Source organism: Brevundimonas sp. (genome assembly GCF_965227765.1).
Classification (GTDB): Bacteria; Pseudomonadota; Alphaproteobacteria; order Caulobacterales; family Caulobacteraceae; genus Brevundimonas.
In genome coordinates this window covers 57672-114618 of record NZ_OZ245778.1, presented here as the reverse complement: position 1 = coordinate 114618, position 56947 = coordinate 57672, and the positions used below count along the sequence as shown (strand labels likewise).

At 67.5% G+C, this 56947-nt stretch carries 48 protein-coding genes and 1 tRNA gene (2 of these 49 only partly in view); 30 read left to right on the top strand and 19 right to left on the bottom strand.

Annotated elements, in window-relative coordinates; genetic code table 11:
• Window positions 1–397: the beginning of a sensor histidine kinase gene (locus ACO05L_RS00545; RefSeq protein ID WP_421730235.1), read on the bottom strand. 1088 nt of this gene lie to the left of the window's left edge; only the first 397 of its 1485 coding nucleotides appear in the window; the start codon lies at window positions 395–397; its stop codon lies beyond the left edge, outside the window.
• Window positions 394–1125, bottom strand: a complete 732-nt coding sequence (locus ACO05L_RS00540; protein WP_421730234.1) for a TVP38/TMEM64 family protein — start codon at window positions 1123–1125, stop codon at window positions 394–396. The genes ACO05L_RS00545 and ACO05L_RS00540 overlap by 4 nt, the downstream gene beginning before the upstream one ends.
• A gap of 186 nt (window positions 1126–1311) precedes the next feature.
• Here ACO05L_RS00540 and rpmH point away from each other — a divergent pair, with 186 nt between their 5' ends.
• Genes rpmH through yihA form a run of 4 tightly spaced genes read left to right on the top strand, consistent with a single transcriptional unit; the run spans window position 1312 to window position 4419 of the window.
• A complete protein-coding gene (rpmH, locus tag ACO05L_RS00535; RefSeq protein ID WP_271145529.1) occupies window positions 1312–1446 on the top strand; it encodes a 50S ribosomal protein L34 in 135 nt (44 codons plus the stop codon).
• 30 nt (window positions 1447–1476) lie between these two features.
• Window positions 1477–1878, top strand: coding sequence for a ribonuclease P protein component (rnpA, locus tag ACO05L_RS00530; RefSeq protein ID WP_421730233.1), 402 nt, complete (start codon window positions 1477–1479; stop codon window positions 1876–1878).
• A 34-nt stretch (window positions 1879–1912) separates the two neighbouring features.
• A complete protein-coding gene (gene yidC / locus ACO05L_RS00525) occupies window positions 1913–3745 on the top strand; it encodes a membrane protein insertase YidC (RefSeq protein ID WP_421730232.1) in 1833 nt (610 codons plus the stop codon).
• Window positions 3742–4419 (top strand): ribosome biogenesis GTP-binding protein YihA/YsxC, encoded by a 678-nt coding sequence (gene yihA, locus ACO05L_RS00520; protein ID WP_421730231.1) that lies wholly within the window; start codon window positions 3742–3744, stop codon window positions 4417–4419. Before yidC ends, yihA begins: the two co-directional genes overlap by 4 nt.
• Window positions 4420–4423: 4 nt before the next feature.
• Here yihA and ACO05L_RS00515 read toward each other — a convergent pair whose 3' ends face one another.
• The gene (locus tag ACO05L_RS00515) at window positions 4424–5281 is read right to left on the bottom strand and encodes a glutamate racemase (protein WP_421730230.1); all 858 of its coding nucleotides are present in this window, start codon (window positions 5279–5281) and stop codon (window positions 4424–4426) included.
• 113 nt (window positions 5282–5394) lie between these two features.
• Here ACO05L_RS00515 and ACO05L_RS00510 point away from each other — a divergent pair, with 113 nt between their 5' ends.
• Window positions 5395–7569 carry a M3 family metallopeptidase gene (locus tag ACO05L_RS00510; protein WP_421730229.1) on the top strand — a complete coding sequence of 725 codons (2175 nt, stop codon included), beginning with the start codon at window positions 5395–5397 and terminating at the stop codon, window positions 7567–7569.
• Between the two features lie 78 nt (window positions 7570–7647).
• Here ACO05L_RS00510 and ACO05L_RS00505 read toward each other — a convergent pair whose 3' ends face one another.
• Together ACO05L_RS00505 and ppc are read right to left on the bottom strand one after the other, a co-directional pair.
• The gene (locus ACO05L_RS00505) at window positions 7648–7953 is read right to left on the bottom strand and encodes a CsbD family protein (protein ID WP_421730228.1); all 306 of its coding nucleotides are present in this window, start codon (window positions 7951–7953) and stop codon (window positions 7648–7650) included.
• A 68-nt stretch (window positions 7954–8021) separates the two neighbouring features.
• Window positions 8022–10754 carry a phosphoenolpyruvate carboxylase gene (gene ppc / locus ACO05L_RS00500; protein ID WP_421730227.1) on the bottom strand — a complete coding sequence of 911 codons (2733 nt, stop codon included), beginning with the start codon at window positions 10752–10754 and terminating at the stop codon, window positions 8022–8024.
• Between the two features lie 324 nt (window positions 10755–11078).
• Here ppc and ffh point away from each other — a divergent pair, with 324 nt between their 5' ends.
• The 3 genes from ffh (at window position 11079) to rimM (ending at window position 13923) form a co-directional block, all read left to right on the top strand.
• Window positions 11079–12623: a signal recognition particle protein gene (ffh, locus tag ACO05L_RS00495; RefSeq protein WP_421730226.1), complete on the top strand. Its 1545-nt coding sequence runs from the start codon at window positions 11079–11081 to the stop codon at window positions 12621–12623.
• Window positions 12624–12648: 25 nt separating this feature from the next.
• Window positions 12649–13254, top strand: coding sequence for a 30S ribosomal protein S16 (gene rpsP / locus ACO05L_RS00490; protein WP_421730225.1), 606 nt, complete (start codon window positions 12649–12651; stop codon window positions 13252–13254).
• A 138-nt stretch (window positions 13255–13392) separates the two neighbouring features.
• Window positions 13393–13923 carry a ribosome maturation factor RimM gene (gene rimM / locus ACO05L_RS00485; RefSeq protein ID WP_421730224.1) on the top strand — a complete coding sequence of 177 codons (531 nt, stop codon included), beginning with the start codon at window positions 13393–13395 and terminating at the stop codon, window positions 13921–13923.
• Window positions 13924–13947: 24 nt separating this feature from the next.
• Here the strand turns inward: rimM and ACO05L_RS00480 are convergent, their stop codons facing one another.
• Window positions 13948–14124, bottom strand: a complete 177-nt coding sequence (locus tag ACO05L_RS00480; protein WP_421730223.1) for a YegP family protein — start codon at window positions 14122–14124, stop codon at window positions 13948–13950.
• Window positions 14125–14312: 188 nt separating this feature from the next.
• Between ACO05L_RS00480 and ACO05L_RS00475 the strand changes: the two genes are divergently transcribed.
• Window positions 14313–15020, top strand: coding sequence for a glutathione S-transferase N-terminal domain-containing protein (locus ACO05L_RS00475; protein WP_421730222.1), 708 nt, complete (start codon window positions 14313–14315; stop codon window positions 15018–15020).
• 20 nt (window positions 15021–15040) lie between these two features.
• Here ACO05L_RS00475 and ACO05L_RS00470 read toward each other — a convergent pair.
• Window positions 15041–15116: transfer RNA gene (locus tag ACO05L_RS00470), tRNA-Ala, on the bottom strand.
• A 169-nt stretch (window positions 15117–15285) separates the two neighbouring features.
• Here ACO05L_RS00470 and ACO05L_RS00465 point away from each other — a divergent pair.
• The 4 genes from ACO05L_RS00465 (at window position 15286) to hisS (ending at window position 18776) form a co-directional block, all read left to right on the top strand.
• On the top strand, window positions 15286–15591 hold the full coding sequence (locus tag ACO05L_RS00465; protein ID WP_421730221.1) for a YggT family protein: 306 nt from the start codon (window positions 15286–15288) through the stop codon (window positions 15589–15591).
• Window positions 15592–15698: 107 nt separating this feature from the next.
• The gene (locus ACO05L_RS00460; protein WP_421730220.1) at window positions 15699–16577 is read left to right on the top strand and encodes a 3-hydroxybutyryl-CoA dehydrogenase; all 879 of its coding nucleotides are present in this window, start codon (window positions 15699–15701) and stop codon (window positions 16575–16577) included.
• 10 nt (window positions 16578–16587) lie between these two features.
• Entirely contained in the window at window positions 16588–17154 is a 567-nt protein-coding gene (locus ACO05L_RS00455) for a phthalate transporter (RefSeq protein WP_421730219.1), read from the top strand.
• 80 nt (window positions 17155–17234) lie between these two features.
• The gene (hisS, locus tag ACO05L_RS00450) at window positions 17235–18776 is read left to right on the top strand and encodes a histidine--tRNA ligase (protein WP_421730218.1); all 1542 of its coding nucleotides are present in this window, start codon (window positions 17235–17237) and stop codon (window positions 18774–18776) included.
• A gap of 576 nt (window positions 18777–19352) precedes the next feature.
• Here the strand turns inward: hisS and ACO05L_RS00445 are convergent.
• Window positions 19353–21476, bottom strand: coding sequence for a M13 family metallopeptidase (locus ACO05L_RS00445; RefSeq protein WP_421730217.1), 2124 nt, complete (start codon window positions 21474–21476; stop codon window positions 19353–19355).
• A gap of 190 nt (window positions 21477–21666) precedes the next feature.
• On the opposite strand from ACO05L_RS00445, the gene ACO05L_RS00440 reads away from it, so the two are divergent.
• Both ACO05L_RS00440 and ACO05L_RS00435 read left to right on the top strand, forming a co-directional pair.
• Window positions 21667–23505 carry a cation:proton antiporter gene (locus ACO05L_RS00440; protein ID WP_421730216.1) on the top strand — a complete coding sequence of 613 codons (1839 nt, stop codon included), beginning with the start codon at window positions 21667–21669 and terminating at the stop codon, window positions 23503–23505.
• Window positions 23506–23688: 183 nt separating this feature from the next.
• Window positions 23689–24345 (top strand): TetR/AcrR family transcriptional regulator, encoded by a 657-nt coding sequence (locus tag ACO05L_RS00435; RefSeq protein WP_421730215.1) that lies wholly within the window; start codon window positions 23689–23691, stop codon window positions 24343–24345.
• 181 nt (window positions 24346–24526) lie between these two features.
• On the opposite strand, the gene ACO05L_RS00430 is transcribed toward ACO05L_RS00435, so the two are convergent.
• Window positions 24527–25672 (bottom strand): Rieske 2Fe-2S domain-containing protein, encoded by a 1146-nt coding sequence (locus tag ACO05L_RS00430; protein WP_421730214.1) that lies wholly within the window; start codon window positions 25670–25672, stop codon window positions 24527–24529.
• Window positions 25673–25763: 91 nt separating this feature from the next.
• On the opposite strand from ACO05L_RS00430, the gene ACO05L_RS00425 reads away from it, so the two are divergent.
• Window positions 25764–26741, top strand: a complete 978-nt coding sequence (locus tag ACO05L_RS00425) for an alpha/beta fold hydrolase (RefSeq protein ID WP_421730213.1) — start codon at window positions 25764–25766, stop codon at window positions 26739–26741.
• Between the two features lie 162 nt (window positions 26742–26903).
• Window positions 26904–29030 carry a transglycosylase domain-containing protein gene (locus ACO05L_RS00420; protein ID WP_421730212.1) on the top strand — a complete coding sequence of 709 codons (2127 nt, stop codon included), beginning with the start codon at window positions 26904–26906 and terminating at the stop codon, window positions 29028–29030.
• A 17-nt stretch (window positions 29031–29047) separates the two neighbouring features.
• Here the strand turns inward: ACO05L_RS00420 and ACO05L_RS00415 are convergent, their stop codons facing one another.
• Window positions 29048–30340, bottom strand: coding sequence for a YihY/virulence factor BrkB family protein (locus ACO05L_RS00415; RefSeq protein ID WP_421730211.1), 1293 nt, complete (start codon window positions 30338–30340; stop codon window positions 29048–29050).
• A 165-nt stretch (window positions 30341–30505) separates the two neighbouring features.
• On the opposite strand from ACO05L_RS00415, the gene prmC reads away from it, so the two are divergent.
• The 6 genes from prmC (at window position 30506) to ACO05L_RS00385 (ending at window position 39647) form a co-directional block, all read left to right on the top strand.
• Window positions 30506–31429 (top strand): peptide chain release factor N(5)-glutamine methyltransferase, encoded by a 924-nt coding sequence (gene prmC / locus ACO05L_RS00410; protein WP_421730210.1) that lies wholly within the window; start codon window positions 30506–30508, stop codon window positions 31427–31429.
• Between the two features lie 395 nt (window positions 31430–31824).
• Entirely contained in the window at window positions 31825–32922 is a 1098-nt protein-coding gene (locus ACO05L_RS00405) for a DUF4167 domain-containing protein (RefSeq protein WP_421730209.1), read from the top strand.
• Between the two features lie 71 nt (window positions 32923–32993).
• Window positions 32994–34337 (top strand): hybrid sensor histidine kinase/response regulator, encoded by a 1344-nt coding sequence (locus ACO05L_RS00400; protein ID WP_421730208.1) that lies wholly within the window; start codon window positions 32994–32996, stop codon window positions 34335–34337.
• 112 nt (window positions 34338–34449) lie between these two features.
• Entirely contained in the window at window positions 34450–35109 is a 660-nt protein-coding gene (locus tag ACO05L_RS00395) for a DUF4893 domain-containing protein (protein ID WP_421730207.1), read from the top strand.
• A gap of 27 nt (window positions 35110–35136) precedes the next feature.
• Window positions 35137–37290, top strand: coding sequence for a prolyl oligopeptidase family serine peptidase (locus ACO05L_RS00390; protein ID WP_421730206.1), 2154 nt, complete (start codon window positions 35137–35139; stop codon window positions 37288–37290).
• 152 nt (window positions 37291–37442) lie between these two features.
• Window positions 37443–39647 (top strand): prolyl oligopeptidase family serine peptidase, encoded by a 2205-nt coding sequence (locus ACO05L_RS00385; protein ID WP_421730205.1) that lies wholly within the window; start codon window positions 37443–37445, stop codon window positions 39645–39647.
• Window positions 39648–39806: 159 nt separating this feature from the next.
• Here ACO05L_RS00385 and ACO05L_RS00380 read toward each other — a convergent pair whose 3' ends face one another.
• From ACO05L_RS00380 to fsa, 3 genes are read right to left on the bottom strand one after another with little or no spacing between them, the layout of a single operon-like run.
• Entirely contained in the window at window positions 39807–40721 is a 915-nt protein-coding gene (locus ACO05L_RS00380) for a tyrosine recombinase XerC (protein WP_421730204.1), read from the bottom strand.
• Window positions 40722–40725: 4 nt separating this feature from the next.
• Window positions 40726–41460: a DUF484 family protein gene (locus ACO05L_RS00375; RefSeq protein WP_421730203.1), complete on the bottom strand. Its 735-nt coding sequence runs from the start codon at window positions 41458–41460 to the stop codon at window positions 40726–40728.
• 34 nt (window positions 41461–41494) lie between these two features.
• The gene (gene fsa / locus ACO05L_RS00370; protein WP_421730202.1) at window positions 41495–42148 is read right to left on the bottom strand and encodes a fructose-6-phosphate aldolase; all 654 of its coding nucleotides are present in this window, start codon (window positions 42146–42148) and stop codon (window positions 41495–41497) included.
• Between the two features lie 228 nt (window positions 42149–42376).
• Here fsa and ACO05L_RS00365 point away from each other — a divergent pair, with 228 nt between their 5' ends.
• Window positions 42377–44539 carry a primosomal protein N' gene (locus ACO05L_RS00365; RefSeq protein ID WP_421730201.1) on the top strand — a complete coding sequence of 721 codons (2163 nt, stop codon included), beginning with the start codon at window positions 42377–42379 and terminating at the stop codon, window positions 44537–44539.
• Window positions 44540–44634: 95 nt separating this feature from the next.
• On the opposite strand, the gene ACO05L_RS00360 is transcribed toward ACO05L_RS00365, so the two are convergent.
• Both ACO05L_RS00360 and ACO05L_RS00355 read right to left on the bottom strand, forming a co-directional pair.
• Window positions 44635–45507, bottom strand: coding sequence for a TerC family protein (locus ACO05L_RS00360; RefSeq protein WP_421730200.1), 873 nt, complete (start codon window positions 45505–45507; stop codon window positions 44635–44637).
• 115 nt (window positions 45508–45622) lie between these two features.
• Window positions 45623–46615, bottom strand: coding sequence for a cation diffusion facilitator family transporter (locus ACO05L_RS00355; protein WP_421730199.1), 993 nt, complete (start codon window positions 46613–46615; stop codon window positions 45623–45625).
• A 239-nt stretch (window positions 46616–46854) separates the two neighbouring features.
• Between ACO05L_RS00355 and ACO05L_RS00350 the strand changes: the two genes are divergently transcribed.
• The 5 genes from ACO05L_RS00350 to ACO05L_RS00330 all read left to right on the top strand — a co-directional run bounded on the left by ACO05L_RS00350 (window position 46855) and on the right by ACO05L_RS00330 (window position 51782).
• Entirely contained in the window at window positions 46855–47409 is a 555-nt protein-coding gene (locus ACO05L_RS00350; protein WP_421730198.1) for a F0F1 ATP synthase subunit delta, read from the top strand.
• Between the two features lie 78 nt (window positions 47410–47487).
• On the top strand, window positions 47488–49023 hold the full coding sequence (gene atpA / locus ACO05L_RS00345; RefSeq protein WP_421730197.1) for a F0F1 ATP synthase subunit alpha: 1536 nt from the start codon (window positions 47488–47490) through the stop codon (window positions 49021–49023).
• Window positions 49024–49053: 30 nt separating this feature from the next.
• On the top strand, window positions 49054–49932 hold the full coding sequence (locus ACO05L_RS00340; RefSeq protein ID WP_421730196.1) for a F0F1 ATP synthase subunit gamma: 879 nt from the start codon (window positions 49054–49056) through the stop codon (window positions 49930–49932).
• Window positions 49933–49973: 41 nt separating this feature from the next.
• Entirely contained in the window at window positions 49974–51509 is a 1536-nt protein-coding gene (gene atpD / locus ACO05L_RS00335) for a F0F1 ATP synthase subunit beta (protein WP_421730195.1), read from the top strand.
• A 3-nt stretch (window positions 51510–51512) separates the two neighbouring features.
• Window positions 51513–51782 carry an ATP synthase F1 subunit epsilon gene (locus tag ACO05L_RS00330; RefSeq protein ID WP_421730194.1) on the top strand — a complete coding sequence of 90 codons (270 nt, stop codon included), beginning with the start codon at window positions 51513–51515 and terminating at the stop codon, window positions 51780–51782.
• 73 nt (window positions 51783–51855) lie between these two features.
• Here the strand turns inward: ACO05L_RS00330 and ACO05L_RS00325 are convergent, their stop codons facing one another.
• Window positions 51856–53592: an ATP-binding protein gene (locus ACO05L_RS00325; protein WP_421730193.1), complete on the bottom strand. Its 1737-nt coding sequence runs from the start codon at window positions 53590–53592 to the stop codon at window positions 51856–51858.
• A gap of 234 nt (window positions 53593–53826) precedes the next feature.
• On the opposite strand from ACO05L_RS00325, the gene ACO05L_RS00320 reads away from it, so the two are divergent.
• Window positions 53827–54150, top strand: coding sequence for a DMT family transporter (locus ACO05L_RS00320; RefSeq protein ID WP_421730192.1), 324 nt, complete (start codon window positions 53827–53829; stop codon window positions 54148–54150).
• Window positions 54151–54171: 21 nt separating this feature from the next.
• On the opposite strand, the gene ACO05L_RS00315 is transcribed toward ACO05L_RS00320, so the two are convergent.
• The 3 genes from ACO05L_RS00315 to ACO05L_RS00305 form a co-directional block, all read right to left on the bottom strand.
• Entirely contained in the window at window positions 54172–54654 is a 483-nt protein-coding gene (locus tag ACO05L_RS00315) for an RNA pyrophosphohydrolase (RefSeq protein WP_421730191.1), read from the bottom strand.
• Between the two features lie 96 nt (window positions 54655–54750).
• The gene (locus ACO05L_RS00310; protein ID WP_421730190.1) at window positions 54751–55968 is read right to left on the bottom strand and encodes a divergent polysaccharide deacetylase family protein; all 1218 of its coding nucleotides are present in this window, start codon (window positions 55966–55968) and stop codon (window positions 54751–54753) included.
• A 117-nt stretch (window positions 55969–56085) separates the two neighbouring features.
• Window positions 56086–56947 carry the 3' portion of a S41 family peptidase gene (locus ACO05L_RS00305; RefSeq protein WP_421730189.1) on the bottom strand. It continues 617 nt past the right edge of the window, so only the last 862 of its 1479 coding nucleotides appear in the window; its start codon lies off the right edge, out of view — the gene reads right to left on this strand; its stop codon occupies window positions 56086–56088.

The following is a 56947-nucleotide window of genomic DNA, read 5'->3' as shown; positions in this document are numbered from 1 at the left end:
CGATGAAGTCCGGTGTACGGGGCAGGTTGGGGGCCTGAAGCAGCTGGCGCATCACCCCCTGGTCCGAGATGGCCACGGCGGAAACGCCTCCGATGCGCAACAGGGTCTCGGCGGTTGCGTCGTCGACGGCGTTATAGGGCAGGGCCTCGACCCCGACCGAGGCCAGCTCGGCGCCCTGAAGGCGGTCCATCAGCCAGCGCTCGTGGAAGGATGCGGCGCTGGGGGCCACGATCAGGGTCTCGACCACCAGGGTGAAGGCGACGGTCAGTAGCAGAAGGCGGGACGACAGGCCGTCGGGCGCGTGGGGCTTCAACCGGTCGCGCCAGGAACCCTGCGTCAGGGAGGCCGGCAGGCGCAGGCGGGTCTGGACGACCGTCAGCAGGCGTTCGCGATTCATGCGGCCTGACCGCGCCCGTGGCGTTCGATGGCGGCCTGTACGGCTTTCAGGGCGAAGGGCAGGACGACAGCCAGCACAAACACCCCTGCCATCGGGGCCCAGAACTGGCCGAACAGCAACTGGATGTCGGGGTTGGGATCGTTGGCCAGCAGGGCGTTCAGCCGCGCGCCGATCCAGCAGTAGATGATGTGGGCGGGCAACAGGCCGATGACGGTGGCGATTGTATAGGGAAGCAGTCTGACGCCCATGACCCCGGCGGCCAGGTTGATCATGTGGAAGGGCACAACCACGGCCAGGCGCGAGGCCAGCACATACCAGAAGGTGTCCTTGTCGATGGCCATGCAGACCCGCTGCATCATCCCGGCGTCGCCGCTGGCGCGGGCGCCGATCGACTTGCCCAGGGCCGAGCGGGCCACGCCATAGACGATCAGGGCGCCCAGGGTGGCGGCGATGGAGGTGGCGACGCCGCCGATCCAGGGCCCGAACAGATAGCCGGCGGTGATGGTCACGAAGAAGACGCCGGGCACCACGCTGGCCGTGGCGATGGTGAAGACGGCCATCAGGGCCAGCAGGCTGAGGATCCAGTGGTCGGCGGTGAAGTCGCGCAGCGCCTGTCCATGGTCGCGCAACGTATCCAGCGACAGATAGCGGTTCCACCCCATGCCGAAGATCAGGGCGATGATGCAGGCCAGGAGAATGAGCGGCGCGAAACGCCTGATCCGGTTCATTGCCTTGTCCTAGACGGGTTCGCGTCCTGTGGGGAGGCCTCGCCTGCGCGGGGGGCGACGGCGCAAAGGCGGGACGGGCAGAACGGGGCGGCGTTGACTCCGAAGACCTCGCCCCTTATACGCCCGCCTCCGGTTGTGGACGCCTCATTTGTCCGCCGCCTAAACCTTTAGCCCCAGGAGCCGACCGTGAAGCGGACCTATCAGCCGTCACGTCTAGTGCGCGCCCGCCGCCACGGCTTCCGTTCGCGGATGGCCACCAAGAACGGTCAGAAGATCGTTGCGCGTCGCCGCGCCAAGGGCCGTAAGAAGCTGACGGCCTAGTTGTCTCACGTCTTCCCGAAGGGGAGGATCATGAGTGACGTTCAGAAAATCGAACGCCTGACCTCGCGGCCCCAGTTTCTGGCGGCCGCGAAAGGCGTTTCCCAAGCGCGCGGCGCTGTCGTGGTCCAGCGTCTGGATCGAAACGACGGCGATCCCGTGATCCGCGTCGGTTTCACCGCAACCCGCAAGGTCGGCGGGGCGGTGGTCCGTAACCGCGCCAAACGCCGCCTGCGCGAGGCGGCGCGGGCGATGGTTCCTCAAGGCGGCGTCCCCGGAAGCGACTATGTGCTGATCGCCCGCATGGGCACGACGGCGCGTCCGTGGGACCGTTTGCTTGACGATGTGAAATCGGCGCTTACAAGGCTGGCGACCCCACAAGGGCCTTCAGACGGGCGAGCGGCTTTTACGCCCACAAACCACGCGCCCAAATAATCCGCGACCTTACCGGCCAGGACGACTGATCCGCATGAAATCCGAGAACGCACGCAATACGGTGATCTTCATCGTCTGCACCGTGGTCATCCTGATCCTGTACCAGGTCTTCGTGATGGAGCCCCAGGCCAAGCAGCGCCGCGCAGCCCAGCAGGCCGCCGTCGCTGAACAGACCGTGCCGGGTCAACCGGCCGGCGCCGCGGCCCTGCCGGGGGCCTCGCCCTCTGCCTCCAGCGCCATCTTCCTGACCAACCGCACCCAGGCCCTGGGCTCGGCGGCGCGGGTGCCGATCGAGACCCCGACCCTGAAGGGTTCGCTGTCGCTGCAGGGCGGTCGCATCGACGACCTGTTCCTGAAACGCTACCGCACGACCATCGACCCCAATTCGCCCTTCGAGGAGCTGTTCCGGCCCGCAGGGATGGAGCACGCCTATTTCGCCGACTTCGGCTGGCTGGCCACCAACGTCCCCGGCGGGGTCCCCGGCGACACCACGCCATGGAGCCTGACCTCGGGTTCGACCCTGGCGCCCAATGCGCCCGTCACCCTGACATGGGACAACGGCCAGGGCCTGCGCTTCACCCGCGTCATCGCCATCGACGACCAGTATCTGTTCACTGTCACCGACACGGTCCAGAACCTGGGAACCCAGGCCATCACCATCCGCCCCTACAGCCGCGTGCAGCGCCAGGGAGTGCCGGACGTGCTGGGCAAGAACCAGATCCTGCATGAGGGCGCCATCGGCACCTTCTCGAACGGCGACGGCTTCATCACCGAACAGCTGAAATACAAGGACTGGACCAAGAAGCCGGTCGAGACCCGCGACACCACGGGCGGCTGGCTGGGCATCACCGACAAGTACTGGATGGCGGCCCTGATCCCCAACCAGGCCGAAGCCGTTTCGACCGAGTTCCGCATCCGCGACGCCCAGCGCTACAACATCCACGAAGCCAGTCTGTCGGGGGCCGTGCGCACCATCCAGCCGGGCGCCACCGCCACCGAGACCCAGCGTCTGTTCGCCGGAGCCAAGCGCAACGAGATCCTGGCCGGCTATGAAGACACGTTGAACCTGCCGCGCTTCGTCTACGCCATCGACTGGGGCATTCTGTGGTTCCTGACCCGCCCTATCTTCATGGTGGTGGAGTTCTTCTACGGCCTGGTCGGCAACTTCGGCGTCGCCATCCTGCTGCTGACCCTGTCGATCAAGCTGATCATGTTCCCGCTGGCCAACAAAAGCTACGAGAGCCTGTCCAAGATGCGGCTGCTGCAGCCCAAGATGGAAGCCATCAAGGCCGCCAACAAGGACGATCCCGCCGCCCAGCAGAAGGCGACGATGGAGTTGTACCAGAAGGAGAAGATCAATCCGCTGGCGGGCTGTCTGCCCATCCTGGTCCAGATCCCGGTCTTCTTCGCCCTGTACAAGGTGCTCTACGTCACCATCGAGATGCGGCACGCGCCCTTCTTCGGCTGGATCAAGGACCTGTCGGGTCGGGATCCGACCAATATCTGGAACCTGTTCGGCCTGATCCCCTGGGATCCCGCTTCGGCGCCTCTGATCGGAACCCTGATCGGCGGCCACGGCACGGGCTTTACTCTGGGCCTGAGCGTGCTGGCCATCCTGTACGGCTTCACCATGTGGCTGCAGACGGCCATGAACCCGCCCGCCGCTGACCCGATCCAGCGTCAGATCTTCCAGTTCATGCCGATCATCTTCACCTTCATCATGGCCGGCTTCCCCGCAGGTCTGCTGGTCTACTGGGCCTGGAACAACATCCTCTCGATCATCCAGCAGTATTTCATCATGCACCGCTTCAAGGCCGAGAACCCGATCGACAGCTTCATCGCCCGCTTCCGCAAGACCCCGGCATGACCGAAACGCCGCCGCCCTTCTTCGACGTCTCCAAACCCGACTATTCGGAGGAGGAGATCGAGGCGGCGCGCGTGCTGTTCTCGCGCCAGGCCACCTTCGTCATGGGCGCGGCCAAGATCGAGCAACTGCCGGAACCCAACCTGCCCGAGATCGCCTTCGCCGGTCGGTCCAATGTGGGCAAGTCCAGCCTGATCAATGGGCTGGTGGGTATGCACAAGCTGGCCCGCGCCTCCAACGAGCCGGGCCGCACGCGCGAGGTCAACTTCTTCGACCTGGATGCAAAGCTGCGCCTGGTCGACCTTCCCGGCTACGGCTGGGCCAAGGCGTCCAAGACCACGGTGAAGAAGTTCCAGGATCTGGGCCGCGACTATCTGCGCGGTCGGGTGACGCTGAAGCGGGTCTATCTGCTGATCGACGCCCGTCACGGCCTGAAGTCGGTGGATACCGAGGCGCTGGACGCCCTGGATCTGGCGGCTGTCAGCTATCAGATCGTCCTGACCAAGTCCGACAAGATCAAGGCGCACGAGCGCGACACGGTGGCGGCGGCGACGCTGAAGGCCATCTCCAAACGCCCTGCGGCCTTCCCGGTGGTCGCCGTCACATCGGCGGAAAAGGGCTACGGCATGCCCGAACTGCGCGCCGAGATCATGCGCACCACGGGCGTCGAACCCTAAGGCCTTACGCCGTCTCGAATGTCAGGGGCGCGCCCCAGAACTGCGAAACCATGTCCGACTGCGGCCCCGCCTGGCCGCTGGTCAGGAACCGGCGTGCGGACGAGGATCCCAGGTCGTATTCGGGATGGCGCTCGAAATACCGCGCCAGCGAATCCGCCACGGCGGTCGGCTGGTGGATCACCGGCGTCCCGGCCGGCAGGGCTGCAGCGAACAGGTCGGCGACGATCTCATAGTGGGTGCAGCCCAGGATGGCCTTGTCCGGGTGGCGGCCGATGCGGCGGCGCAGGGCGTCGACGTGTTCGTCCACCACCACCTTCAACTCTTCCGAAGTGGCGCCCAGTTCGATCAGGCCAGCCAGGCCGGGGCAGGGCTCGGAGAATACCGCCAGGTCCTCGCGCCGCTTGTCGATCTCGATCTCGAAGACCCGGCTCATGGCCGTGGCGGCGGTCGAGAAGACACCGACGATGTCGATGGCCTCGATCTTGTCGTCCTTGGCCGAGCGGTCGGCCTCATAGGTCCAGGGCAGGCCGGTCGCCGCCTCGATGGTGGGGACGATGATGCCCAGCACATTGACCGGGCGGCCATAGCGTTCCTGCTGCGCCGGGATCCAGGTCTGCTGCAGTCGGCGCAGGGCGACGGCCGAGGCGGTGTTGCAGGCCAGGACGACCACGCTGGCGCCCGCGTCGAACAGGGTCTCGCAGCCCTCGCGCGTCAGATCGACGATCTGCTCGCCGGTCTTGCCGCCGATCGGGGCTCGCGCCTGGTCGGCGAAATAGATGAAGTCGCGGTCCGGGAACCGGGACACGAGTTCGCGGTGGACCGTCAGTCCGCCCACGCCGGAGTCAAATACGCCTATCGCCATGGCGCGGGCTTTAGCGGGAACCTTCGCCGCGATCCATAGATTACAGTCCGTTCAGGTGACGTTCGGGCGGGATAGGCCTAGGACCGGGGCCACATGATTGTTCGGAGTACCCCATGCACAGACGCCAGCTTCTCATCGCGGGCGGCAGCCTGATGGCCCTTTCCGCCTGCGCCGCCAATGCCGGATCCGCCATCCAGACCCTGTCGCCGGACCAATTGGCCGAGGAGGCCCGCATCGCCCGCGCTGTCCTGCCCGTCCAGACGCCTCGCGCGGAACTGCTGCAACCCTGGACCGGCCCCTATGAAGGCGTGCCGCCCTGGGACAAGGTCACGCCCGCCAAGCTGCGTGAGGCCATGATCGAGGCCCTGGAGTTGGCGCGCGCCGATGTCGTCGCCGTCGCCGACAACCCCGAGCCTGCGACCTTCGCCAACACCATGGTGGCGTCCGAGCTGTGGGGCCAGCCGTTGGACCGCATCGTCAACATCTACAGCGTCATGACCGGCAATATCGGCGGGGACGCCTATGACGCCGTCGACACCGAGATGTCGCCGCTGCTGACGGCCTTCTACGACGAGATCAACTTCAACGAAAAACTGTTCCAGCGCGTCAAGGCGGTGGCCGACAACGCCGACGCCATGGGTCTGAACGCCCAGCAGAAGCGGTTGGCCGAGCGTAGTCGCGACGCCTTCATCCGCTCGGGCGCCAATCTGGACGCGGCGGGCAAGGCTGAGCTGGGGCGGATCAACGCCGCCCTGTCGACCCACTTCACCGGCTTTGGCCAGAAGGTGGTCGCCGACGAAAACGCCTGGACCGTGATCCCCAGCGAGGCCGGAGTGGCTGGACTTCCCGCGTCCAACAAGGCCTCGGCCGCTGGCGCCGCCCGCGAGAAGAACCTTCAGGGCTGGGTCATCATGAACACGCGGTCCAGCGTGGACCCCTATCTGACCTTCGCCGACGACCGCGCCCTGCGTGAGCAGGTCTGGCGCAAGTTCGTCAACCGCGGCGACAACGGCGGCGCCAACGACACCAACGCCACCATCGCCGATATCGTGAAGCTGCGCGACCAGCGCGCCAAGCTGCTGGGCTACGTCAACCACGCCGAACTGCGAATGCAGGACACGATGGCCAAGACCCCGGCCAACGCCAAGGCGCTGATGGATCGCGTCTGGACCCCGGCCAAGGCCCGCGTCGTCGAGGAGGTCGCCGACATGAAGGCGATCGCCGGTTTCGACATCGAACCCTGGGACTACCTGTATTTCGCCGAGAAGGTCAGGAAGCAGAAATACGATCTCGATCAGAACGAGCTGAAGCCCTATTTCGAACTGAACGCGGTCCGCGCCGGCTCCTTCGCCATGGCCGAGCGCCTCTACGGCTTCACCTTCACCAAGCTGCCTGCCGGGACGGCCCCGATCTTCCACCCCGACGTCGAGCTCTATGAGGTCGGGGACAAGGTCACGGGCAAGGTGATCGGCCTCTACTATGCTGACGACTACGCGCGCGTCGGCAAGCGGTCGGGCGCCTGGATGACCACCTATCGGTCGTTCGCCAAGGTGGACGGCTCCAAGCCCATTTTGGCTTCGAACAACAACAACTTCACCAAGCCCGAGGCCGGCCAGCCGGTTCTGCTGTCGCTGGACGACGCCGAGACCCTGTTCCACGAGTTCGGCCACACCCTGCATTATTACAGCTCGGTGGTGACCTATCCGAGCTTTGGCAACACGCCGCGCGACTTCGTCGAATATCCGTCGCAGGTGCATGAGCACTGGGTGCTGAGCCGGCCGATCCTGGACGGCTTCCTCAAGCACAATGAGACGGGCGCGGCCATGCCCCAGGCCCTGGTCGACAAGATCGAGGCCTCGTCCACCTTCAACCAAGGTTATGCGACGGTCAGCTACCTGTCCTCGGCCATCGTCGATATGGACCTGCACACCCAGGCCACGCCGCCGACCGACATCGACGCCTTCGAGAAGGCGTCGCTGGAACGGCTGGGAATGCCCAAGGAGATCGTGATGCGGCACCGTCTGCCGCAGTTCAATCACCTGTTCACGTCGGACGCCTACTCGGCCGGCTATTACAGCTACCTGTGGTCCGAGACGATGGACGCCGACACCTGGGCCTATTTCGAGGAGTCGGGCGACGTGTTCAATCCGGACATCGGCAGCCGGTTCAAGTCGATCATGCTGGCGCCGGGCAACACCACGGACCGGGCCGAGGCCTATCGCCAGTTCCGTGGCCGCGACCCCGACGTCGCCGCCCTGCTGCGCGTGCGCGGGTTCCCGACCAGCTGATCGGGTCGCAGTCATGAAGAAGGGCCGGCGGATCGCTCCGTCGGCCCTTTTTCTATCCGCCCGTGGGAGGGGCGAGGTCTATCGGCGGTGGACGGTCGAGCGGGCCAGGATATAGCCCAGGCCGGCGACAAGGGCCGTGGTCAGCAGGGGCTTGCGGCGCGCGACCCTGACCACCGAATGGGCCCTGTCCTGATAGGCGGCGGGCGCCTTGTCGGCCAGCTTGTCCAGTTGATCCATGGCCTGGCCATAGACCTCCAGCGCCGAACCCTTGGCGTCCTTGAGCGCGCCCTCGACCTTGGGCCGGTTATCGCCCAGCAGATCGCCCAAGGCGTCCTGGATCCTGCCCAGCCAGGCTGTGCCGCCGGTCGCCTGTCGATCTGTCATCTTTCGTCCCCTTGTCGCTGAGGCGCTGACGGCCCCTGCCTTGTGTAATCCGGGGCCTCATGTGGTCGCTAGCCGCTGTTGCGCAATCCCGCTGCGACACCATTGATGGCCAGGAGGATGCCTTCGCGGACGCGGGGGTCGTCGTCGCCGGCCCGGCGGCGGCGGATCAGTTCGATCTGCACATGGTTCAGCGGCTCGACATAGGGCATTCGCAGACGGATCAGCCGGTCGAGCTCTGGCTGGCCGCCTAGCAGTTCCGACTGGCCGGTGATGGACAGGACGGCGTCGCGCGTCCGCGTCCATTCCGACTGGATCGCGCCGTGGATCCGCTCGGCCAGGGCGGCGTCGGGCACCAGCGAGGCGTAGCGGCGGGCGATGGTCATGTCCGACTTGGCCATGATCATCTCCATGTTCTGGATCAGGGTGCGGAAGAAGGGCCAGTCCTTGGCCATGGCCCGAAGCTCGCCCATGTCGGCGCTCTGGATCGCCGAGCCGAAGCCGAACCAGCCGGGCAGCATGACCCGCGACTGGGACCAGCTGAACACCCAGGGGATGGCCCGCAGGTCTTCGATCCGCGTCGAGGCGGTCCGCGACGCCGGGCGCGAGCCGATCTTCAGCTCGGCGATCTCGGCGATGGGGGTGGCGGCGCGGAAATAGTCGACGAAGCCCTCGGTCTCGTAAACCAGAGCCCGATAGGCCGACATTGAGGCCTGGGACAGGGCCGAGGCGGTCTTGCCGTGCCTGGCCGTCAGTTCGTCGTCCGGCGGCGGCGCCAGCGACGCGATCAGCACCCCGGCGGTCAGGGCGTCCAGGTTCCTGCGCGCCACGTCGGGCTCGCCGTACTTGTTGGCGATGACCTCGCCCTGTTCGGTGATGCGGATCCGGCCGGCCACCGTGCCGGTCGGCTGCGACACCACGCCGGCGAAGCTCGATCCGCCGCCCCGGCCGACAGCCCCGCCGCGGCCGTGGAAGAGCTGGAGCTTGAGTCCCGCCGCATTGGTCACGTCCAGCAGGGCGCGCGACGCCTCGTGCAGTTCCCAGGTCGAGGTCAGATATGAGCCGTCCTTGTTGGAATCCGAATAGCCGATCATCACCTCCTGCACGCCGCGCGCCTTGGCCACGGCCAGGGCCGAGGGCTCCTTCAGCAGGCGTTCCAGCGTGGGCTTGGCGGCGCGCAGGTCGTCTATGGTCTCGAACAGGGGCGCGGCCTGGATGGGGCATTGGCCGGGCGCGTCCGGGCGATAGAGGCCGACCTCCTTGAGCAGCAGATAGACCTCCAGCAGGTCCGAGGCGGCGTCGGTCTTGGACACGATATGGGTGCGGATCGCCTGGGGCCCGAACAGGGCCAGGCCGCGCGCGGCGGCCTCAAGGATCGAGCGTTCCTTCAGCGTCTCCTCGGTATAGGTCGCATAGGGGCTGAACAGGAGGCGGCCCGAGGCCAGTTCGGCCGACAGGATGGCGATGCGGCCCTCCTCGTCCAGGGCCGAATAGTCGGCCTCTACGCCGGCGACCTTGAAGAGATCGGCGACGACGCGTTCGTGAACATCCGAGTTCTGGCGCAGGTCCACGGTCGCCATGTGGAAGCCGAAGATGTCGAGGGCCGTGATCAGGCGCGACAGACTGTCGTCGGCGAAGACCTCGCCATGGCTGGCGATCAGGCTGTCGCGCAGCACGCCCAGGTCGGCGCGAAACTCGTCCGGGCCATCATAGGCGGCGGCGTCGAACCCGGCCGGGCGCGGCGCCGCCATGCCGGTCAGTCGCTGGTGGGTGGCGGCCAGGCGGGCGTAGATTTCGGTCAGGGCGCGGCGATAGGGTTCGTCAGAGCGGTGCGGGGAATCGTCTTCCGACGCCCCCGAGAGAGCCGTCATCTCGGCGCTGATAGGGGCGAGAGACCCCGACAGGCTCAGTTCGGACCCGAGAGCGTGAACCTCGTCCAGATAGAAGCGCAGCACCGCGCGGGCCGCCGTCGACAGGGCGGCGGTCAGGGTCTGGCCATCGACATTGGGATTGCCGTCGCGGTCGCCGCCGACCCAGGCGCCGATGCGGATGAAGGGGTTCAGGTCTGGCGCCTCAAGCGCCTTTCGCCAATCCGCCAACTGGGTCGGGGCGACGTGAAGGAAGACGCGTTCCAGGAACGAGACGACGGTGTTGATCTCATCCTGCACCACCAGGCCGGTGTTCCGAACCAGCCGCGTGGCCCACAGGATCACTGTCTGACGGCGCAGGCCGCGCGTCATCACGTCGGGCGCGCAGCTCAGGCTGTCCCGGTCGCAGGCGTCCAGGATGTCGGACACGGCGGCGATGCGGTCGATGACGCTCTTGCGCCGCACCTCTGAGGGGTGGGCGGTCAGGACCGGCGATATCAGGGCGTCGTTCAGCAGGGCCTGAGCGTCAGCCGGCGTCTTTCCGGCGGCGGCGAGCCGGGCCAAGGCTCCGTCCAGCGTATCGGGCCGGGCGCCTTCTGCGGTCTGGACCTGGGCCCGGCGCTTGCCCGCCCGGTCCTCGGCGACATTGGCCAGCAGGGAAAAGACCGCGAACCCATGCGCCAGCCCGACCGCCTGATCCAGAGACAGGTCGCTCAGCAGGGCCTCCAGCTTGGACGCATCCTTGGACGCCGGGTCGCGGTGGTAATGCACGGACGCCTGCCGCACCGCCTCGATCCGGTCGTACAGGTCCTGGCCGCCCTCGGTGCGGATCACGTCGCCGAGCAGTCCCCCCAGCAGGCGGGTCTCTTCGCGCAGGCGATCATCGGCGGGGGCGGCGGCAGCAGGGGACGCAACGGGGGACGCAATGACGGGCATGGGCGGCGACTTTCAGCGGGGAGACTGCGGAAAATGAACGGCGGGACCGTATCAGCGGTTTTGGCCCTGACCATAAAGAACGGACGGCTGAAACGGATTGTGCGCTGCCGAAACGGATGATCCGGAAGGGTTGATCCAGCCAGAGTCGACAAACGGCCCGCTTTCGCGCATAAGCCGCCGCTTCCGACGCAATTGAACCTGCGTCTCCACCTGCACGTCCCCGGTTTCGACCGGACGAGGCAGGCGAGAACCCTCTGCCGACGTGATCGTCGCCAGAGGCCGTTTCGCTATGGGGATCGGTTCGAGCGTCAAATGAGGTCGTGAATGTTCGAGGCTCTGAACGAAAGGCTGACTGGCGTATTCGACCGGATCACCGGTCGCGGCGCCCTGTCCGAAAAGGACGTCTCCGAGGCGATGCGCGAAGTGCGCGTGGCCCTGCTGGAGGCCGACGTCGCCCTGCCGGTCGTCAAGGACTTCATCGCCTTCGCCACCGACAAGGCCACGGGTGAAGAGGTCATCCGCTCGGTTCGTCCGGCCGATCAGGTGGTCAAGATCGTCTATGATGGTCTGGTCGAGATGCTGGGCGGCGAAGAGCCGACCCCGATCAACATCAATGCCACGCCGCCGGCCGTGATCCTGATGGCCGGCCTGCAAGGGTCCGGCAAGACCACGACCTCGGCCAAGCTGGCCCTGCGCCTGACCAAGTTCGATCGCAAGAAGGTCATGATGGCCTCGCTGGACACGCGTCGTCCGGCCGCGATGGAACAGCTGGCCCAGCTGGGCAGGCAGATCGAGGTCGCCGTCCTGCCGATCGTGGCGGGCGAGAGCGCGGTCCAGATCGCCAAGCGCGCCCTGACCTCGGCCAAGCTGCAGGGCTTCGATGTCCTGATCCTCGACACCGCCGGCCGGATCACCCTGGACGAGGCCCTGATGGCCGAGGTGGCCGAGGTCGCCGCCGTCGCCAAGCCCGTCGAGACCCTGCTGGTCGCCGACAGCCTGACCGGCCAGGACGCCGTCCGCACCGCCAAGGCCTTTAACGAACGCCTGCCCCTGACCGGCCTGGTCCTGACCCGCGCCGATGGCGACGGTCGCGGCGGCGCCATGCTGTCGATGCGCGCCGTCACCGGCCTGCCGATCAAATACATGGGCTCGGGCGAGAAGGTCGACGCCCTCGAAGTCTTCGACGCCCGCCGCGTCGCCGGTCGCATCCTGGGTCAGGGCGATATCGTCGCTCTGGTCGAGAAGGCCAGCCAGGAACTGGACCAGTCCAAGGCCGAGGCCATGGCCAGGAAGCTGGCCAAGGGTCAGTTCGACCTCAACGACCTGGCGGCCCAGCTTCAGCAGATGAAGAAGATGGGCGGTCTTCAGGGCATCATGGGCATGCTGCCCGGCGTGGCCAAGATGAAGAACCAGATGGCCGAGAGCGGCGTCGACGACCGCATGATCCTGCGCCAGGAAGCCATCATCTCGTCGATGACCAAGGCCGAGCGCAAGAAGCCCGACCTGCTCAACGCCAGCCGCAAGAAGCGCGTCGCCGCTGGCGCCGGGGTTGAGGTTCAGGACATCAACCGCCTGCTGAAACAGCACCGGCAGATGGCCGACATGGTCAAGTCCATGGCCAAGGGCGGCCCGCGCAAGATGCAGCAGATGGCGGCCATGCTGGGCGGCCTCGGCGGCGGCGGCGCAATGCCCGGAATGCCCGGTCTGGGCGGCCCCGACATGAAACGTCTTCAGGCCATGGGCGGCGGCAAACTCGCCGACACCTCGGCCGATGAAATGAACGCCATTCAGGACCGTCTTGCGGGCCTGGGCGGCGGACAGCTTCCGGGAGGCCTGCCCGGCCTTCCCGGTTTTCCCACCAAGAAATAATCCGACTTAAAGAAAGAGACTGAAAATGCTGAAGATTCGTCTGGCCCGTGGTGGCGCCAAGAAGCGTCCCTACTACTACATCGTCGTTGCCGACTCGCACGCTCCCCGCGACGGTAAGTTCCTGGAGCGCGTGGGTTCGTACAACCCCATGCTGCCCAAGGACGGTGAAAAGCCCCGCGTGACCCTGAAGGCCGACCGGATCTCGGAATGGCTGTCCAAGGGCGCCCAGCCCACCGACCGCGTCGCCCGCTTCATCTCGCAAAGCACCGACGAGGCCCTGGTCGGCAAGGTCAAGTGGACCCAGTCGAACAACCCCAACAAGGGCGCGCCGGGCAAGAAGGCCGTCGAACGCGCCGCCGAACGCTCGCAGCGTGAAGCCGACCGCGCCGAGGCCGAAGCCGCCGCTAAGATCGAGGCCGCCGAAGCCGCCGTGAAGGCCAAGGAAGAAGCCGCCGCCGCCGCCGAAGCCGCCAAGAACGCGCCCCCTGCTGAAGAGCCGGCTGCCGAAGCTGCTGCTGAAGAGGCTCCTGCCAGTGAAGAAGCTCCGGCCGCCGAAGCCGAAGGCTCCGCCGAAGTCAGCGTCGAAGAGGCTCCGGCCGAAGGCGCCGCCGAAGACAAGACCGAAGCCTAAGGGTTTCTCGCCCGCGCTTCCGGTTCGCGCCGGAAGAGGGATGACGGAGGGCGGTGTTCGAGCGATCGGATGCCGCCTTTCTGCTATCGGGCGGTATGTGGACAGGAACCCATCGTGGGTTCGAACGGAGCGGCAGAGATGACGCAGAGCGACAGCAAACTCATCCTGGTCGGCCATGTGGCCGGCGGCTTTGGCGTGCGGGGCGAGATCAAGATCACCGCCTATACCGCCGACCCCCTGGCCCTGACCGCCTATGGGCCGCTGCTGCGTTCGGACGGTTCGCCCGGCCTGACCGTGACCTCGGCGCGTCCGTCCAAGGACGGCATCGTCGGACGGGTCAAGGAGGTCGAGACCAAGGAGCAGGCCGACGCCCTGCGAAACCTGAAGCTCTATGTCTCGCGCGACCGGTTCCCGGCCCCGGACGAGGACGAATTCTATCTCGCCGATCTGGTGGGGCTGGAGGCGCGCGATGTGTCCGGCGCGGTGCTGGGCACGGTCCGGGCGGTGCAGAATTTCGGCGCCGACGACATGCTTGAAATCACCCCCTCAGCCGGCGGCCAGACCTGGTATCTGCCCTTCACCAAGGCGGCGACGCCCGAGCTGCATATCGCCGACGGCTGGCTTCTGGCCGTCCCGCCTCAGGAAGTGGGCGAGCAGGAGCCGGACTGAAGGTCACGGCCCCTGCTGCAGCCATCAGCTGTTGTCTTCGACCGGCGCCTTGGGGCCGTTCGCCTTGATCGATTCGATGGCGTTCTGGGCCGAGGCCTTGGACGCATAGCCTTCGGTCGAGAACATCACTTCGGAATTGTATTTGAAGCGGACGCGGAACTCGCCCGCCTTGTCCTTGTAGATTTCGAACTTGTGCGCCACGGGCGATCTCCCTCACTGGTCCGGATCGGACCCCGGCCAAGCTGTCAGATCGTCCCGGACGGTCAATCGAGAAATGTCGGCTTGCGCACACAGGGGCGTGAGCGCCCAGACGTCGGCGGCCGCCCCCATCGCCTTGCGGCGGCCCATTCGCTCCCCACATCCGGGTTTCGCAACCCCGAGGGATACCGATGGCCGACCTGTCCGCCTTTCCGATCACGCGCCAGTACCCGCCGACCCGTCCCGACGTGCTGCAGCTCTATGGCTTGCCGACGCCCAACGGGGTCAAGGTCTCGATCATGCTGGAGGAAACCGGCCTGGCCTATGAGCCGCACCTGGTCGATATCACCAAGAACGAGAGCTGGACGCCCGACTATCTGTCGCTGAATCCGAACGGCAAGATCCCCGCCATCCTCGATCCCGACGGCCCCGGCGGACAGCCCCTGGCCCTGTTCGAAAGCGGCGCCATCCTGATCTATCTGGCCGAGAAGACCGGCCAGTTCCTGCCTGCCGATCCCGCCCTGAAATACCAGACCATCCAGTGGCTGATGTGGCAGATGGGCGGCCTGGGCCCGATGTTCGGCCAACTGGGCTTCTTTCACCGTTTCGCCGGGCGCGAGTACGAGGACAAACGCCCGCGCGATCGCTACGCCGCCGAGTCCAAGCGCCTGCTGGGCGTGCTGGAGAGCCGCCTGGCGGATCGTCAGTGGATCATGGGCGACGACTACACCATCGCCGACATCGCCACCCTGGGCTGGGTCCGCAGCCTGATCGGCTTCTACGACGCCGCCGAGATCGTCGACTACGCCGCCCTCAAGGCCGTGCCCGCCTGGCTCGAACGCGGCCTGGCCCGCCCGGCCGTCCAGCGCGGCCTGCAAATCCCGGCCCGGCCGGCGTGAGGATGTAACGGAAGGTCGCCTGGTGGAGCCGAGGGGAGTCGAACCCCTGACCTCGTCATTGCGAACGACGCGCTCTACCAACTGAGCTACGGCCCCGATCACAGGCGAGGGGCGACATAGAAGGGACGGGGGCGGGGTGTCAACGGGGCGGGCGAGCGCCGTTCGGCGCCCGCGACGAAAGACCCTGTTTGGTGTCGGCGCCGGCGTCGGCTAGAAGCGGGTTTCAGGGGGCTCCGGCCTCGATTTGCTTCATCGGAGTCCGCGCATGGGCGTCGCCATCGTCTGGTTGGTCAACACCATCATTCAGCTGATGATCTGGTTCATCATCGCCCAGGCGATCCTGAGCTGGTTGTTCGCCTTCGACGTCATCAATCACCGCAATCGGTTCGTGAACCAGTTGTCGCGTTTCCTCGACGCCGTGACCGCCCCGCTGCTGGAGCCCTTCCGTCGCATCATCCCGACGCTGGGCGGGATCGACGTGTCGCCGATCGTCGTGCTGCTGCTGCTCAACTTTGCGCGCATCCTGTTCAACAACATGGCGGCCGGACCCCTGATCGCGCTTCTGGGGTGACACCTCAGGGGCCGGTGCGGCGCTCGTGTGGATTCCGTCCTTGCGCGGGACGGGGACGCTCTTAAGGTGCCGCCCTCTGGCGAAACGCTGCTGAACACCACGACTTCATGACCACGATACGTACAGTCGCCATCATAGGCGCCGGACAGATGGGCGTCGGCATCGCCCATGCGGTGGCGCTGGGCGGCTATTCGGTGACCCTGTACGACGTCAATCCAGACCGGCTGCCGGTGGCGCAGGGCGAGATCGCCGCCAACCTGGCCCGCCAGGTCGGGCGCCAGCGCATCACCCAGGCCGACGCCGACGCCGCGCTTGGGCGGATCGCCGTGATCACCAGTTTGGCCGACGCCGGGGCCGCGGATCTGGTGATCGAGGTCGCGGTCGAGGACGAAGCGGTCAAGAAGCAGGTCTATGCCGACCTGATCCCGCATCTGGGCAAGGATGCGCTGCTGGCGTCCAACACCTCGTCCATCTCGATCACCCGTCTGGCCTCGGCGACGGATCGGCCGGATCGGTTCATCGGCCTGCACTTCATGAAGCCGGCGCCGGTCATGGGCCTGGTCGAGATCGTACGCGGTATCGCCACCTCGGCTGAGACCTATGACGCCGCTGTCGCCTTCGCCGAAAGCCTGGGCAAGACCGTCACAAACGCCGAGGACTTCCCCGCCTTCATCGTCAATCGCATCCTGGTGCCGATGATGAACGAGGCGATCTTCACCCTGTACGAAGGGGTGGGCGACGTGGCCTCTATCGACAAGGCGCTGAAGCTGGGCGCCAACCACCCGATGGGACCGCTGGAACTGGCCGACTTCATGGGCCTGGACGTGGTTCTGGCCATCATGAACGTGCTGTACGACGGGCTGGCGGACTCCAAATACCGGCCCTGTCCCCTGCTGGTGAAATATGTCGAGGCGGGCTGGCTTGGCAGGAAGAGCGGGCGCGGCTTCTACGACTACTCCGGCGATGTCCCGGTGCCGACGCGATGATCCCCCAGTCATGATCCCCCGTTTCGAACGCCCTGAGGACCTGCCTGGCCAGGTTCGCGTCATCCCGCGCCGCACGCCCGGCGCCTTCGCCATGGCCTCGCTGGCCGCCATGGCCTGGCCTCCCCTGGTCCTGACGCTATTCGTCTGGCCGCCGCAGAACTGGGTTCCCGGCAGCGAGATCGACTGGCGGCTTCTGGTGCTGCTCATCGGTTTGATCGCCGCGCCCATCGGCCTGTGGCTTATGCTGCGCCAACGCGAGCGCACGGGCCGTCCGGGCTCGCGCCTGGGCGTGGTCTGGCGGTTCATGCTGTTCGGCGGGCTGTTGGCGGCGGCGCTTCAGGTGCTGATCGCCATCGTCATGATGCTGCTCGGCTGGTTCGAGGCGGGCAACGCCCTCCAGGCCATGGGCGCGACCGAGACGGTCCTGCTGATCTATGGGGTCGGCGGCCTGCCGGTCGCCATCCTGGTCGGGGTCAGCTATTCGCTGTGGGCCGGCCTGTGCGCCGCCTTCATCGCCTTCGAGGGCGCGCCGACCGCCGTGCGCGATCGCCTGGGCATCCTGCCGCAGGACCGCTGAGGCCTCTAGCGCCCCTGTGACCTGCGCCGTTAGGGCCGGGTTCGGTTGCGACGAACAGGGTGATGGCGTAATCGCGCGCCATGACTTCCAACGCCCCCGAAAACCCGTCCGAAGCCCCCGCTGTGGAGGCTGCCCGCCCCGAGGCGCGCAGCCCGCGTGGATTTGGCGACCGTCGCGGCCGGGATCTGATCGCCGAGCGCCGCCTCGTGGCGCGGGTGTCCGAGGTCTATGAGCGCTGGGGCTTCGAGCCGCTGGAGACGGGTGCGTTCGAATACGCCGACGCCCTGGGCAAGTTCCTGCCGGACGCCGACCGACCCAATGAAGGGGTGTTCGCGCTTCAGGACGACGCCGGATCCGACGATCCCGGCGAGTGGATGGCCCTGCGCTATGACCTGACCGCGCCCCTGGCCCGGTTCGCCGCCCAGAACTGGGAGACCCTGCCCAAACCCTTCCGCCGCTACGCCTATGGGCCGGTGTGGAGGAACGAGAAGCCCGGCCCGGGCCGCTTCCGCGAGTTCTGGCAGTGCGACGCCGACACCGTCGGCTCGGACCGGCCCGAGGCCGACGCCGAGATCATCGCCATGGGCTGCGAGGGCCTGAAGGCGGCGGGTCTGTCGGACGGGCAGGCCGTGATCCGGGTCTCGAACCGCAAGCTGTTCGACGGCCTGTTCGAGGCGGGCGAGGTGACCGACCCGGTGCAGAAACTGACCGCTCTGCGCGCCATCGACAAGTTCGACCGCCTGGGCTGGGAGGGCGTCAGCGCCCTGCTGGGCGAGGGCCGGCTGGACGACAGCGGCGACTATACCAAGGGGGCGAAACTGCCGACGGGCGTCACGAGCGCCATCAAGGCCTTCCTGGCGTCTGCTGGCGACGAGACCCTGACGCGGGCCGATACGCTGAACGCCGTCGCCGCCGTCGGCGGCCTGGGCCATGCGGGCGAGGCGGCGCTTTCGGAGCTGGCCGCCATCGACGCGGCGCTGAACGCCATGAAGGTCGGCCAGGCCAGCGTCCGTTTCGATCCGACCATCGTGCGCGGTCTGGAATACTATACCGGCTCGGTGTTCGAGGCCGAGCTGCTGCTGGACACCAAGGACGACAAGGGCCGCCCCCTGCGATTCGGCTCGATCGGCGGCGGCGGGCGCTATGACGATCTGGTGGCGCGCTTCACCGGCCAGTCGACGCCGGCGACGGGCTTCTCCTTCGGCGTCTCGCGCCTGGCCTCGGCCCTTAAGGCGGCCGGGCGCGAGGACGCCAGCGTGCGCGGGCCGGTGGTGGTCATCGTCTTTTCCCAGGACGATATGCAGCATTACCTCGATGCGGTGTCGGAGCTTCGCAACGGCGGAGTGGCGGCCGAGGTCTATCTGGGACGCGCGGGCATGAAGGCGCAGATGAAATACGCCGACCGGCGCGGCGCGCCTGCAGTGGTCATCCTGGGCGGCGACGAACTGGCGGCGGGCACGGCGACGGTTAAGGATCTGGATGCGGGGCGCGCCCTGGCGGCGGGCGTTAGCGACAACGAGGCCTGGAAGGCGGCGCGTCCGGGCCAAGTGAATGTGCCGCGCGGCACACTGTTGCAAACCATTCGCAGCATTATCGACGGTCCGTCGATAAACGCGGCGTAGGCTGACTGACTTATCGACGTTTAGTCATAAAACCCCGGCTTTGGCCTTGGGTTCAGATTGACGCAGGCCGGCCCGGCGGGTCATTTGAACTCACTCGAACGGCACAGCGCGAATGCGTAGCCGCCGAAGGCGTTTCGGGGAGGAAACGTCCGCTCCATAGAGAGCGTGAAAGCCCGCTGCGATGTATCCCCCGCAGCGGGCTTTTTCACGTCTTGCATCAAGCGGTGGCGCTTTGCGCCGCGCTACCGCTCGCGACGCGGTCGCTCCCTGCTTGAGCGAGCTCGCCTCCCGAAATCGATTTTCTGAAAATCCGCTCAAGCAGCGAGGCTCCGCGAGCCGAGCGGTAGCGCTCCTCAAGCAAGAATCCGCTCAAGCAGCGAGGCTCCGCGAGCCGAGCGGTAGCGCTCCTCAAGCAAGAATGCGCTCAAGCAGCGAGGCTCCGCGAGCCGAGTGGTAGCGTCCCTCAAGCAAGACTGCGCTCAAGCAGCGAGGCTCCGCGAGCCGAGCGTTAGCGCCCCAAAAAGAAAGGCCGGAGCGTCGCCGCTCCGGCCTTCGTCGTTTGGTCTGTCTTAGGTCCTACCAGATGCGGACGCGGTCGGCCGGGGCCAGGTAGTATTTGGTGCCGGGCTGGACCTCGAAGGCGTCATACCAGGCGTCGACGTTGCGCAGCGGGCCGATGACGCGGAACTCGGCGGGGCTGTGCGGGTCGGTGGCGACCTGGTTCTGGATGGCGGCGTCGCGGTATTTCGACTGCCAGACCTGGGCCCAGCCGTAGAAGAAGCGCTGGTCGCCGGTCGTGCCGTCCAGCACCGGCGCGGGCTGGCCGTTCAGCGACAGGTGATAGGCCTCCAGACCCACGGCCACGCCGGCGGCGTCGCCGATGTTCTCGCCCATGGTCAGGCCGCCCTGAACCTTGAAGCCGGGCAGGGGCTCATAGGCGTCGTACTGGGCGCCCAGGGCGTCGGTCTTGGCCTCGAACGCGGCCTCGTCGGCGGGCAGCCACCATTCGGACAGGACGCCGTCGCCGTTGGACTTGCGGCCCTGGTCGTCGAAGCCGTGGCCGATCTCGTGACCGATCACGCCGCCGATGCCGCCATAGTTGACCGCGGCGTCACCGTCGGGGTCGAAGAAGGGCGGTTGCAGGATGGCGGCCGGGAAGACGATCTCGTTGCCGGTCGGGTTGTAATAGGCGTTCACCGTCTGGGGCGTCATGCCCCACTCGTCCTTGTCGACGGGACCGTTGATGCGGTTGACCTGATAGGCCCACTCGAACGCCTGCGCCCGCGCGCTGTTGCCGAACAGGTCGTCGGCGCGGACCTCCAGCCCCGAATAGTCGCGCCACTTGTCGGGATAGCCGATCTTGACGCGGAACTTGGTCAGCTTCTCCTGGGCCTTGATCTTGGTCTCGGGCGTCATCCAGTCGAGGTTGTCGATCCGAGCGGACAGGGCGCGGCGCAGATTGGCGACCAGCTCCTCCATCTTGGCCTTGTTCTCGGGCGGGAACCAGCGGGCGACATAGGCGCGGCCCAGGGCCTCGCCCAGAGTGTTCTCGGCGAAGCTGACGGCGCGCTTGTCACGCGTGCGCTGCTCCAGAGCACCCTGAAGGACGTGCGAACGGAAGGTCCAGGCGGCGTCCGAGAACCGCTGCGACAACAGGCTGGCCGACTGGTCGGCGGTGTGGAAGGCCTGCCATGCCTGCAGCGTCGCGATCGGCGTGGCGGCGAAGATCTCGGCCTCCTTGGGGAAGGCGGTATTCTGGGCCACGATCACGCGATCGACCGCGCCCAGCGACGCGCCCTCCAGATAGGCGTCCCAGTCGAAGCCGGGCATGGCCGCGCTCAGCTCGGCGCGGGTCATGGGATTGTACGTCTTGTCGTCGTCGCGGCTTTCGATCCGCGTCCAGTGGACCGTGGCGATCTGGGTCTCGAAGGCCACGACCTGCGCGGCCGCCTGCTCGGCGTTATCCCATCCGGCCAGGGTCAGCATCTGGGCGACATAGGCCTGATAGGCGGTCTTCTTGTCCGCATAGGTCGCGTTCAGATAGTAGTCGCGATCCGGCAGGCCCAGGCCCGACTGGCCCAGATAGACAGCGTATTTCGACGGGTCCTTGGCGTCCTCGCCGATATAGGCGCCGAACAGCGAGCCGCCGGGGGCGTCGACCGTCTCGCCCATCAGCCGGGCCATCTTGGCGTGGCTGTCGGCGGCGCGGATGGCGGTCAGCATCGGTTGCAGCGGCTGGGCGTCCAGAGCGTCGACGCGGGCCTGGTCGGCGAAGCTGTTGTAGAGGTCGCGGATCTTGGCCTCGTCGGAACCGGCGGCCAGGTTGGTCCCGGCGGCGATGTCGGCGATCAGCACCTTCATGCGGTTGTCGCTGAGTTCACGCAGCAGGTTGAACGAACCATAGCTGGACCGGTCGGCCGGGATCACCAGGCGCTCCAGCGCCGCGCCATTGGCGTATTCGAAGAAGTTGTCGCCCGGATTCACCGCTGTGTCGCGGCCGGCCAGGTCAAAGCCCCAGGTTCCGTAATGCGGCGTTTCGGTGCTGGTGTAACCGGCGGCCCCGGTGGGCTGGGCCGGAGTCTGGAACAGCGAGACCATGGTGCAGGCCTGGTCGACGCAGGGATGATCGTGGTCGGACGCCAGGGCGGCGGCGGGCAGAAGCAGGGCGCCGAAGGCGACGCCGAGGAGCAGGGATTTCATGCGGATGTCTCTGGGTTCAGGACGATGCACGTCAGGCCCGTAAAGGGGGAGACGGCGGTTGGATCGACCCTACGCCCGCCCGACGGCCTGTCGCCTTAAATAAAGTTCATGAAACCGGCCGAGGCGTGTCTGTTTGCACTCGCCATGTGGGGCGTCAGACGCAAGGATAGGGCTCGGACCAGGGGGCGGGATGATCGAACACGGCGGCGAATACAAGGAACTGGTCGTCTTCCTCGCCGCTGCGGGCATCGTCGTGCCCCTGTTCAACCGGCTGAAGATCAGCCCTGTGCTGGGCTTCCTGGCGGCCGGCGTCCTGCTGGGTCCCGATGGTCTGGCGCGGCTTGTTCCGGCGGCCCCCTGGCTGTCGTGGGTGACCATCGGCGATCCGGCCCAGTTGGCCCAGTTGTCAGAGCTGGGCGTGGCCTTCCTGCTGTTCATGATCGGGCTGGAACTGTCGTGGGAGCGGCTGAAGGCGATGCGTCGCCTCGTCTTCGGCATGGGCATGTTGCAGGTCGCGGTCTGCACCCTGGCCCTGGGCGCCGTCTTCGTCGTGATGGGGCAGTCGCTGGCCGGGGCGGCGGTCCTGGGCATGGGCCTGGCCCTGTCCTCGACGGCGGTGGTGATGCCGGTGTTGGCCGAGCGTGGTCGTCTGCGCGGCGCCGTCGGCCGATCGACCTTCGCCGTCCTGCTGGCCCAGGACCTGGCCGTGGCCCCCATCCTGATCACCGTCACCGTGCTGGCCTCCCTGCAACAGGGCGACGCCAGCCTGGCCTCCGAGGTCGGTCGGACGCTGCTGACCCTGGGGCCGGCGGCCATCGGTCTGGCTCTCATCGTCGTTCTGGGGCGTCTGGTGCTTCGCCCCCTGTTCCGTTCGGTCGCCCGCAGTCGCAAGGGCACGGGAGGCAATCAGGAACTGTTCGTCGCCCTGTGTCTGCTGGTCGTCGTGGCCGCGGGCGTGGCGGCCCAGGCGGCGGGCCTGTCGATGAGCATCGGCGCCCTGGTCGCCGGGGTGCTGATCGCCGAGACCGAGTACCGGCGCGAGGTCGAGATGAACATCGAGCCGTTCAAGGGTCTGCTGCTGGGCGTCTTTTTCGTCGGGGTGGGAACGGGCCTGGACCTGGGCGCGGTCGCCGCCGATCCGGTGGGGGTGTTCGGCCTGGCCTTCGCCATCACGGCGATCAAGGCGACGGTGATCTTCGGTCTGGCCCGCGCCTGGGGTCTCAGCGCCCGCGCCGCGATCGAGACGGCGCTTGTTCTGGGCCCGGCGGGCGAGTTCGCCTTCGTCATACTGAACACCGGCATGGGCCAGGGCCTGGCCTCGCCCGCCTTCACACAGGCCGTCCTGCTGTCGGCGACGATCAGTATGTTCTCCGTGCCCCTGATGGCCCTACTGGGTCAGCGGATCTCGCGCCGGGTGGCGTCCGATCCGACGGGCTTGCCCGCCGAGGCTCTGAACCCCGCGATCACGCCCGAAGGCAAGGTGCTCATCGTCGGCTTCGGCCGGGTCGGGCGGCTGGTCGGCGAGATGCTGGCGGCCCACGGCCAGGCCTTCGTGGCGCTGGATTCGGATGCAGGCGCGGTGGCTGCGGCCCGCAAGGAAGGCTACGAAATCTACTATGGCGACGCCGGTCGCGCCGAGATGCTGTCCCTGTGCGGCGTCCGCAGCGCCCGCGCCCTGGTCGTGACCATGGACGCGCCTGGCAAGGTGGATGAGGTGGTCGTCGCCGCCCGCGCCCTGCGTGATGACATGATCGTCATCGCGCGCGCCCGCGACGACCGGCACGCGGCCCGACTCTATGGCCTGGGGGTCACCGACGCCGTGCCGGAGACCACGGAGGCCAGCCTGCAACTGGCCGAGAATGTGTTGGTCGATCTGGGCGTGCCCATGGGGCTGGTGCTGGCTTCGGTGCACGAGAAACGCGATGAATTCCGCGCTGTTTTTCAGGCCGCTTCACCCGAAAATCGCCAGGGACGGCCGACACGAGCCCTGCGCGGATCGGGCCTCCGTAAGCCCCGAAAAGGCGAGTGATCAATGATCATATATTTGGGGTATTCACATTTGGACCCCATTTTGGTCATCGTTGCGTGATGAAAGCGCGGCCTTCCGGGGCCAGATTTCAGGCGAGCCAAATGCGTGGCTATCGCGACTGAGGGCCCGATTACCTCCTCCGCCGGACCGCCGCCGACGGCTGTAAATCACAGAGTAAGCTTCATGTCAGATCAAGCCCTGCGCGCCGACGATCATGCCAATGATGTCGGCCAGCCCAGGCTGAACCGCCGTCAGGCCGCCAAGGTTCGGACTCGTCAGAAGGTTCTCGACGCCGCCCGCAGCCTGTTCGCCCAGCGCGGTTACGAACCCGCCACCATCCGCGATATCGCCAAGGTCGCGGGAATGTCGACCGGCGCCGTGTTCGCCAATTTCCAGGACAAGGCCGAACTGTTCGAAGCCGTTCTGACTGAGGACATGGATCGCCTGGCCGACGACCTGAAGTCGGGCGCCGGCGAGGGCCCGGTGCGTCAGCGTCTGGCCGCTTCTCTGGCCGCCGGCTACCACGGCTCGCTGGATCATCTGCCGCTGATGCAGGCCATCGTCGCCCGCTCGTGGTTCCAGCCCGAAGCCGCAGAGACCCGCGCCCGCGCCGTCACCGCCCGCCTGACCGCCGTGGTGTCGCAAATCCTGCGCGACGGCGTCGCCGCCGGTGAACTCAGCCAGGACGCCGACGTGCCCCTGCTGACCGAACTGCTGTGGGACGCCTACCTGTCCAACTATCGCCGGGCTGCCTACGACGGCTGGACCGGCCAGCAACTGGCCGACCACGCCACCAAGCAGATCGGCGTGATCCTGGCCGGCGCCCTGACGCGCAAATAACGCCGTCTCCTCCCTGTCGGCCAAGCCGATGGGGAGGTGGATCGCCGCTCTTGCGGCGAGACGGAGGGGGTCTTGAAGCGGTCTCGATCGGCGGGGGTTTAAGACCCCCTCCGTCACGTCGCCAAGCGGCGCCGCGCCACCTCCCCATTCGCCAAGCGGCGAACAGGGAGGAGACCCTGCTTCAACTCTTCCACCTCAGGACCGCAGCCTTGACCGGGTTGACGAAGCCGCGCCCCTCGGCGCGGCTTTTCGTCCATTCGCGCTTGAGCTGCTGATACCATTTGGCCTGTTTGTCGGCGTCGTCGATCCAGATCAGGGCGGGGTCGTAGCGCAGGCCCTCGTTCTGCAGGTTCACCATCCCGCCGTCCTGTTTCAGGAAGGCCACGACCCCCATGCGCAGGAAGGGTATGGCCAGGGAGAAGACCCAGTGGTCGGACCAGAAGATCTGCGTGATCCGGGTCTTCGTCTCGGTCACCGGCGTCAGGCAGGTCAGGGCCAGGACCTGCTTATCGCCCACCTGGATATGCTCCCAGCGATAGCCGGGCAGGCGGAAGGTGATCTCGGTCGCAGGCGCACCGCCCAGGATCTTGTAGGCGCGTGAGTTCGACGACGGGGCGTGGCGCACCATGGCGAAACCCAAGTCGCGCGGCTCGAACGCCTTGGCCTTCTCATGCATCGAATGCTTGGAGCGCCACCACCATTGCTGATGCACATAGGGGCCGTGGGCGGGGTCCATCAGGCCGACGACGGCGTGGTCGATATGGCTGTCGAAATCCATGAACTCGACCAGCTTGGCGTCTCCGCCGACGACGCCCGGAAACACCGGCGGCGCGTGGTCGGGCTCGGCGTCCGAACGCGGGTCCGAGCGGATGAAGACGAACACCATCCCCTGGCTTTCGCGCACCGGATAGGAGCGCACGCGGATGCGGTCGGCCTCATAGGGCTGGCCGTCGACCAGGGAAGGTATGGCGGCGCAGACCCCGTCGGTGCGGAAGCGCCAGCCGTGATAGGGGCATTCGACCGTCTCGCCTTCAGCGGAATCGACCACCCTTCCGGCCGACAGCGGCGCGGCGCGGTGGGGACAGATGTCGCGCATGGCGAAGACCTCGCCCCCCATCCCTGTGGAGCCCCTGGTGCGTCCGATCAGCACGGGTTCGCCCAGCAGTTCATGGCGTTTCAGCGAGCCCGGCGCCACGTCGCGCGACAGGGCGACGAAATACCAGGTGTCCAGCACGAACCCCTTGCCAAAGCTCGAGGCGGGCGCTTTCGCATCCGGGGCCTGGCCCCTTGAGGGGGCGGTGGAGGGCGGGCTGTCGGCGAGGCTCATGGCCCTAGTTTAGCCAAGGGCGAAAGCGATGTCTTGGCCGCTCGCGCGCGGCGCGCTAGCGATGTCGGCGACGATCGAAGAGGAAGACCGAATGAACGCCCATCTGCTGACCGGCCTGATCGCCGCCCTCGGTCTGTTGGCCAACCTGGCCGGCATAGGCGAAGCCAAGGCCCAGGCTGACAGCACACGGGCCGACAGCGCCCAGGCCGCGCATTCCGGCCATGCTCATGCTCATGCCGATTTCGCCTCGGATCGTCTGCATGTCCGCGTCGATGGCGATCAGGACGGGCGCGACATCATCCTGATCCCCGGCCTCAGCTCCTCGCCGGAGGTCTGGCAGGAGACGGTGGATCATCTGCTGGCCCAGGACGGCGTCGGCTGGCGCATTCACCGCATCCATGTCCAGGGCTTCGCCGGCGCCCCCGTCGCGGGCAATGCCGAGGGGCCTGTCGCGGCCCCGGTCGCCGAGGAAATCGCCCGCTACATCACCGAGAACAACCTGAGCAAGCCCGTCGTCGTCGGCCATTCCATGGGCGGGACCATGGCCATGATGCTGGCCGCGCGGCATCCCGATCTGGTCGGGCGACTGATGGTTGTCGATATGGTGCCCTTCATGGGGATGATGTTCGGACCGCCTGGAACGACGGCGCAGACGGTCGGCCCCATCGCCGATCAGGTCGCAGGCGGCATGGCCTCGGCCAGCCCCGAGGCCTATCAGGCCCGCGCCGCCGCCTCGGTCACCGGCATGATCGCCACGGAGGCCAAGCGCGCCGGGCCCCTGGCCGACACCGCCGCCAGTGATCAGCAGGTCGTCGCCCATGCCATGCGCGAACTGATCGCCACCGACCTGCGGCCCGAACTGCCGGCCATCACCGCCCCGACCGAGGTCCTGTACGTCGCCTTCACGACCCCGGGCATGACGCCCCAGATCACCGACGCCATCTATCAGGCCTCGTTCGCATCCCTGCCGGGCGCGACGCTGAAGCGCATCGACGACAGCGCCCACTTCATCATGCTGGACCAGCCCGAGGCTTTCCAGTCCGAACTGGATGCGTTTCTGGCGCGGTAAGTCTGTCCGCGCCTTAATCGTCCCGCCTTGGTTTCGGCGGAAACGGTCATCACGCTGACGTGAGGTCTTCACGCGTCGTTCACCACAATGGGCGTTTTGAGGACGGACGTTTTGTTGGGCGAGGCGAACGGCTAAGACAGGCCGCAGCTTCTGAGGATATCGATGGCCGGTCCGGGGTTTTCAAACAGGTTCGGCAACGCTGGCCGGGGCGGTGGCGGCAACGCCGGCGGTCCCAAGCCTGCGCGCACTCGGCTGCAGCAGTTGCTCTATTGGGGTGCGGTCCTGGCGGTCTGGGGCGTCATCTTCCTGGTCGTCTTCTTCGCCGTGTTCGCGCGTGGCCTGCCAGACACCTCGGCGCTCTATGAGGTCGATCGCCAGCCCTCGATCACCTACCTGGACCGCAACGGGGCGTTGATCGCCACGCGGGGCACGCAACAGGCGCCGCCCGCCGATCTTGAGGCCCTGCCGGACTATGTGCCGGCCGCCTTCATCGCCATCGAGGATCGCCGCTTCTACTACCACCCCGGCTTCGATCCGATCGGCATGAGCCGGGCCATGGTGCGCAACATGCGCGCCGGCCGGGTGGTTCAGGGCGGCTCGACCCTGACCCAGCAGCTGGCCAAGAACCTGTTCCTGACGCCCGACCAGAACATGCGCCGCAAGGTGCAGGAGATCATGCTAGCCGTCTGGCTGGAGATGAAGTTCACCAAGAAGGAGATCCTGGCCCTCTATCTGAACCGGGTCTATTTCGGCGCCGGCGCCTATGGGATCGAGGCTGCTTCGCAACGCTATTTCGACAAGAGCGCGTCCAAGCTGACGGTCGGCGAGGCGGCGCTTCTGGCCGGCCTGCTGAAGGCGCCGTCGCGCTATTCGCCCGTGTCCGAGAGCGAGCGGGCGGCGACCCGCGCCACCGTCGTGCTGAACGAGATGGAGGCCACCGGCGTCATCACGCCGGAACAGCGCGCCGCCGCCGTGCTGGAGCCCGTGCGGGTCTCGCGCACCCTGGCGACCCAGCACGCCCAGTATTTCATCGACTGGCTGGACAAGCAGATCCGCGGCCTGGTCGGCGAACCGACCGAGGACATGATCGTCGAGACCACCCTGGATCTGACGATCCAGACGGCGGCCGAGCGTTCGGTGCGCCGCATTCTGGATCGCGACGAATCCAAGGGCGTGGAACAGGCGGCCCTGGTGGCCCTGGACGGCGATGGCCGGGTCCGCGCCATGATCGGCGGCTCCTCCTATGCCGACAGCCAGTTCAACCGCGCCGTCGACGCGCGGCGTCAGGCGGGTTCGGCCTGGAAACCCTTCGTCTATCTGGCGGCGGTCGAGGCCGGCTATACGCCCGAGACCCCGGTGGTCGATCAGCCCGTGCAGATCGGCAACTGGTCGCCGCGAAACTATTCCGGGACCTTCGCCGGTCAGATGACCCTGGCCAACGCCGTGGCCCAGTCCACCAATACGGTGGCGGCCTATGTCGCTGACCAGGTCGGCCGCGACAGCGTTTCTCGTGCGGCGCGCCGCCTGGGCATTTCCAGCCGCATCGGGCTCGAACCCGCCATGGCCCTGGGCGCGGTCGAGGTCTCGCCCCTGGACATGGCCACCGCCTACGACGCCTTCGCCAATGGCGGGCGCCGGGTCGAGGCCTATGGCATCAGCCGCATCCGCACGCCCCAGGGCCGGGTGATCTATCAGCGCTCGGCGCGAGGACCGGTGGGCGGGCAGGCGATCAACAATCCGCCGCTCTATTATATGAACCAGATGCTGCGCGGCGTCGTGACCTCGGGTACGGCGCGGTCGGTGGCCATTCCCGGCCGCGACCTGGCGGGCAAGACGGGCACGACCTCGGACTACAAGGACGCCTGGTTCGTCGGCTATACCGGCGGCTTCGTCGCCGCCGTCTGGGTCGGCAAGGACGATAATACGGCCATGCGCGGCGTCACCGGCGGCGCGGCGCCGGCCGCGATCTGGAAGGCCTTCATGACGGCGGTCCTGCCACGTCTGGCCGTCCAGCCCATCCCCAATGGCCCGCCCATGCCCGAGGGCTGGGTCGCGCCCGATCCGGTCGGGGACCTGATGGGCAATCTGGCCGATCCCTATGGCGGAACGCCTATCGACCCGGTCGATCTCAATGCCGGCCAGCCCTATGACGGCGCCCGCCCCGACGCGCGGCCCAACCCCCGGATCGAGACCCGACCGGTCCCTGGCCCGCAACGCAGCGATCCGCCCGATCAGCGTCCCGAACCTCCGGCTCCGGCCGAAAAGAAGCCGGACGCTCTGTTCTTCTAAGGGACGCCAGCGGGCGCTCAGACCGCGCCCGGATCCTTCTTGGCCCGCTTCCGGGTCAGCCGGTCGGCGACGGCCTCGGTGTGTTTCAGGGTGAAGGCCAGGGCGGCGGGCGAGCCTCGGCGCGGGCCGATGGTGTCGGCGACCAGGGCTCCGCGCTGTCCTATGGGTTGTGGCGGTCCCGTCGTGGTGTCCATGGCGGTCTGGTGCTCGATCTCGGCGTTCAGCTCGGCCCCCATCAGGATCACCTGCACCGAGATCCAGATCCACAGCAGGAAACCCATGAAGGCCGCCAGCGGGCCGTAGCTGTCGGTCCTGACGAAGTTGCTGAGGAACCAGCTGAACAGGATGGACACGGTCACGCTCAGGGTCGCGGCGAACAGGGCTCCGGGCGTCAGCCAGCGCCAGCGGGCCTTCTGACGGCATGGCCCGAAGCGATAGATCACCGTCAGGGCGGCGACATAGCCGACGAACAGCAGGGGCCACCGCAGCCACTCCGTATAGGCCAGTTCGTCCTCCAGCCCGAACAGCGACAGGAAGACAGGCACCCCCACCACCAGGCCCGCAGCCACCAGCGCGGCCGCCAGGCCAGACGCGGTGAAGGCCATGCAGACCAGGTTGTAGCGGACGATGTTGCGCTTCTCGACCTCGTGATAGGCGACGTTCAGCCCGTAGAAGAGGGTCTTGATCCCGTTGTTGGCCGTCCACAGCGACAGGGCCAGGGTCCAGACCAGGGTGAAGGTCAGCTGGCCGGTGGAGTTCTCGGCCAGCCGCTGCATCTGCACGCCCAGGAACTCGGCGACATTGGCGGGCAGGACCGAATAGAGGAACTGCAGCCGGCCCCAGGCGTCCGTGGGGTCCGCGAACAGGCCGTACAGGGTGACGAAGGCGGCCAGGGTCGGGAACATCGATAGCACGATGAAGAAGGTCACCCCGCCCGAGACGAACCCGACCCGGTCGCCGAAATAGGCCGCGCCCGTGCGCCACAGGATGTCGATCCAGCCCTTGTGCGGAATGTGTTCTGGCCTCTGGGCCAGGCGACCTCGACCGGGATCGCGGAAGTCATAATCTTCTGGCGTCGGATCGGCGGGCTTCAGCGGCTCGGGCCGGTGAGGGCGCAGTTCGACCCCGACCTTGTGCCCCTGGGTATAGAGCAGATGCGCGGCCCCGGCCCCGGCGGCCAGGCCTCCCGCGACGGCGGCGAGAAAGCGCCAGGCCGAACCGCCGCCCCCGGGCGTCCGCCCCTTGTTCATCGCCTTGTTCACGGGGGCGATCAGAGCAGCGGTCAGGGAGGACAGGGGATCAGTAGCCATGGCGCGTGAACGGCCAAGCTGCGTGGCCGTTCCCCGAGGACCGGAGTTAGTCGGCGTTCCAGGGCGGCCCCTGACATCCTTGGGGGTGGCTATCGGCGGCGATGACCTTATGTCTGCGGCCCAATCACCCCTTGGCCCTGCGCCCCTCCAGGCTACGAGACCGGAATGACCGACACGCCCCCGACCCCCGACGCCTCTGCCGACGCTTCCGGCGCCTCCACCCTGGTTACGGCCTGGAAAGGCGCCCAGGCCCGGCTCAAGGCCGCCCGCATCGACAGCCCCTCCATCGACGCCCGCCTGTTGCTGGAGGCCGCCACCGGGGCCAGCCGGATGGATATCCTGACCGACCCCTATCGCGTCATCACGGCGGATCAGGCGGGTGTGCTGGACGGCTATGTCGAGCGGCGGCTGGCGCGCGAGCCTGTGTCGCGCATCCTGGGCCGCAAGGGTTTCTGGAAGATCATGCTGAACGTCACCCCCGACGTGCTGAGCCCGCGCCCGGATACCGAGACCATCCTCGACATCGCCATGCTGGCCCACGCTCAGCATGAGGCCTTCACCGTCGCCGACCTGGGCACCGGGTCGGGCGCCATCCTGCTGGCCATCCTGACCGAACGCCCCGCCGCCACCGGCGTCGGAACCGACATCTCGGTCGAGGCCCTGGCCGTGGCCAAGGAGAACGCCGCCAACCTCGACCTGGACGGCCGCGCCGCCTTCCTGCGCACCGAATGGGCGACGGGATTCAGCGACCACAGCTTCGACATGGTGGTGTCCAACCCGCCCTATATCCCGTCCGACGACATCCCTGGCCTGGACCCCGAGGTCCGCGACCACGATCCGATCCTGGCGCTGGACGGCGGCCCGGACGGCCTGGTCGCCTATCGCGAACTGGCGCCCGAGATCATGCGGGTGCTGAAGCCCGGCGGCGTCTTCGCCGTCGAGATCGGCTGGGACCAGGCCGAGCCGGTCAAGGCCCTGTTCGAAGACGCCGGTTTCACCGACGTGCGGGTCATCAAGGACCTGGGCGACCGCCACCGCGTGGTGACCAATGGCCCGGACCCCAGGACCAATCCGATTCCCAAAAACTAGAGCCCTATCGCTCGGCTCGCCCTCCGATCTCTGATCGGCGGGATGACAGGTTCGCGCTCGCGCGCGCCGCTGGGTTCGGGTCCTGGCTGCGTCTTGCCCGGAATGACGAAAAGCGTGAGGGCGCCGCCCCAAACAAACCCCTTGGAAAACAGCCGGGGCCACGCTAAGTCTTCTGTCGTCTCCCACCCGAAACGCACGCCTTGGACCGAACGCTGGTCCGGTCACGCGCGCTCGGGGCATGTGAAGGTCGGGCTGGAAAGCCCTGCGGACCACGGGGCGGCGACGGATTTCCGATCATATCGTCCACGGGGATTGGCCCCGAGCGAAGCGGAACGACGAAACGGCCGGCCAGGGTCCTTGCACCCGCCGCCCCCTCGAAAGCACGGTAGCCTCTCATGAGAGATTTCAAGGGCATGAAGCGTCAACGCGGACGCAACAGAAAGCCCGGCAGCGCAGGCGGCAACGCCAATAGCGCCAACCCGAACCGTTCGTGGGACTCGCAGGGTCCAGAGAACATCAAGGTCCGCGGCAATGCCCAGACCGTCTATGAGCGCTATCAGCAGCTCGCCCGCGACGCCGGCGCCTCGGGCGACCGCGTCCTGGCCGAGAACTATCTGCAACACGCCGAACACTATTTCCGCGTCCTGCGCGCCCTGCAGCCCCAGCGTCCGGTCTCCGAGATCGCTGCGCGCGAACTGTCCAACCAGGGCTTCGACATCGACTTCGAAGACGAGACCGGCGCCCAGGCCGCCGCCTTTATGGCCGCGCAACAGGCTGCTGATCGTGCAGCTGGTGGCGGCAACGGCAATGGCAATGGCGGCGCCGACCAGGGCGACGGCCAGAACGGCAACCAGAACCGCGACAACCAGAACCGCGATGGGCAACCCCGTGGTGAAGGCCAGCAGAACCGCGAATGGCGCGACCGGGACAACCGCGATCGCGACAACAACCGCGACCGCGACAACAACCGAGACCGTGACCGCGCACCTCGCGCCGATGGCCAGCGCAACGACGCCTCTCGCAGCGAGGGCCAGCGCGCCGATCAGGACCGCGAACCCCGCGCCGAGGGCGAAGAGGGCGGTCGCCGCGAGACCCGTCGCGAGCGCTGGGAGCGTCGTCGCGAAGAGAAATACGGTCGTTCGGACGCCGAAGGCGGCGAACGCCCCTCGGGCGAGAACGACGCCCCCAGCGACGAGGCGGCCCAGCCCGCCCTGGTCGGCACGCCCTATGAGCCCGCCGCCGACGATGCCGCGCCGGTGGCGGAAAAGCCGCGCCGCACCCGCACGCCCCGCTCGGAAGCCCCCCGTTCTGAAGCCTCCCGTTCGGACGCTTCGGCCGACGGTACGGACGGTGGCTCCCTGCCAGGCTTCCTGACCCGTTCGTCGCAGCCGGTTTCGGCGCCTGCGGAATCCCCCGTCGGCGACGAGGCCGAGGTCGCGCCAAAGCGTCGGGCGCCGCGCCGCAAGGTCGAACCGACCGCCGTCGAAGACTGATCCGAATACAACCCAGGGTTTTACCTTAACGCAACCTTTCGGCGTCCATCCTGTTCGCAGGAGGATGTCGCATGGAATTCGTTCTGGTGATTGTGGCCCTGGCTCTCTCGGGCGCCTGGGCGGGCCTGAGGCTGGCGATGCGGGCGCGGGCGGAGGCTGCCCGGCTTCGCGCCCTCAACAGTTCGCTGGAGGCTCGCGTCGCCGAACGCACGCGAGAGTTGCGTCTGTCGCTGGACGCCGCCGACCAGCAGGCGCGAACCCTGGACGGCGCCAGCAAGGCCAAGACCGACTTCCTTGCGGGTATGAGCCATGAGCTGCGAACCCCGCTGAACGCCGTCATCGGCTTCGCCGAACTGCTTCGCCTCAACGCCCAGGCCGAACCCCTGACGCGGACCCAGGGCCAGGCCGTGGATCAGATCCTGGCCGCCGGCCGGCATCTGCTGGCCCTGATCGAGGAGGTCTTGGACCTGGCCCGGATCGAATCCGGCAAGCTGTCGATGTCGATCGAGGCGGTCGATCCACAACTTGTCGCTCGCCAGGTCTGCGACAGTCTGAGGCCGGATGCAGAGGCGGTGGGCGTGAGCCTGACCCCGCCCGCATTGTCGGCCGGATCGGGCGTCGTCGCCGACCGGACCCGCCTGCGTCAGGTGTTGCTGAACCTCGTCTCCAACGCCATCAAATACAATCGGCCCGGCGGCCGCGTGTGGCTCGAGCTGGATCACACGCCACAGGGGGTCGTCCTGTCGGTGCGTGACACTGGCGTCGGCATCCCCCAGGCGCGGATGGCCGAGCTGTTCCAACCCTTCAATCGCCTGGGTCGGGAGACCTCTGCCGTGGCGGGTACGGGCATTGGTCTGACGGTGTCGCGCAAGCTGGCGGAGGCCATGGATGGACGGCTGGATGTGGTGAGCCGCGAAGGCGAGGGCTCGACCTTCACGCTCAGCCTGCCACCGGCCCGCACCGCGCGCATGGTGGCCCCCGACGCCCCCATGGTCCTGCCTGCCTTGTCGAGAACCGAGGCCACCCTGCTCTATGTCGAGGACAATCCCTCCAACATCGCCCTGATGCGCCATGTCGTCGCCGCCCTCGGGTCCATCCACCTGCACGTCGCCGAAACCGGACACGAGGGCCTGGCCCTGGCGCGTGACCTGCGGCCCGACGTCATCCTGCTGGACATCAACCTGCCCGGACTGAACGGTTTCGAGCTGAAGGCGCAACTGGACGTCGATCCCATGACGCGCGGCCTGCCGGTTCTGGCCCTGTCGGCCAGCGCCATGCCCGACGATATCCAGCGCGGTCGTGCGGCGGGCTTTCGCGACTATCTGACCAAGCCGCTGGACATCCCCGCCTTCGCCCGCGCCCTCAACGCCGCGCTCGAGGATAGGGGCGCCGCGCAGGCGTCGGCAGCGGCCTGAACCGCCTGCGACAAACCCGCGGTCACAGCCAAGGCGCTTGACGCGGCGAGCCTCAACGGGCCCTTAGGACGCAACGGTCATCCCGTCCCGTAGAAACCGCCCTGGGGTCTCCATGCGCATAGTCGCCGCCGGTTCCGTATCCTTATCCCTGCTCGTCCTGGCCGGCTGCGCCTCCACCGCGCCCTCCACCGGCGCGCCGCCTCCGCCGCCGCCGCCCGGACCTATGGGCGAGGTCCGCCTCGACTGGCGCGGCATCGTCACCAGCGGCGACCGCGACCGCTATCAGCGACGAGATGCGGCCTGGGCCCTGGCGCTGGAACAGGCCCGCACCCAGGCGGGCTCTGGCGACCTGTCGGCGGTCGGGGATCTGATCCAGCCGCGCGCCGCCCAGGGCGGCGTCACCCCGCCGGTCGGCGATTATCGGTGCCGCACCGTGAAACTGGGTTCTCAGGGCGGCCGCGACGGCCTGGGCTATGTCGTCTACGGCTGGTTCGCCTGCCGCATCGAACAGACGCCGCGCGGCCTGAAGTTCACCAAGCTGACCGGCTCCCAGCGCCCCAGCGGCCTGTTGTTCCCCGAGGATGACCGCCAGATGATCATGCTGGGCTCCATGGCCCTGGCCTCGGAACCGGCGGCCAACTCCTATGGGCAGCGGCCGGATCGTGACCTGGTGGCCGTGCTGGAGCGGTTCGGCTCGGACCGCTGGCGTCTGGTCATTCCCTGGCCCGAGAACGAGTCCAACCTCGACCTGATCGAGCTCGTCCCTGCCTGAACCGCGCTTGATCGCACTGGAGGCTTCATGACCCGCTCGACGGCGCTCGCCGCGCTTTTCCTCGCCCTTACCGGAAGCCCCATCGCCGCCATGGCTCAGACGACACAGACGCCTCCTTCCGGCTTTGCCCAGACCGAAGCGGCCGATCCCTATCTGTGGTTGGAAGAGGTCGAGGGCGAGCGGGCCATGGCCTGGGTCGCGGATCAGAACACCCGGTCCTTGGGCGTGCTTCAGGGCGATCCGCGCTACGCCGCCCTGCACGAACAGGCCCTGGCCCTGGTGCAGGCCCAGGACCGCATCCCCATGCCGGGCTTCAACCGCGACGGCACGGTTGACAATTTCTGGCAGGACGAGACCCATGTGCGCGGCCTCTGGCGCCGCACGACGCTGGATTCCTACCGCACCGAGACGCCGGTGTGGGAGACCATCCTCGACATCGACGCCCTGGCTGAAGCCGAGGGCAAGAACTGGGTCTACAAGGGCGCGGCCTGCCTGGAGCCGGACCAGCGGCTGTGCCTGATCTCCCTGTCTGACGGCGGCAAGGACGCGGTGGTCACCCGCGAATACGACAGCGCCGCCCGCGCCTTCGTCGCGGGCGGCTTCGACCTGCCGGAATCCAAGGGCGATGCCGTCTGGATCGATGCCGACACCCTGCTGGTGGCGCAGGACTTCGGTCCCGGCACCATGACGTCTTCGGGCTATCCGATGATCGTCAAACGGCTGAAACGCGGCCAAACGCTGGATCAGGCCCAGACCCTGTTCACCGGCCAGCCCACGGACGTCTCGGTCAACGGATACACCCTGCGTGACGCCGACGGAGCCATCCAGGCGACCCTGATCACGCGCGCCGTCACCTTCTATGAGATCGAGACCTGGCGGTTGAATGCGGACGGCACGACGACGCAACTGCCCCTGCCGCCCAAGTCCGACGTCAATGCCCTGGTGAAGGGCCAGCTGATCGTCACCACCAAACAGGACTGGACCGCGCCTTCGGGCCAGGAATTCCAGACCGGCGACGTCATCTCCTTCGACCTCGACGCCTGGCTGGCCGATCCCACGACCATGGCGCGTCTGGTCCTGCGTCCCGGACCGCGTCAGTCGGTGGAGGAAATCTCGTCCACGCGCGACAGCCTGATCATCGGGTTGTTCGAAAATGTACGCGGTTCGATCCGGGTCTATGAGCCCGGCGACTGGAGCTTCCGCCCCCTCGATCTGCCTCAGAACGTCACGGTCGGGATCGGGTCGACGTCCAAGAGCGACGACCAGCTGTTCGTCAGCGTGGCCGGCTATCTGACGCCCTCGAGTCTCTGGCTCGCCGACGCGCAGACTGGCGAGGCGGCGTCGATCAAATCCGTCCCGGCCAAGTTCGACGCCGAGGGCATGACCGTCGATCAGTTCGAGGCGACCTCGGCGGACGGAACCGCGATTCCCTATTTCGTAGTCCATCGTGACGCCATGCCGATGGACGGCTCCAACCCGACCCTGCTCTATGGTTATGGCGGGTTCCAGGTCTCCCTCCTGCCCAGCTATTCGCCGACGGTCGGCAAGCTGTGGCTGGAGCGTGGCGGCGTCTATGTCGTGGCCAATACGCGCGGCGGCGGCGAGTTCGGCCCGGCGTGGCACGACGCGGCCCTGCAACAGAACCGCCAGCGCGCGCACGAGGATTTCCAGGCCGTGGCGCTCGACCTGATCGCGCGGGGCATTACCTCCCAGCCGCACCTGGGGATCATGGGCGGCTCGCAGGGCGGGCTGTTCATGGGGGCGATGCTGACCCAGCGTCCCGACCTGATCAACGCGGCCGTCATCCAGGTGCCCCTGTTCGACATGCTGCGCTTCCACAAGCTCCTGGCCGGCGCCTCGTGGATCGGCGAGTACGGGGATCCCGACATCGCCGAACAGCGCGCCTGGATCGCGGAATATTCGCCCTATCAGCGTCTGGCGGCGGGCCAGCCCTATCCGGAAGTCTTCATCCACACCTCGACCAAGGACGACCGCGTTCATCCGGGTCATGCGCGTAAGGCGGCGGCGCGGCTGGAGGAGCTGGGCTATCCGGTGCTCTTCTATGAGAACACCGACGGCGGCCACGCGGCGGGCGCCAACCTGCGCGAGACGGCGCGGCGGATTGCGCTGGAATACACCTATCTCAGCCGCCGGTTGATGGATCAGCCTGCGCAGGAATAGTCTGCATCATCCGCTCATCCCCGCGAAGGCGGGGACCCAGCGCTTTCGCAAATGTTCGGCGGCTGGGATCGGGCTCTGTTTTAGTAGGGGCGATGCCGAAACGCCCAAGCCTGGGTTCCCGCCTTCGCGGGGATCAGCGGAAAGAGTAAGCCATGCGTCACCTGATCCTGTCCGCCGCCATTCCGGCGCTTTTGATGGGCGCCTGCGCCACCGCAGCGGTCGCGATGGAGATCCCGGTGCAGCAGGCGCCGCCCGCAGCCCTGCCGCCGCATTTCCCCGCCGACCTGACGCCCGCCGGCGTTCGCGCCGCTGACGACCATCTGGCGCTGGAACAGCTCAATGGCGCCGAAGCCATGGCCTTCGTCGCCGCCGAGAACGCGAAATCCCTGGCCGCCCTGACCGGCGATCCCCGCTACGAGACCTATCGCCAACAGGCCGAGGCCATCCTGACGGCCGAAGACCGCATCGCCACGCCGGTCTTCCTGGGCGAGGGCATCGCCAACTTCTGGCAGGACGAGGCCAACCCCAAGGGCCTGTGGCGGCGAACGACGCTCGACAGCTATCGCTCGGCGAGCACGCAGTGGGAGACCCTGATCGACATCGACGCCCTGTCGAAGGCGGAAGCGCGGGACTGGGTGTGGAAGGGGGCCGACTGCCTGGCCCCCGACGAGACCCGCTGCCTGATCTCCCTGTCCGACGGCGGCAAGGACGCGGTGGTGGTGCGCGAGTTCGACACCACGACCGGCCAGTTCGTCGAGGACGGCTTCGTCCTGCCCGAGGGCAAGCACCGGCTGGAATGGCTGGACCGCGACACCCTTCTGGTCGCCACCGACTTCGGCGCCGAGGGCGACAAGCCGACGATGACCGAGAGCGGCTATCCCTTCATCGTCAAGTCGCTGGCGCGCGGCCAGACCCTGGCCCAGGCCACCGAGGTCTATCGCGGCGACATCGGCGACGGCGGCTATGGCGTCAGCCCCATGGTCTATCGCGACAAGGACGGCGCGGTTCAGGCCGTGCTGATCAACCGCCCGCTCGACACCTATCGCTCCGAGACCTGGCAGGTCGTGTCGGGCGTAGCGCCGGTGAAGCTGGCCGTGCCCGAGCGGCTGTCCCTGCATGGCGTCATGGCCGGACGCCTGATCCTGTCCAACGACGAGGCCTTCCGCTGGGCCGGCGGGGTGATCCCGCAAGGCTCCCTCCTGGCCCTGAGCATCGACCAGCTGGCCGGGCGCCAGGCGCCGTCGTCGGCGGGCGTTCTGGCCATGGGCTTCACCGACCGCCAGGCCTTGCAGGAGGTGTCGGTCCTAGGCGACAGCCTGATCGTCGCCTATGCCGACAATGTCGCCGGACGCCTGACGCGCCTGACGCCGGGCGCGGACGCCTGGACCGCCACGGCCATCGCCGTGCCCGACAGCAGCTCAGTGTCGCTGGGCGATTCCTCCAAGTCCAGGGACCAGGTCTTCGTCTCGACCGAGGGCCTGCTGACGCCTTCGACCCTCAACCTGGCCGATGCGGCGACGGCGCAACTGGCCGAACTGCGTGTGGCTCCCGCCAAGTTCGACGCCTCGACCCATGTCGTGCATCAGTATGAGGCGACCTCGTCGGACGGGACCAAGATCCCCTATTTCATCGCCATGCCGGCCGATGCGCCGCTGGACGGATCGACCCCGACCATCCTCTATGGCTACGGCGGTTTCCAGGTGTCCAAGCCGCCGATCTACATCCCCGAGATGGGCAGGCTGTGGCTCGAGCACGGCGGCGCCTATGTCATCGCCAATATCCGCGGCGGCGGCGAGTTCGGCCCGGCCTGGCACCAGGCGGCGCTGCGAGAGCATCGCCAGCGGGCCTTCGACGACTTCATGGCCGTCGCAGCCGACCTGAGCGCACGGGGCATCGCTGCGCCCCGCCGCATCGGCATCTATGGCCGCTCGAACGGCGGCGTCCTGACCTCGGTCTCGGTGGTCCAGCACCCGGAACGGTTCAATGCGGCGGTGATCGAAAGCCCGCTGATCGACATGCTGCGCTATCACGAACTGCCCGCAGGGGCCTCGTGGATGGGCGAATACGGCGACCCGCGCGTGCCCGGCGACGCCGAGTTCATCTCGAAGTATTCGGCCTATCAGCTGTTGCGGCCGAACGCCGGATACCCGCGCGTCTATATCACCACCAACACCCTGGACGACCGGGTCCACGCCGGCCATGCGCGCAAGTTCGCCGCCCGTTTGGGCGACATGGGCTATGACCACCTCTATTATGAAGAGACGTCCGGCGGACACTCCAACGACGCCGACCCGGTCGCCAACGCCCGCCGCTGGGCCCGGCATTATGTCTATCTCAGCCAGCAGTTGATGGACTGAGCAGACCCCTCCCTTCCGTCATCCTCGGGCTTGTCCCGAGGATCCAGACTCCCGGTGTATGCGATCTGGCCATGATGGATCGGCGATCACTTTCAAGGGGCGATAGCGTGTCTCTGGATCCTAGGCACAAGGCCTAGGATGACGGGTTTGGTGGATGGATCACGCCCTCGGATGCGCCGCCGCATAGGCGCCCAGCAGGTGGGCGGCGTCGACGGCGGTGTATTTCTGGGTCGTGGACAGGCTGGCGTGACCCAGCAGTTCCTGGATCGAGCGCAGGTCCGCGCCGGCGCCCAGCAGATGGGTGGCGAAGCTGTGCCTCAGGGCGTGGGGCGTGGCGCTGGCCGGCAGACCCAGGCGGCCTCGCAGCCGCTGCACCGTCGCCTGGATATGGCGGGGGCTCAGAGCGCCGCCCCGCTTGGCCCGGAATAGGGGATCGCCGGGCGCCGAGGCGAAGGGCTGCAGCGCCAGATAATCCTCCACCGCCTCGCGCACAGCGGGCAGGATGGGACAGAGCCGCGTCTTGGACCCCTTGCCGGTGATCCGCAGGGTCTCGGGCAGGGGGGCGTCGGACCGCGTCAGGCTCAGCGCCTCCGAGATCCGCAGGCCGCAACCGTACAGCAGGGTCAGCACCGCCCGATCGCGCGCGGCCTCCCAGGGTTCGGCGTCGGGATCGCTCTGCGGCTCTTCCAGCATCCCGCGCGCCTGATCGGCGGTGACGGGGCGGGGCAGGGAGGCCTTGATGCGCGGCCCCCTGACCAGGGCCAGTTGCGGCGCCGGCGTGTCGCAGCGCCGGTCGAGAAAGGCGTGAAATCCCCGGATCGCCGCCAGGGTCTGGCCCAGCGACCGCGCGTTCAGCGGGTGGTCGCCCGAGCGCCTGTCCGCCAGATGGGCGCGCAGTTCGGCGGCGCTGACCGTGCCCAGGTCGGCCAGGCTCTGCGGCTCGCCCCGGTGGCGTTCCAGAAAGCCCAGATAGTGTCGCCCGATATGGCCATAGGCCTCCAGCGTGCGGGGCGACAGCCGCCGCTCGTGCGCCAGATGCTCCAGCCAGGCGAACAGAGCCTCTGATGCGGTCATAGGTTCAGAGGATCGGCCAGCGCTCGGCGGTGCGTTCCACCACGCGGGCGATGAAGGCCACCAGTTCGCAGCCCATGTGGGCGGTGAAGCCCTCGGGCTCGGACGAGCCGAAGGCGCACAGGGCGTGGCGCGGGGCCTCGTCGCCGGGGAAGACGGGCGCCATGCGGATCAGCGCCACGGACTTCACCCGCCGCTCGGCCGGGCCGAACAGGTTCAGCCCGTCGAAATTCTCGCCCAGCCAGGTCAGGCCGTTGACGCCGACCAGGGCGTCGACGCCGCCGTCGTCCAGGGTCTTCCAGCCGAAGGGCACGCCGCCCGTCCGGGGCGTTCCGTCTGCATCCGGGCCGGGGCGTTCGATGCCGATCACCGCGCCGGCCAGGCCGAACCGCGCCTGGGCCGCGCCGTCCAGCCGACGGGCGAGGTCGGAGTGATTACGCGCCTCCAGCAGGTCCAGGGCCGCGACATGGGTCTGGGTCTGGGCGGCGAAGTTGGCGCGGGCGATGGCTTCGATCTGCTTGCGCGCGTCCTGCTCGCGCATCGCCGCCTCTTCCAGCCGGGTCAGGGCGGCGGCGCCGAACTCGATGACATTCCTGCCATGCGGTTTCAGGCCGATCTCTTCCAGCAGGGATCGGTCGTCCAGAAGGGTCTGGGGATTGGCCTGCAGCCAGGCGCGAACCTCGTGCCAATGAGGCTCGGGATCGGTCTCGACTTCGGCGAATAGGTCTCTTGGGCCGCTCAACAGACGTCTCCTCCCGGAAACGCCGGGTCGAATGCTACAGGATGGACTGACCGGTCTTGCCCCAGTCGGCCAGGAATTGATCAAGACCCTTGTCGGTTAACGGGTGCTTGACCAGGGCCTTGAAAACGTCGGCCGGCAGGGTGGCTGCGTCCGATCCTGCCACGGCTGCGGCCGATACGTGACTCGGGTTGCGCAGGGACGCGGCCAGAATCTGGGTTTCGAAGCCATGCAGGTCGTACAGAACGCGAATCTCTTCCAACAGGCCGATGCCGTCGGCGCCGTGGTCTTCCAGCCGCCCGACGAAGGGCGAGATGAAGGTCGCGCCCGCCTTGGCCGCCAGCATGGCCTGGGCCGCGCTGAAGCACAGGGTGACGTTGGTCTTGATCCCCTTGTCGGCGAAGTTGCGCGCCGCGCGCAGTCCGTCCCAGGTCAGGGGCAGCTTCACCACCACGTTCGGCGCGATGGCGGCCAGCTTGTCGCCTTCCTTGACCATGGTCTCGAAATCGGTCGCCACGGCCTCTGCCGAGATCGGCCCCTCGACCAGGGCGCAGATTTCAGCGATGACCTCGGCGATGTTACGCCCGGACTTTGCGATCAGCGTGGGATTGGTGGTCACGCCGTCCACCATTCCGGTGGGCAGCATGTCCTTGATGACGGCGACGTCGGCGGTGTCGAGGAAGAGTTTCATGGGGCGAGTGTTTAGCCTCGCTAGAGCCGGAAGGCGAGCCTTCTCCTCCCTGTTCGCGCAGCGAATGGGGAGGTGGATCCGAGGCCGCTTCGCCGAGGAGACGGAGGGGGCGACTGGGTCTCGACGCCCAGCCTCCGGTCACCCCAGACGCCGTCTCGCCCCCTCCGTCACGGCGCATAGCCGCGCCGCGCCACCTCCCCATCGCCTGCGGCGACAGGGAGGAGAAGGGTGAAAGTCGCCTCGGTCCTCATTCCCCTGCCGGTGCAGGAGGCCTTCGATTACGAGGTCGCCGACGACATGGTGCTCCAGCGCGGCGATCAGGTCGCCGTGCCTCTGGGGCCGCGCCTGATGCGGGGCATCGTGTCCGAGGTGCGCGAGACGACCGGATCGAACCGGCGGCTCAAGGCAGTCGAGAGCCTGCTGGACGATCCGCGCCTGCCGCGCGGCACAGTCGATTTCGTCGAATGGGCTGCGCGCTGGACGCTCAGCCCGCCGGGCGAGATGGCGGCGACGGCGCTGAAGGGATTGCGTGCGCCTCGTCCCCGGCCAGAGCGTCGCCTGCGCCGCGTCGGCGATAAACTGCCCGCACGCCCTACCCAGGCGCGGACGACGGTGCTGGACACGCTCGCAGACCGCACCATGACCCGCCCGGACCTGAGCGCCGCCTCCGGCGCCTCATCCGCCGTCATCAAGGGGCTGATCGACGAAGGCGTGCTGGAGGTCATCGAGATCGAAGCCGTCGCCGCCTTCGACGCGCCCGACCCGGATCATGCCCCCGCCGTCCTGAACGTCGACCAGTCGGCCAGCGCCGACGCGATCGCCGGGGCCACGGCGGACGGCGGCTTTGTCCCCTTCCTGCTGGACGGGGTCACCGGCTCGGGCAAGACCGAGGCCTATCTGGAGGCGGCGGCGCGGACTCTGCGGGCCGATCCCGCCGCCCAGATCCTGATCCTGCTGCCCGAGATCGCCCTGACCCAAGACCTGATCCGGCGCATCACCGCCCGGTTCGGCGCAGCGCCTGCCGAATGGCATTCCGGCATCGCCCCGCCGCGCCGACGTCAGGTGTGGGAGGCTGTGGTCGCCGGACGCTGCAACATCGTGGTCGGCGCCCGCTCGGCCCTGTTCCTGCCCTTCCCCAACCTGAAGCTGGTCGTCGTGGATGAAGAGCACGACGGCTCGTTCAAGCAGGAGGATGGCCTCGTCTATCATGGCCGCGACCTGGCCGTGGCCCGCGCCCGGATCGAGGGGGCGACCGTGGTCCTGGCCTCGGCCACCCCGTCGCTGGAGACCCTGTGGAACGCCCACAACGGCCGCTATCGCTGGCTCAAGCTGTCGGCGCGACACGGGGCGGCGGTCCTGCCCGATATCAAGCTGCTGGACCTGCGCCAGAACCCGCCTGATCCCCAGACCTGGCTCTCCCAGCCCTTGCGCGAAGCCATAGGCGAGACCTTTGCGCGCGGCGAACAGACGCTGCTCTTCCTCAACCGGCGCGGCTATGCCCCCGTGGTCCTGTGCCGCGCCTGTGGTCACCGGCTGACGGCGCCGGATACGGATTCTTGGCTGGTCGAGCATCGCTATACCGGGCGGCTGGTCTGTCACCTGACTGGCTTCACCATGGCCCGGCCCAAGGCCTGCCCGTCGTGCGGCGCAGAGGACAGCCTGGTCTCGGTGGGGCCCGGCGTCGAACGGGTCGAGGAGGAGGTCCGCCTGCTTTTCCCCGAGGCGCGCACCGCCGTGTTCAGCTCCGACACCGTGCCGGACGCCAAGGCCGCCCGCGCCCTGATCCAGTCGATGGTGGACGGCGAGATCGACATCCTGGTGGCCACCCAGGCGGCGGCAAAGGGGCACAACTTCCCCAAACTGACCCTGGTGGGCGTGGTCGATGCGGACCTGGGCCTGAGGGGCGGCGACCTGCGCGCGGCCGAACGCACCTTCCAGCTTCTGACCCAGGCGACGGGACGGGCGGGGCGCGCCGACCGGCCGGGCCAGGCTCTCCTCCAGACCTGGACCCCCGATCACCCGGTGCTGATGGCCCTGGCCGCCGGGGACCGCGACGGGTTCGTCGAGGCCGAGATGGCCGAGCGCGAGGCCTCGACCCTGCCGCCCTATGGCCGGCTGGCGGCGCTGATCCTGTCGGGTGAGAACGCCGTGGCGGTGGAACAGACGGCCGAGGCCCTCGCCCAGGCCATCCCCAACGCCGAACGGCTGGAGGTCTATGGCCCGGCCGATGCGCCGCTTGGCCTGATCCGCGGGCGGCGCAGAAAGCGGCTGCTGGTCCGCGCCGACCGGGACGTCAATCTGCAGAGCTTCCTGCGCGCCTGGCTTGGGCGGGTGAAGGTGCCCGGCTCGGTCCGCCTGACGGTGGACGTGGACCCGTACAGCTTCCTTTAGGGCGCTAACGCTCGGCTCGCGGAGCCTCGCTGCTTGAGCGCGAAGGCGAACAGGTCTCCGTCACGGGGGCGAAGACCTGCTATTTCAGTGGTGTCTCAGACCCCCGGTTCGGCGGTCTCGGCCTTGTTCAGCTCGGCCTGATGGGCGTCGAGCGCCGCCTGTTTCTTCTTGGCGGAGGTTCGGCTCGCCATGTTCAGCCCCTCGACCAGGGCCGAGAAGGCCATGGCCGCGTAGATATAGCCCTTCGGCACATGGACGCCGAAGCCGTCGGCGATCAGCACGGCGCCGATCATCAACAGGAAGCCCAGGGCCAGCATGACCACGGTCGGGTTCTTGTCGATGAAGTTGGCCAGGGGATCGGCGGCCAGAAGCATCACGGTCACGGCGACGATGACCGCGACCATCATGATCGGCACGTGATCGGTCATGCCCACGGCGGTCAGGATCGAGTCCACCGAGAAGACCAGGTCCAGCAGGATGATCTGGAAGATGGCGGCGCCAGCGTTGTTGATGACCACGGCCTTCTTGTCGAGCACGCCATGGTCGGACGGGGTCGGATCGACCGTGTGGTGGATCTCCTTGGTCGCCTTCCACAGCAGGAACAGGCCGCCCGCGATCAGGATCAGGTCGCGCCAGCTGAAGGCGGTGTCGAAGGTATAGTGGCACTCGACCGCCGCCGTGGTCACGCAGCCGGGCTCGAGCAGGGGGCCGTGCAGGCCCAGGTCGAAGACGGGCGCGGTCAGGCCGACGATCCAGCCGATGGTCATCAAGAGGCCAAGGCGCATGATCAGGGCCAGGCCGATGCCGAGGCGACGGACCTTAGTGCGCTGCTCAGGCGGCAGCTTGTTCGACAGGATCGAGATGAAGACCAGGTTGTCGATCCCCAGCACCACCTCCATCACGATGAGGGTGACGAGGGCCAGCCAGGCGGCCGGGTCGACAAGAAGATGGGCGACGGAGTCGAACATTGAGGTTCTGGGTCCCTAGGGGTGTGGCTGCTTTCTAACGCACGAAATCGCTACTGATCCACGGGGATATTGATGCGCAGAGCCCCCCGCGTCGCATTGCCTCAGGAACGGCCCGTCAGGAGGCTCCGGGTCCCGGAACCTCCGAAACCAGAGCCCCTGCGCCGCCGCCCGCAATGACGGCGGCCCTGACCGCCGAATGGGAGGCGAAGCTCTGGGCCTCGACATAGATGCGGCCCGCCTGCGGATAGGCGGCGCGGATCTTCTGTTCCAGCCTGGCGACCGTATCCTCGACCTCGCCGGCGCTCAGGCTGTCGCGGAAATCCAGGCTCAGGGCGACCAGGATCTCGTTGGGGCCGAAATGCATGGTGCGGGCGTCGTTCAGCCCCTCGACCCCCGGCTCGGCCTCGGCGATGGCGCGAATGCCCTCGCGCGTGGCGGGATCGGCGGCCTCGCCGGTCAGCAGGCTCTGGCTCTCGAAGGCCAGGAAGCCGGCGGTCACGGCCAGGATCAGGCCGATGATGACCGAGGCCACGCCGTCCAGCACCGGCAGGTCGAACACATGGCTGCACACCACCCCGATCAGGGCGACGACCAGGCCGGCCAGGGCCGCGGTGTCCTCGAACAGCACGGTGAAGACGGTCGGGTCCTTGGACGAGCGGATGACGCCGAAGAAGGGTCGGCCCTCGCGCTCCTTGTTGAAGGCCTTCAGCGCCACGGTCCAGGACGCCCCCTCGAACAGGACGGCCAGGCCCAGAACGACATAGTTGATCCACGGGTCGGCGATCGGCTCGGGGGCCTGGATCCGCTCGATGCCGTGCAGGATCGATACGACCGCCCCGACGCCGAAGATCAGCACCGCCACGACGAAGGTGTAGAAATAGAGCTGCAGCCCGTGGCCGAACGGGTGGGTCTCGGTCGCCGGGCGCGCCGCCCGCTTCAGCCCGATCAGCAGGATGATCTGGTTGCCGGTGTCGACGACCGAGTGGATGGCCTCCGACATCATGGCCGCCGACCCGGTGATCAGGGCGGCGATGAATTTGGTGACGGCGATGGCCGCGTTGCCGGCGAGGGCGGCGAAGATCACGTTCTTCGAGGTCGATGCGGCCATGCGTCCAATACGATGATGAAGTGCGGCAGGATGTCGCTGCCCAGCGCAAGTGCGACCAAATCGTTCCTTCACGCAATGTTGCGAGCGGGAAAAGCCCATGCTATCAGGCGCCCGGCTTCCAGAGGGCGTTTCATACGAAACGCTCCTGGCGTGCTTTCCTTAAGCATTACAAGCCTTTGGCCCACGCGACCCTCGCGTGAGGTCGCAATGACACAAGCTGATCCGGACGGACCCGACCCTTGGCAGACGATTTCAGGACGACGGAAGTCGGCGAGCGCTACGCCCAGGCGCTGTTCGACCTCGCGTTGGAAACAAAGACGCTCGACGCCGTGCGCGCCGATCTCAAGTCGCTGAAGGCGGCCTGGATCGACAGCGCCGACTTGCGCCGTCTCGCCACCTCGCCGGTCATTTCCGCCGAGGATCAGACCAAGGGTCTGGTCGCCATCGCCACGGCGGCGAAGTATCAGGCGACGACGCGCAACTTCCTCGGCCTGCTGGCCCAGAACGGTCGCGCCCGCGACCTGACCGCCGTCATCGCCGCCTTCGAAGCCCTTTACGCCAAACACGCGGGCGTGGTCGCCGCCGAGGTCGTCTCGACCCAGGCCCTGAGCGCCGCCCAACTCAAGTCCATCACGACCGCCCTGACCCAGGCCCTGGGCAAGAACCCCGAGATCACCACCCGCGTCGACCCGTCGATCCTGGGCGGCCTGAAGGTGAAGGTCGGCTCGAAACTGTTCGACGCCTCGCTGAAGACCAAGCTCGACCAGATGAAGTTCGCCCTTCGCCGGGCCTGATACACACCGCATCCACGATTGATCGTCGGCCTTCGCTAAGGCCCGGCGCTACGAAGACGAAAGCCAGAGAGCCAGACCATGGACATCCGCGCCGCCGAGATTTCGGCCATCCTCAAGTCGCAGATCGCCAACTTCGGCGTTGAAGCCGACGTCTCCGACGTCGGCAGCGTGCTGTCGGTCGGCGACGGCATCGCCCGCATCCACGGTCTGGACAATGTCCAGGCCGGTGAAATGGTCGAGTTCCCCAAGGCCGGCGTGAAGGGCATGGCCCTGAACCTGGAGCGCGACAACGTGGGCGCCGTGATCTTCGGCGCCGACGCCGCCATCGCTGAAGGCGACGAAGTCCGCCGCCTGGGCGAGATCGTGGACGTTCCGGTCGGCAAGGGCCTGCTGGGTCGCGTCGTCAACCCGCTGGGCGAGCCGATCGACGGCAAGGGCCCGATCCAGTTCACCGAGCGTCGCCGCGTGGACGTCAAGGCTCCGGGCATCATTCCCCGGAAATCGGTGCATGAGCCCATGCAGACCGGCCTGAAGGCCATCGACACCCTGATCCCCGTCGGCCGCGGCCAGCGCGAGCTGATCATCGGCGACCGTCAGGTCGGCAAGACCGCCGTCGCCATCGACACCATCCTGAACCAGAAGACGACCAACGCCGCCGCCACCTCGGAAGGCGAAAAGCTCTACTGCATCTACGTCGCCATCGGCCAGAAGCGCTCGACCGTGGCTCAGATCGTCAAGACGCTCGAAGAGCGCGGCGCCCTGGAATACACCATCGTCGTCGCCGCCACGGCGTCCGAGCCCGCCCCCCTGCAGTTCCTGGCGCCCTTCGCCGGCACCGCCATGGGCGAGTTCTTCCGCGACAACGGTATGCACGCCCTGATCGTCTATGATGACCTTTCCAAGCAGGCCGTGGCCTATCGCCAGATGTCCCTGCTGCTGCGTCGTCCGCCCGGCCGTGAAGCCTACCCCGGCGACGTCTTCTACCTGCACAGCCGCCTGCTGGAGCGTTCGGCCAAGCTGAACGAAGACAATGGCTCGGGCTCGATGACCGCCCTGCCGCTGATCGAGACCCAGGCCAACGACGTCTCGGCCTATATCCCGACCAACGTGATCTCGATCACCGACGGCCAGATCTTCCTGGAATCCGACCTCTTCTACCAGGGCATCCGCCCCGCCGTGAACGTCGGCATCTCGGTGTCGCGCGTGGGCTCCTCGGCCCAGATCAAGGCGATGAAACAGGTCGCCGGTTCGATCAAGGGCGAGCTGGCCCAGTACCGGGAAATGGCCGCCTTCGCCAAGTTCGGTTCGGACCTCGACATCTCGACCCAGAACCTGCTGGCCCGCGGCGCGCGCCTGACCGAGCTGCTGAAGCAGCCCCAGTACTCGCCGCTGACCGTCGAAGAGCAGGTCGTCTCGATCTACGCCGGCACGCGCGGTTACCTGGACAAGGTCGCGATCTCGGACATCGGTCGTTTCGAAAGCGAACTGCTGGCCCGGATGCACTCGAACCACGTCGGCATCCTGGACGCCATCCGTACGCAGAAGGCCCTGTCCAAGGACCTGGAAGCCGAACTGAAGGCCGCCATCGAAGCCTTCGCCGCGACCTTCGCATAAGCCTGACCTGAGAAAGCGAGAGACCGCCCGATGGCCAGTCTGAAGGAAATGCGCAATCGGATCGAAAGCGTCAAGTCGACGCAGAAGATCACGAAAGCCCTGAACATGGTCGCCGCGGCCAAGCTGAAGCGCGCCCAGGGTCAGGCCGAAAGCGCGCGTCCCTATGCCCGCAAGATGGCCGACGTCATCGCCAATCTGGCGGCGGCGGTGTCGGGCGATGCGGCGCCGAAGCTGCTGGCCGGAACCGGCTCGGACCAGAAGCATCTTCTGGTCATCGCCACGGGCGACAAGGGTCTGGCGGGCGGTTTCAACACCAACGTCATCCGCGCCGCCAAGGAGCGGATCAACTCGCTGGTCGCCCAGGGCAAGGACGTTCGCGTCGTCGCCGTGGGCCGCAAGGTCCGCGACGGTCTGGCCCGCCTGTACGGCGACAAGATCATCAGGACGTTTGAACTGTCGGAACACAAGGTCATCGGCCTGGCCGCGGCCGAGCCGATCGCGGCCCTGATCGCCGAGGAGTTCGAGGCCGGGCGCGCCGACGTGGTGACCCTGTTCTACAGCCGCTTCCAGTCGGTCATCTCGCAGGTGCCGACGCCCAAGCAACTGGTCCCGGCCGTGGTCGACGGCGCCGCCGAGCCGATCAACCTGAACGGGGCGGTCTATGAGTACGAACCCTCGGAAGAGGAAATCCTCGAGACCCTGCTGCCGCGCAACATCACGACCCAGATCCTGGCCGCCCTGTACGAGAACCAGGCCAGCTTCTTCGGGGCCCAGATGGGCGCCATGGACAACGCCACCCGCAATGCTGGCGAGCTTATTACGGCCCTGAGGTTGACCTACAACCGCAAGCGCCAGGCCCAGATCACCACCGAACTGATCGAGATCATCGCCGGCGCGGAAGCGCTCTGATCCTCCGATCCTGACAGAACATACGAAACGGACTTAACCCGATGACCGACACCGTCGCCAAGAAACCCGCCGCCCCCAAGGCAGCCGCCAAGAAGCCCGCTGCTTCCAAGGCACCCGCCGTCATCAAGGCGACCGCCGCCACCGGCACGGGCAAGATCGCCCAGGTCATCGGCGCCGTCGTCGACGTCGAGTTCGTCGGCGCCCTGCCGGGCATCCTGAACGCCCTGCACACCCAGAACGTCGACCAGAAGACGGGCGAGCCCTTCACCCTGGTTCTGGAAGTCGCCCAGCACCTGGGTGAGAACATGGTCCGCACCATCGCCATGGACACGACGGAAGGCCTGACGCGCGGCCAGGCCGTGACCGACACCGGCACCTCGATCATGGCCCCCGTCGGCCCCGGCACCCTGGGCCGCATCATGAACGTCGTCGGTCAGCCGATCGACGAAGCCGGTCCGATCCAGACCACCATGTACCGCCCAATCCACCGCGAGGCGCCTTCGTTCGAAGAGCAGTCGACCTCGTCGGAAATCCTGGTCACGGGCATCAAGGTCATCGACCTGATCTGCCCCTACACCAAGGGCGGCAAGACCGGCCTGTTCGGCGGCGCCGGCGTGGGCAAGACCGTGACCATGCAGGAACTGATCAACAACATCGCCAAGGCCTACGGCGGTTATTCGGTTCTGGCCGGCGTGGGTGAACGCACCCGCGAAGGCAACGACCTGTATCACGAGATGATCGAGTCCAACGTGAACGTCGCCGGCGGCGGCGAGGGCTCCAAGTGCGCCCTGGTCTACGGCCAGATGAACGAGCCTCCCGGCGCCCGCGCCCGCGTCGCCCTGACCGGCCTGGCCCAGGCCGAGTACTTCCGCGACGAAGAAGGCAAGGACGTGCTGCTGTTCGTCGACAACATCTTCCGCTTCACGCAAGCCGGTTCGGAAATGTCGGCTCTGCTGGGCCGCATTCCCTCGGCCGTGGGCTATCAGCCGACGCTGGCCACCGAGATGGGCAACCTGCAAGAGCGCATCACCTCGACCAAGAAGGGCTCGATCACCTCGATTCAAGCCATCTACGTCCCGGCCGATGACCTTACCGACCCCGCGCCCGCCGCCTCGTTCGCCCACTTGGACGCAACGACAGTGCTGAACCGCGACATCGCCGCCCAGGCCATCTTCCCGGCCGTGGACCCGCTCGACTCGACCTCGCGCATCATGGACCCGCTGGTCATCGGCGAGGAACACTACCGCGTCGCCCGTTCGGTTCAGGAAGTCCTGCAACAGTACAAGGCGCTGAAAGACATCATCGCCATCCTGGGCATGGATGAGCTGTCGGAAGAGGACAAGCTGGTCGTCTCGCGCGCTCGCAAGATCAGCCGCTTCCTGTCGCAGCCCTTCTTCGTGGCCGAACAGTTCACCAACGCTCCCGGCAAGTTCGTCTCGCTGGAAGACACGATCCGCTCGTTCAAGGGCATCGTCGCCGGTGAGTACGACCACCTGCCGGAAGCCGCCTTCTACATGGTCGGCCCCATCGAGGAAGCCGTCGAGAAGGCCGCCAAGATGGCTGCCGAGGCCGCCTGATCCATGGCCGGCAAGCTGAACTTCTCGCTGGTCGCGCCTGAACGCGAGGTCTTCACCGGCCTCGTGGATCAGGTCGATGCGCCCGGCGTCGAGGGTGATTTCGGCGTCCTGCCGCAACACGCTCCCTTCATGACGGCCCTGCGCGAAGGCACGGTCACCGTGTTTGACGGCGCCGCGCGTCGCGTGTTCGAGGTTCACGGCGGTTTCGCCGACGTGACCCCCGACGGTCTGACCATCCTGGCCGAACAGGCTTCGGAAGTCCTGACGGGCTGACCGTTCGCGACACAGACGATTTCGGAAAAAGGTCGCCGTCCCGGCGGCCTTTTTTCGTTTCAGCCTGAGCCGATCAGGCCGCCTCGGCTCGCGTCGCTCGCTCCAGGGCCTCGTAAAGACGGGCCGGCTCCAGGGGCTTGGCCAGCCAGTCGGTCATGCCCGCCTCGTGACAGGCGGCGATCTGTTCGGCCTCGGTGCCGGCGCTGAAGCCGATGACCGGCACGGCCGCGTTCGGACCGGACGAGGCGCGCAACCGCCGGGTCGCCTCATTGCCGTCTATGCCCGGCATGTTGACGTCCATCAGCACCACGTCGAACGGCTGGGCCGCCAGGATGTCCAGGGCCGAGGCGCCGTCCGAGGCCGTCGACAGATCGACGTCCAGCGGCTGCAGCACCAGGGCCAGGGTGCGGCGGTTGATCTCGTGATCGTCCACGGCCAGCACGCGCAGCCGGCGATCCAGCACCGGGGCGACGGCCGACTCCGTCCCCGTGTCGGCGGTCGGCTGACCGTGGGCCAGGGTCACGCTCAGGGTGAAGACTGCGCCGCCGGCGGGCGCGTTGCCCGCCGTCAGGTCGCCACCCATCAGCCGCGCCAAGTCGCGACTGACCGTCAGCCCCAGGCCCGTCCCGCCATAGGTCCGCGCCACCTGGGCCGAGCCCTGGGCGAAGGGGGTGAACAGGCGGTCCATGGCCTCGGCGGCGATCCCCGCGCCCTGATCCCGAACCCTCAGCCGCAGTTCGATCCCTTCGGCCGTGTTCTGCGTCGTTACGTCCAGGCTGATCTGGCCGGCCGGAGTGAACTTCAGGGCGTTGGACATCAGGTTGTTGACGATCTGGCGCAGGCGGAAGGGGTCGCCCTTCAGCCACAGGGGCGAGCCCGAGGTCGGGGCGTCCAGCGTCAGGCCCTTCTCGCTCGCCTGGGGCGTCCAGAAGCGGACCGTCTCGTCGACGAAGGCCGACAGGTCGAAATCGCGCACCTCCAGCGACATGGCCCGGGCCTGGATCTTGGAATGGTCCAGCAGGTCGTTGAGCATGCCGGTCATCAGACGCCCGGCGTCCATGATCAGCTGAGCGGTCTCGGGCGTGGCCTCGGGCCGGTCGCCGCGATGGATGACGTGAGCCCCGGCCAGGATGGCGCTGACGGGGGTGCGCAGTTCGTGGCTGACGATGGCGGCCATGGCGGCGCGGTCGGCCATGGCCTGCTCGGCCTGCTCCAGCCGTCGCTCCGCCTCGGCCAGGGCGCGGGTTTCACGCGAGCGCGAGGCCTTGAGCCGCGACCAGATGGCGATCACCGCCAGAACCAGCAGAACCGCCGACATGGTCAGGGGCGCAAGGGTGGCGGCCGTCAGCGGCGGCGCCGTGAAGGGCATGGCGAACAGGGCGACGACATAGGGGCCTGCGCCGATCAGGAATAGGCGCTGGGACGCGATGCCCGAGACGATGTTGCTGATCAGGGTGCCGGCGATGGCCATGACGGCGATCGCGGCCATGGCCTGATCGCTGTGGCGCCACATCAGCAGGATCCCCACGGCGAAGGCGCTCGAGAATAGTCCTGCGCCCGCCATGGCCGAGATGACCCGGCGGGGGTCGCTGGGCGGCGGTCCGGGGCGCCGATAGGGCTCCATGGCCAGATATTCGATGATCTGGGCCAGGGTGCTGACCGCCAGCCACGCCCAGACGTAGGTCTGGAGCCCCACGGTCCAGAAGACCCAGGCGATGATCAGGCCCATCGTGATCCGGACCGGCGTCTGTTTCAGCCGCTCGGCGGCGGAAAGCGCCAGATGCGGCGCCATCGACGCATACCAGTTCATTCAGGAGCCCTCCGTCCGCGCCAGTCTGGAGAACAACGGTAAACAATGATTCGCCAATAGCGATGGGCGCCGGCGCGAGGGGCGCAGGGCGCGCGGATCGCAAACCTTGACCCCGGCCGGCCCCGCACCTAATTCGCAGAACCTTCGAACGGGGCCACGTCCCCGTCCGCGCTCCGATGTCCGGTCGCGCGGCTCTCAAGACCGGGACGGCCCGGCCTTTCGAGAGGTGGCCCCATGGCCTGGATTGTTCTGTTTATCGCCGGACTGCTTGAAGTCGTCTGGGCCTATTACATGAAGGCGTCGGAGGGGTTCTCGAAGCCTGTCCCATCGATCATCACCATCGTCGCCATGATCGCCAGCTTCAGCCTGCTGGCCTGGTCGATGAAGACCCTGCCGCTGGGTACGGCCTATACGATCTGGACCGGCATCGGCGCGGTCGGCGCCTTTGTGCTGGGCGCCGCTGTCCTGGGCGAGAGCCTGACCCTTTGGCGCATCGTGGCGGCGGTGCTGATCGTCTCGGGCCTGGTTATGATGAAGCTGGCCAGCCCCGCCCACTGATCCCTCAGACCTCCTGAGGCTTCAGGCGGCGTATTTCGAGAAGGCGGCGACCACCTGTTCATAGGCGGCCCGCTTGAACGGCACGATCAGGTCGCAGGCCTCGGACAGGTCGCCCCAGCGCCAGGCCTCGAACTCGACCTCTTCGTGCTGGTTCAGGTCGATCTCGGCGTCGTCGCCGGTGAAGCGATAGGCGAACCAGACCTGGCGCTGGCCATTCCAGGGCTTGCGCTTCTCACGCAGGTGCTGGGCCATCAGTTCGGTGGGAAAGTCGTACAGGATCTCGCCCTCGGTGCGGCCCAGTCGCTCGACCGAAGTGACGCCGGTCTCTTCCTGAAGCTCGCGCAGGGCGGCGGCCTCCAGGTCCTCGCCCTTGTCCACGCCGCCTTGCGGGAACTGCCAGTTATACGGCCCGCCGACGCCCGCGCGCCGCCCGTACCAGACCTGGCCGGCAGCGTTGAACAGGACGACGCCGACGTTGGGGCGATAGAGGGAGAGATCGATCATGAGGGAGTAGGGGCTAGAGAGTAGGGGTTAGGGCGATGGGGTTGGCGTTAGCCCACTATGGCTTTCCCTACGCCCTAATTCCTATTCGCTAATCCCTTATCGCCCCGGCCGCTGGGTCATCGCCGACGCCGGCGCCAGTTGCAGGCCGCGCGCCTCTAGACCGGCAGTCCAGCGCGCGGCGGCCTCGACGGTGACGGGATAGCTGAAGCCGGTCCCCATGGCGGCGCCACGCTGTTTGGCGGTGGCTTCGAGGGCGTTCAGTCGGGCGACGATGGCGGCGGGGGTCTGGACCTCGTCGATGATGGCGTCGGCGCTGGCGCGGGCCCAGGCGCCGGGGCGACGGCGTGCCGACCCGTCATCCAGGAAGGCGATCCCGCGCTGACGCAGCACCCCCATGAAGGCGGTCATGCCGGTGTCCGAGGTCATGAACCGGTCGCCCAGATAGTTGGTCACCGCGAAATAGCCGGTGGCGCGGCCCAGGAGCCAGTTCATCCGTGCGGCGATGTCGTCGGGGGTCGAGGACTGCAGCAGGGTCTGGGGGCCGGGATCGTTGTCGGGATAGCCTGAGGGCTCCATCGGGATTTCGATCATCACCTCATGGCCCTGGGCTCGCGCCAGGTCGATCCAGCCCTGCAGGCCGTCGGCATAGGGGACGAAGGACAGGGTGACTTCGGCGGGCAGCCGTTCGATGGCGGCGCGGGTGGTCACGGCGTTCAGGCCCAGGCCGCCGACGATCAGGGCGACGCGGGGCTTGCCGTTGGGCTGGAACGGCCGGGCATAGGCCTGGGCCGGAACGCGGCCGTCGGCGGCGATGACAGGCAGGGCGCCATTGGGTCCCGGTTGGCTCAGGCCCGCGATGGGTGCGGCGGCCAGGGGCGTGGCGGGACGGCGGGGCGCGGTGATGGCGGCGCCCGATCCGGCGACATTGGCCCCGTCCGGCAGGGTGATCAGGGCGTCTCCGCCAGCGGCTCCGCCCCCCATGCCGTTCTGGGCCGTATCCAGGGCCGGGTCGCCCAGACCCTGATAAGCCCCAAAGGCGTCCATGCTGAAGGCGTCAAAGCCGTTGGGCACCTGTGCCGGCTCGGCGGCCGCGCGGTGCAGATCGACGCGGGCGGACGGGGCTCCCGCACTGGGGTCGCCCAGCACGGTCAGGAACAGGGCGGCGGCGCCCAGCAGCAACAGGCCCGCCGCGCCGACCGCGACCGGCGGCTTCTTCAGCGCGGCCAGGACGGGGGCGACGTTCAGGCGCAGTCCCTTGCCCGAAGGTGGGGCTCCGGCGGCGGCGGCGAGGGCGGACTGGCGTTTGGCGAACATGAAACCGGGCGACGCTCGAACAGGGACCGCAGGCGGTCCATTCGGCCTCACTCTGACGGGCGGCGGTTAAGAAACCCTAACGGCCGTTAGCCATGTTCGACGCACGAACCCCCGCGTCTATCGACGCTGGGGCGTCGGCAAGTTTCCAGGCGTCACCTCGGGCGTCCGCGGGGGCGGGGCGCTGGGGTCGGTCGCGGGCGCCGGGGGTATCGATTCCGGCGTTGGCGCGTCCTCCTCGGTGTTCTCGTCCACCACAGGCGTCTGGCCGGGCAGGGTGACGACCACCGTATTGGGCGCAGGCGTCAGTCGCGCCAGATCGCCGCCGGCCCGCAGTACGTCCAGAGCACGCTGCAACTGGTAATCCTTGGTCTTGTCGAACTCCTCTCCCGGCGCCTCGCGCGGCGTGTGCGATCCCCGGCGTTCGGCCCCGATGGAGGCGTCCAGGGCCGTGGCGTAGGCGGCCTCGGAATAGATGAAGCTGGAGCGGGACACGATGCGCGCCTCTGCCTCGGAACGGGCCACCTCCAGATCCGGCTCGATGCCGATCTTCTGGATCGAAGCGCCCGAGGGCGTGTAGTAGCGCGCCGTCGTGATCGACAGGGCGCCGTCGCGGCCGCCGCCCAGGGGAATGACGGTCTGGACCGAACCCTTGCCGAAGGTCGTCAGGCCGACCAGGGTCGCTCTCTGATGATCCTTCAGGGCGCCGGCGACGATCTCGGACGCCGAGGCCGAGCCGTAGTTGATCAGGACGACGACCGGCAGGCCGCCTGTCATGTCGCCGGGCTTGGCGGCATAGCGTTCGATCTGGTCGGGCCGGCGTCCGCGCTGGCTGACGATCTCGCCGCGTTCCAAAAAGGCGTCGGATACGTCGATGGCGGCGGTCAACAGGCCGCCCCCGTTGTTGCGCAGATCCAGCACATAGCCCTTGATGTCGGGCTTCTCGGCCTTGAGCCGGGTGATGGTCTCGGCCAGTTCGCGT

Bases quoted from the DNA above. Each gene is read 5' to 3' on its own strand.
- ACO05L_RS00405 (WP_421730209.1), top strand. From the start codon at position 31,825: ATGAGAGATTTCAAGGGCATGAAGCGTCAACGCGGACGCAACAGAAAG.
- ACO05L_RS00430 (WP_421730214.1), bottom strand. From the start codon at position 25,672: ATGAGCCTCGCCGACAGCCCGCCCTCCACCGCCCCCTCAAGGGGCCAG.
- ACO05L_RS00510 (WP_421730229.1), top strand. From the start codon at position 5,395: ATGCACAGACGCCAGCTTCTCATCGCGGGCGGCAGCCTGATGGCCCTT.
- hisS (WP_421730218.1), top strand. From the start codon at position 17,235: ATGACTTCCAACGCCCCCGAAAACCCGTCCGAAGCCCCCGCTGTGGAG.
- ACO05L_RS00355 (WP_421730199.1), bottom strand. From the start codon at position 46,615: ATGGCCGCATCGACCTCGAAGAACGTGATCTTCGCCGCCCTCGCCGGC.
- ACO05L_RS00340 (WP_421730196.1), top strand. From the start codon at position 49,054: ATGGCCAGTCTGAAGGAAATGCGCAATCGGATCGAAAGCGTCAAGTCG.
- ffh (WP_421730226.1), top strand. From the start codon at position 11,079: ATGTTCGAGGCTCTGAACGAAAGGCTGACTGGCGTATTCGACCGGATC.
- ACO05L_RS00385 (WP_421730205.1), top strand. From the start codon at position 37,443: ATGCGTCACCTGATCCTGTCCGCCGCCATTCCGGCGCTTTTGATGGGC.
- ACO05L_RS00415 (WP_421730211.1), bottom strand. From the start codon at position 30,340: ATGGCTACTGATCCCCTGTCCTCCCTGACCGCTGCTCTGATCGCCCCC.
- ACO05L_RS00505 (WP_421730228.1), bottom strand. From the start codon at position 7,953: ATGACAGATCGACAGGCGACCGGCGGCACAGCCTGGCTGGGCAGGATC.
- rpsP (WP_421730225.1), top strand. From the start codon at position 12,649: ATGCTGAAGATTCGTCTGGCCCGTGGTGGCGCCAAGAAGCGTCCCTAC.
- ppc (WP_421730227.1), bottom strand. From the start codon at position 10,754: ATGCCCGTCATTGCGTCCCCCGTTGCGTCCCCTGCTGCCGCCGCCCCC.
- yihA (WP_421730231.1), top strand. From the start codon at position 3,742: ATGACCGAAACGCCGCCGCCCTTCTTCGACGTCTCCAAACCCGACTAT.
- ACO05L_RS00455 (WP_421730219.1), top strand. From the start codon at position 16,588: ATGATCCCCCGTTTCGAACGCCCTGAGGACCTGCCTGGCCAGGTTCGC.
- ACO05L_RS00435 (WP_421730215.1), top strand. From the start codon at position 23,689: ATGTCAGATCAAGCCCTGCGCGCCGACGATCATGCCAATGATGTCGGC.
- ACO05L_RS00460 (WP_421730220.1), top strand. From the start codon at position 15,699: ATGACCACGATACGTACAGTCGCCATCATAGGCGCCGGACAGATGGGC.
- prmC (WP_421730210.1), top strand. From the start codon at position 30,506: ATGACCGACACGCCCCCGACCCCCGACGCCTCTGCCGACGCTTCCGGC.
- ACO05L_RS00320 (WP_421730192.1), top strand. From the start codon at position 53,827: ATGGCCTGGATTGTTCTGTTTATCGCCGGACTGCTTGAAGTCGTCTGG.
- ACO05L_RS00330 (WP_421730194.1), top strand. From the start codon at position 51,513: ATGGCCGGCAAGCTGAACTTCTCGCTGGTCGCGCCTGAACGCGAGGTC.
- rnpA (WP_421730233.1), top strand. From the start codon at position 1,477: ATGAGTGACGTTCAGAAAATCGAACGCCTGACCTCGCGGCCCCAGTTT.
- ACO05L_RS00515 (WP_421730230.1), bottom strand. From the start codon at position 5,281: ATGGCGATAGGCGTATTTGACTCCGGCGTGGGCGGACTGACGGTCCAC.
- ACO05L_RS00400 (WP_421730208.1), top strand. From the start codon at position 32,994: ATGGAATTCGTTCTGGTGATTGTGGCCCTGGCTCTCTCGGGCGCCTGG.
- ACO05L_RS00360 (WP_421730200.1), bottom strand. From the start codon at position 45,507: ATGTTCGACTCCGTCGCCCATCTTCTTGTCGACCCGGCCGCCTGGCTG.
- atpA (WP_421730197.1), top strand. From the start codon at position 47,488: ATGGACATCCGCGCCGCCGAGATTTCGGCCATCCTCAAGTCGCAGATC.
- ACO05L_RS00395 (WP_421730207.1), top strand. From the start codon at position 34,450: ATGCGCATAGTCGCCGCCGGTTCCGTATCCTTATCCCTGCTCGTCCTG.
- rimM (WP_421730224.1), top strand. From the start codon at position 13,393: ATGACGCAGAGCGACAGCAAACTCATCCTGGTCGGCCATGTGGCCGGC.
- ACO05L_RS00425 (WP_421730213.1), top strand. From the start codon at position 25,764: ATGAACGCCCATCTGCTGACCGGCCTGATCGCCGCCCTCGGTCTGTTG.
- ACO05L_RS00390 (WP_421730206.1), top strand. From the start codon at position 35,137: ATGACCCGCTCGACGGCGCTCGCCGCGCTTTTCCTCGCCCTTACCGGA.
- ACO05L_RS00540 (WP_421730234.1), bottom strand. From the start codon at position 1,125: ATGAACCGGATCAGGCGTTTCGCGCCGCTCATTCTCCTGGCCTGCATC.
- atpD (WP_421730195.1), top strand. From the start codon at position 49,974: ATGACCGACACCGTCGCCAAGAAACCCGCCGCCCCCAAGGCAGCCGCC.
- yidC (WP_421730232.1), top strand. From the start codon at position 1,913: ATGAAATCCGAGAACGCACGCAATACGGTGATCTTCATCGTCTGCACC.
- ACO05L_RS00315 (WP_421730191.1), bottom strand. From the start codon at position 54,654: ATGATCGATCTCTCCCTCTATCGCCCCAACGTCGGCGTCGTCCTGTTC.
- ACO05L_RS00465 (WP_421730221.1), top strand. From the start codon at position 15,286: ATGGGCGTCGCCATCGTCTGGTTGGTCAACACCATCATTCAGCTGATG.
- ACO05L_RS00325 (WP_421730193.1), bottom strand. From the start codon at position 53,592: ATGAACTGGTATGCGTCGATGGCGCCGCATCTGGCGCTTTCCGCCGCC.
- ACO05L_RS00445 (WP_421730217.1), bottom strand. From the start codon at position 21,476: ATGAAATCCCTGCTCCTCGGCGTCGCCTTCGGCGCCCTGCTTCTGCCC.
- ACO05L_RS00380 (WP_421730204.1), bottom strand. From the start codon at position 40,721: ATGACCGCATCAGAGGCTCTGTTCGCCTGGCTGGAGCATCTGGCGCAC.
- ACO05L_RS00475 (WP_421730222.1), top strand. From the start codon at position 14,313: ATGGCCGACCTGTCCGCCTTTCCGATCACGCGCCAGTACCCGCCGACC.
- ACO05L_RS00420 (WP_421730212.1), top strand. From the start codon at position 26,904: ATGGCCGGTCCGGGGTTTTCAAACAGGTTCGGCAACGCTGGCCGGGGC.
- ACO05L_RS00310 (WP_421730190.1), bottom strand. From the start codon at position 55,968: ATGTTCGCCAAACGCCAGTCCGCCCTCGCCGCCGCCGCCGGAGCCCCA.
- ACO05L_RS00440 (WP_421730216.1), top strand. From the start codon at position 21,667: ATGATCGAACACGGCGGCGAATACAAGGAACTGGTCGTCTTCCTCGCC.
- fsa (WP_421730202.1), bottom strand. From the start codon at position 42,148: ATGAAACTCTTCCTCGACACCGCCGACGTCGCCGTCATCAAGGACATG.